The 50237-nt window shown below is 72.6% G+C and carries 45 protein-coding genes; 17 read left to right on the plus strand and 28 right to left on the minus strand.

Features of this window, described 5'->3' with window-relative positions:
* Positions 1–48: 48 nt before the first annotated feature.
* Positions 49–873 carry a maleylpyruvate isomerase family mycothiol-dependent enzyme gene (locus tag ACFW01_RS33505; RefSeq protein WP_384509935.1) on the minus strand — a complete coding sequence of 275 codons (825 nt, stop codon included), beginning with the start codon at positions 871–873 and terminating at the stop codon, positions 49–51.
* A 182-nt stretch (positions 874–1055) separates the two neighbouring features.
* Between ACFW01_RS33505 and ACFW01_RS33510 the strand changes: the two genes are divergently transcribed.
* A complete protein-coding gene (locus ACFW01_RS33510; protein WP_384509938.1) occupies positions 1056–1853 on the plus strand; it encodes a carbon-nitrogen family hydrolase in 798 nt (265 codons plus the stop codon).
* Between the two features lie 46 nt (positions 1854–1899).
* Here the strand turns inward: ACFW01_RS33510 and ACFW01_RS33515 are convergent, their stop codons facing one another.
* The 4 genes from ACFW01_RS33515 to ACFW01_RS33530 all read right to left on the minus strand — a co-directional run bounded on the left by ACFW01_RS33515 (position 1900) and on the right by ACFW01_RS33530 (position 6151).
* Positions 1900–2409: an LURP-one-related/scramblase family protein gene (locus ACFW01_RS33515; RefSeq protein ID WP_384509941.1), complete on the minus strand. Its 510-nt coding sequence runs from the start codon at positions 2407–2409 to the stop codon at positions 1900–1902.
* An 84-nt stretch (positions 2410–2493) separates the two neighbouring features.
* Positions 2494–2742, minus strand: a complete 249-nt coding sequence (locus tag ACFW01_RS33520; RefSeq protein ID WP_064731862.1) for a DUF6458 family protein — start codon at positions 2740–2742, stop codon at positions 2494–2496.
* 116 nt (positions 2743–2858) lie between these two features.
* A complete protein-coding gene (locus tag ACFW01_RS33525) occupies positions 2859–4157 on the minus strand; it encodes a M18 family aminopeptidase (protein WP_384509945.1) in 1299 nt (432 codons plus the stop codon).
* Between the two features lie 167 nt (positions 4158–4324).
* Positions 4325–6151, minus strand: coding sequence for an acyl-CoA dehydrogenase (locus ACFW01_RS33530; protein WP_125492975.1), 1827 nt, complete (start codon positions 6149–6151; stop codon positions 4325–4327).
* Between the two features lie 173 nt (positions 6152–6324).
* Between ACFW01_RS33530 and ACFW01_RS33535 the strand changes: the two genes are divergently transcribed.
* Complete coding sequence (locus ACFW01_RS33535; protein WP_064728881.1) at positions 6325–6795, plus strand: SseB family protein; 471 nt, start codon at positions 6325–6327, stop codon at positions 6793–6795.
* A gap of 143 nt (positions 6796–6938) precedes the next feature.
* Positions 6939–7910, plus strand: a complete 972-nt coding sequence (locus tag ACFW01_RS33540; protein ID WP_234956534.1) for a pirin family protein — start codon at positions 6939–6941, stop codon at positions 7908–7910.
* 38 nt (positions 7911–7948) lie between these two features.
* Here ACFW01_RS33540 and ACFW01_RS33545 read toward each other — a convergent pair whose 3' ends face one another.
* Positions 7949–8383 carry an ankyrin repeat domain-containing protein gene (locus ACFW01_RS33545; RefSeq protein WP_384509950.1) on the minus strand — a complete coding sequence of 145 codons (435 nt, stop codon included), beginning with the start codon at positions 8381–8383 and terminating at the stop codon, positions 7949–7951.
* A 197-nt stretch (positions 8384–8580) separates the two neighbouring features.
* Between ACFW01_RS33545 and ACFW01_RS33550 the strand changes: the two genes are divergently transcribed.
* On the plus strand, positions 8581–9654 hold the full coding sequence (locus tag ACFW01_RS33550) for an AI-2E family transporter (RefSeq protein WP_234956536.1): 1074 nt from the start codon (positions 8581–8583) through the stop codon (positions 9652–9654).
* On the opposite strand, the gene ACFW01_RS33555 is transcribed toward ACFW01_RS33550, so the two are convergent.
* Positions 9597–11750, minus strand: a complete 2154-nt coding sequence (locus tag ACFW01_RS33555) for a SpoIIE family protein phosphatase (RefSeq protein ID WP_384509953.1) — start codon at positions 11748–11750, stop codon at positions 9597–9599. The two genes, ACFW01_RS33550 and ACFW01_RS33555, sit on opposite strands and share 58 nt — an antisense overlap.
* 161 nt (positions 11751–11911) lie before the next feature.
* On the opposite strand from ACFW01_RS33555, the gene aspS reads away from it, so the two are divergent.
* The gene (gene aspS / locus ACFW01_RS33560) at positions 11912–13675 is read left to right on the plus strand and encodes an aspartate--tRNA ligase (protein ID WP_234956538.1); all 1764 of its coding nucleotides are present in this window, start codon (positions 11912–11914) and stop codon (positions 13673–13675) included.
* A 64-nt stretch (positions 13676–13739) separates the two neighbouring features.
* On the opposite strand, the gene ACFW01_RS33565 is transcribed toward aspS, so the two are convergent.
* Together ACFW01_RS33565 and ACFW01_RS33570 are read right to left on the minus strand one after the other, a co-directional pair.
* Complete coding sequence (locus tag ACFW01_RS33565) at positions 13740–14345, minus strand: Uma2 family endonuclease (protein ID WP_234956539.1); 606 nt, start codon at positions 14343–14345, stop codon at positions 13740–13742.
* 47 nt (positions 14346–14392) lie between these two features.
* Entirely contained in the window at positions 14393–15277 is an 885-nt protein-coding gene (locus ACFW01_RS33570; protein WP_384509957.1) for a helix-turn-helix domain-containing protein, read from the minus strand.
* A gap of 386 nt (positions 15278–15663) precedes the next feature.
* On the opposite strand from ACFW01_RS33570, the gene ACFW01_RS33575 reads away from it, so the two are divergent.
* Together ACFW01_RS33575 and ACFW01_RS33580 are read left to right on the plus strand one after the other, a co-directional pair.
* Positions 15664–16539 (plus strand): helix-turn-helix transcriptional regulator, encoded by an 876-nt coding sequence (locus ACFW01_RS33575; RefSeq protein ID WP_234956669.1) that lies wholly within the window; start codon positions 15664–15666, stop codon positions 16537–16539.
* Positions 16536–16736: a DUF397 domain-containing protein gene (locus tag ACFW01_RS33580; RefSeq protein WP_234956541.1), complete on the plus strand. Its 201-nt coding sequence runs from the start codon at positions 16536–16538 to the stop codon at positions 16734–16736. The genes ACFW01_RS33575 and ACFW01_RS33580 overlap by 4 nt, the downstream gene beginning before the upstream one ends.
* A gap of 9 nt (positions 16737–16745) precedes the next feature.
* Here the strand turns inward: ACFW01_RS33580 and ACFW01_RS33585 are convergent, their stop codons facing one another.
* The 5 genes from ACFW01_RS33585 to ACFW01_RS33605 form a co-directional block, all read right to left on the minus strand.
* A complete protein-coding gene (locus tag ACFW01_RS33585; RefSeq protein ID WP_064728890.1) occupies positions 16746–17111 on the minus strand; it encodes a PH domain-containing protein in 366 nt (121 codons plus the stop codon).
* Between the two features lie 113 nt (positions 17112–17224).
* Positions 17225–19912, minus strand: coding sequence for an ATP-binding protein (locus ACFW01_RS33590; RefSeq protein ID WP_384509963.1), 2688 nt, complete (start codon positions 19910–19912; stop codon positions 17225–17227).
* Between the two features lie 9 nt (positions 19913–19921).
* Positions 19922–20473: a hypothetical protein gene (locus ACFW01_RS33595; RefSeq protein WP_384509966.1), complete on the minus strand. Its 552-nt coding sequence runs from the start codon at positions 20471–20473 to the stop codon at positions 19922–19924.
* Positions 20474–20590: 117 nt separating this feature from the next.
* Positions 20591–22207 (minus strand): methionine--tRNA ligase, encoded by a 1617-nt coding sequence (gene metG, locus ACFW01_RS33600; RefSeq protein WP_234956544.1) that lies wholly within the window; start codon positions 22205–22207, stop codon positions 20591–20593.
* A gap of 108 nt (positions 22208–22315) precedes the next feature.
* Positions 22316–23737 (minus strand): VWA domain-containing protein, encoded by a 1422-nt coding sequence (locus ACFW01_RS33605; RefSeq protein WP_234956545.1) that lies wholly within the window; start codon positions 23735–23737, stop codon positions 22316–22318.
* Between the two features lie 265 nt (positions 23738–24002).
* Between ACFW01_RS33605 and ACFW01_RS33610 the strand changes: the two genes are divergently transcribed.
* Positions 24003–26084: a PhoX family protein gene (locus ACFW01_RS33610; protein ID WP_384509970.1), complete on the plus strand. Its 2082-nt coding sequence runs from the start codon at positions 24003–24005 to the stop codon at positions 26082–26084.
* A gap of 31 nt (positions 26085–26115) precedes the next feature.
* Here the strand turns inward: ACFW01_RS33610 and ACFW01_RS33615 are convergent, their stop codons facing one another.
* The 4 genes from ACFW01_RS33615 to ACFW01_RS33630 form a co-directional block, all read right to left on the minus strand.
* Positions 26116–27129 (minus strand): endonuclease/exonuclease/phosphatase family protein, encoded by a 1014-nt coding sequence (locus tag ACFW01_RS33615; RefSeq protein ID WP_384509973.1) that lies wholly within the window; start codon positions 27127–27129, stop codon positions 26116–26118.
* An 83-nt stretch (positions 27130–27212) separates the two neighbouring features.
* Positions 27213–27566, minus strand: a complete 354-nt coding sequence (locus tag ACFW01_RS33620; RefSeq protein WP_161329542.1) for an ADP-ribosylation/crystallin J1 — start codon at positions 27564–27566, stop codon at positions 27213–27215.
* A 45-nt stretch (positions 27567–27611) separates the two neighbouring features.
* Positions 27612–28526 carry a hypothetical protein gene (locus tag ACFW01_RS33625; protein ID WP_384509976.1) on the minus strand — a complete coding sequence of 305 codons (915 nt, stop codon included), beginning with the start codon at positions 28524–28526 and terminating at the stop codon, positions 27612–27614.
* Positions 28527–28583: 57 nt separating this feature from the next.
* Positions 28584–29009 carry a hypothetical protein gene (locus tag ACFW01_RS33630; RefSeq protein ID WP_384509978.1) on the minus strand — a complete coding sequence of 142 codons (426 nt, stop codon included), beginning with the start codon at positions 29007–29009 and terminating at the stop codon, positions 28584–28586.
* Positions 29010–29076: 67 nt separating this feature from the next.
* Between ACFW01_RS33630 and ACFW01_RS33635 the strand changes: the two genes are divergently transcribed.
* Complete coding sequence (locus tag ACFW01_RS33635; protein ID WP_384509980.1) at positions 29077–30315, plus strand: PP2C family protein-serine/threonine phosphatase; 1239 nt, start codon at positions 29077–29079, stop codon at positions 30313–30315.
* Positions 30316–30379: 64 nt separating this feature from the next.
* Complete coding sequence (locus ACFW01_RS33640; RefSeq protein WP_384509983.1) at positions 30380–31540, plus strand: hypothetical protein; 1161 nt, start codon at positions 30380–30382, stop codon at positions 31538–31540.
* A 27-nt stretch (positions 31541–31567) separates the two neighbouring features.
* Here ACFW01_RS33640 and ACFW01_RS33645 read toward each other — a convergent pair whose 3' ends face one another.
* Together ACFW01_RS33645 and ACFW01_RS33650 are read right to left on the minus strand one after the other, a co-directional pair.
* Positions 31568–32506, minus strand: a complete 939-nt coding sequence (locus tag ACFW01_RS33645) for a hypothetical protein (RefSeq protein WP_384509986.1) — start codon at positions 32504–32506, stop codon at positions 31568–31570.
* 141 nt (positions 32507–32647) lie between these two features.
* Positions 32648–32830, minus strand: a complete 183-nt coding sequence (locus tag ACFW01_RS33650; protein WP_234956554.1) for a hypothetical protein — start codon at positions 32828–32830, stop codon at positions 32648–32650.
* Positions 32831–32943: 113 nt separating this feature from the next.
* On the opposite strand from ACFW01_RS33650, the gene ACFW01_RS33655 reads away from it, so the two are divergent.
* Positions 32944–34293 (plus strand): helix-turn-helix domain-containing protein, encoded by a 1350-nt coding sequence (locus tag ACFW01_RS33655; protein WP_384509989.1) that lies wholly within the window; start codon positions 32944–32946, stop codon positions 34291–34293.
* A gap of 102 nt (positions 34294–34395) precedes the next feature.
* On the plus strand, positions 34396–35106 hold the full coding sequence (locus ACFW01_RS33660; protein ID WP_384509992.1) for a GAF and ANTAR domain-containing protein: 711 nt from the start codon (positions 34396–34398) through the stop codon (positions 35104–35106).
* 338 nt (positions 35107–35444) lie between these two features.
* On the opposite strand, the gene ACFW01_RS33665 is transcribed toward ACFW01_RS33660, so the two are convergent.
* From ACFW01_RS33665 to ACFW01_RS33690, 6 genes are all read right to left on the minus strand, one after another.
* Complete coding sequence (locus ACFW01_RS33665; RefSeq protein WP_234956557.1) at positions 35445–36206, minus strand: hypothetical protein; 762 nt, start codon at positions 36204–36206, stop codon at positions 35445–35447.
* Positions 36207–36334: 128 nt separating this feature from the next.
* Positions 36335–38005, minus strand: coding sequence for a glycoside hydrolase family 13 protein (locus tag ACFW01_RS33670; RefSeq protein ID WP_234956558.1), 1671 nt, complete (start codon positions 38003–38005; stop codon positions 36335–36337).
* Positions 38006–38095: 90 nt separating this feature from the next.
* The gene (locus ACFW01_RS33675; RefSeq protein ID WP_384509996.1) at positions 38096–39076 is read right to left on the minus strand and encodes a nucleoside hydrolase; all 981 of its coding nucleotides are present in this window, start codon (positions 39074–39076) and stop codon (positions 38096–38098) included.
* 271 nt (positions 39077–39347) lie between these two features.
* Positions 39348–39716: a DUF6479 family protein gene (locus tag ACFW01_RS33680; RefSeq protein WP_234956560.1), complete on the minus strand. Its 369-nt coding sequence runs from the start codon at positions 39714–39716 to the stop codon at positions 39348–39350.
* A gap of 78 nt (positions 39717–39794) precedes the next feature.
* Entirely contained in the window at positions 39795–40673 is an 879-nt protein-coding gene (locus ACFW01_RS33685) for a serine hydrolase (RefSeq protein WP_234956561.1), read from the minus strand.
* Positions 40670–41602 (minus strand): LysR family transcriptional regulator, encoded by a 933-nt coding sequence (locus ACFW01_RS33690; RefSeq protein ID WP_384510000.1) that lies wholly within the window; start codon positions 41600–41602, stop codon positions 40670–40672. The genes ACFW01_RS33685 and ACFW01_RS33690 overlap by 4 nt, the downstream gene beginning before the upstream one ends.
* Before the next feature lie 115 nt (positions 41603–41717).
* On the opposite strand from ACFW01_RS33690, the gene ACFW01_RS33695 reads away from it, so the two are divergent.
* The 3 genes from ACFW01_RS33695 (at position 41718) to ACFW01_RS33705 (ending at position 45387) form a co-directional block, all read left to right on the plus strand.
* Entirely contained in the window at positions 41718–42716 is a 999-nt protein-coding gene (locus ACFW01_RS33695) for an alpha/beta hydrolase family esterase (protein WP_384510003.1), read from the plus strand.
* Between the two features lie 264 nt (positions 42717–42980).
* Positions 42981–44618: a penicillin-binding transpeptidase domain-containing protein gene (locus ACFW01_RS33700; protein ID WP_384510006.1), complete on the plus strand. Its 1638-nt coding sequence runs from the start codon at positions 42981–42983 to the stop codon at positions 44616–44618.
* Positions 44619–44694: 76 nt separating this feature from the next.
* Positions 44695–45387, plus strand: a complete 693-nt coding sequence (locus ACFW01_RS33705) for a TetR/AcrR family transcriptional regulator (protein WP_384510009.1) — start codon at positions 44695–44697, stop codon at positions 45385–45387.
* A 16-nt stretch (positions 45388–45403) separates the two neighbouring features.
* On the opposite strand, the gene ACFW01_RS33710 is transcribed toward ACFW01_RS33705, so the two are convergent.
* On the minus strand, positions 45404–45859 hold the full coding sequence (locus ACFW01_RS33710; protein ID WP_234956566.1) for a tellurite resistance TerB family protein: 456 nt from the start codon (positions 45857–45859) through the stop codon (positions 45404–45406).
* A gap of 301 nt (positions 45860–46160) precedes the next feature.
* On the opposite strand from ACFW01_RS33710, the gene ACFW01_RS33715 reads away from it, so the two are divergent.
* Positions 46161–47510, plus strand: coding sequence for a hemolysin family protein (locus ACFW01_RS33715; protein ID WP_384510012.1), 1350 nt, complete (start codon positions 46161–46163; stop codon positions 47508–47510).
* Complete coding sequence (locus ACFW01_RS33720) at positions 47507–48529, plus strand: hemolysin family protein (protein WP_234956568.1); 1023 nt, start codon at positions 47507–47509, stop codon at positions 48527–48529. The genes ACFW01_RS33715 and ACFW01_RS33720 overlap by 4 nt, the downstream gene beginning before the upstream one ends.
* A gap of 128 nt (positions 48530–48657) precedes the next feature.
* Here ACFW01_RS33720 and ACFW01_RS33725 read toward each other — a convergent pair whose 3' ends face one another.
* A complete protein-coding gene (locus tag ACFW01_RS33725) occupies positions 48658–50001 on the minus strand; it encodes a hypothetical protein (protein WP_384510015.1) in 1344 nt (447 codons plus the stop codon).
* Between the last annotated feature and the right edge of the window lie 236 nt (positions 50002–50237).

The following is a 50237-nucleotide window of genomic DNA, read 5'->3' on the forward strand; positions in this document are numbered from 1 at the left end:
TTCGGCCTGAACGGCCTCGTCCTCAGACGCCGGACGGGCTGGAAAAACTCACTGCGTCACCGTGAAGTGGCGCAGGATCGCGTCCGTCAGGTCCGGGTCGCCCTCCGTCTTGATGCGGTCCGCCGACGCCTGGAGGCTCACGCGGCCGCAGGCCAGGCGGAAGTACGTCTCCCAGTCCATGGTCAGCGTCGCCGCGGGGCCGAGCGCGGGCGCCGTCTCCAGGGTGCCGCGGCCCTGGATGTCGACGCGGATCGTGCGCAGGAACTCGATCGGGCCGTGCACGTCGAAGACGACGGCCGAGCTGCGCGGCGCGTCCGCGCGTTCGGCGACGACGGCCGGCAGCTCGTCGAGCAGCACGTCACGGGCGACGTGCGCGCCCGGGGAGTCGAGGTTGCCGGGGCGGCCGAGGGCGGTGCGCAGGTCCTGCTCGTGCGCCCACACGTCGAAGGCGTGCCGGCGCATCGCCTCCTCCAGGGTCAGCTCGGTGGAGAGCGGGCCGCGCACCTTCGTACCGGGGTCCCGCGACTCGTTCCGCAGCTGGCGGTTGCGCCGGATGATCATGTACTCCAGCTCGGACGTCATCTCGGGGGCCGTGTGGTGGCGGCGGACGTCGACCTGCATCTCCGTGTAGCGCTGGTGGTCGTTGGTGACGTGGAAGAGGTCGCGCGGCAGGGTGTGGATGGGGCGGGGGTCGCCGAGCATCTCGGAGTCCAGGCCCAGGACGTGGGAGACGATGTCCCGCACCGACCAGCCCGGGCAGGGGGTACGGCGGTTCCACTCTGCTTCCGCAAGCGGCTGGACCAGCTCGGATATCGCCTCGATGGAGTGAGTCCAGGCGTCGGCGTAGGGCTGGAGGGTGGGATGCAGACTCACGGAACGGGACCCCTCGGCGGTCGGTACACGGGCGGGCGGTGGCGGCGGTGCCAGTGGGCGGTGGCTGCGGTCGGCGGGCGTCTTGGGACGCTAAGTTACGCTGCTGTGCGGCACCCCGGCAGTGCTTTCGTGTGACGATCGTAGGCCCGTGTGGACGGCTCGAACGCCAGGACGGTGGTAGTGTGCGCGCCTCTCTGATTCAAATCGAAGTGAATGAGGACGAATCGCCCGAAGCGCGTCGAGTGCGCGCGGCGGCTCTGGTACGGGAGCAGGCGGGCGCCGATCTCGTGGTGCTGCCGGAGCTGTGGACCACCGGGGCGTTCGCCTTCGACGACTTCGAGGCGCTGGCCGAGCCGCTGACCGGCCCCACGCACGAGACGATGGCCAAGGCGGCCAGCGACACGGGCGTGTGGCTGCACGCGGGTTCGGTCCCCGAGCGCGCCCCGGACGGAGTCCTCTACAACACCTCGCTCCTCTTCTCCCCCACCGGCGACCTGGCCGCCTCCTACCGCAAGATCCACCGCTTCGGCTTCGACAAGGGCGAGGCCGTGCTGATGGGCGCGGGGCGCGAGCCGGTGACGGTCCGTCTGCCGGAGACCAGCCTCGGTGTGGCGACCTGCTACGACCTGCGCTTCCCCGAACTCTTCCGCTCGCTCGTCGACGCCGGGGCCGAGACGCTCGTGGTCCCGGCGGGCTGGCCGGAGCGCCGCCGGGCGCACTGGACGCTCCTCGCCCAGGCACGGGCGGTGGAGAACCAGGCGTTCGTCCTCGCCTGCGGAACGGCCGGGACGCACGCCGGAGTTCCGCAGGCCGGTCACTCGATCGTGGTCGACCCCTGGGGCGAGGTGCTGGCCGAGGCCGGGGCCGGTGAGGAGGTCCTCACGGTGGAGTTCGACCCGGCGAAGGTGGCGACGACCCGGGAGCAGTTCCCGGCCCTGAAGGACCGCGTGATGGGGCTGGCGGCCCCGCACCCGCGCTAGCCGCAGCCCCGTCTCCGGCCACCTCGTTTCCGGCCGGCCCGCCCGTTCAGCCGTCCTCGCCGTCGTCCTTCTCCCGTTCCTTCTCCGCCAGGTGGATCACGCACACGGTCAGCGCGATCAGCAGCGCCGGGTCCGCGTCGTCCCGTACGACGTCCACACCGTAGGTGTCCCGGAGGGTCAGCCAGCGGCGGGAGATGACGGCCAGCAGTTCGCCGTCGTACTCGACGGCGAACTCCCGGTCGAGGATCTTGCCGCTGACGTCCAGCTCGGTGCCGTCGGCCAGGGCGACGCGGTAGTGGTTGCGCAGCAGGGAGAGACGTTTCCGCTTGATCCGGGCCAGGGGTTCGCCGGCCCGCTCGATCACCATGGTGTCGCGCAGGGCGAGCATCTTCTGGTGGATGTCGATGAGCACGCGTCCCTGGGCGTCCTTCAGCTCCCAGGTGTCCCGCAGCCGCATCGCCTTGCCGTCGACGAGGTACACTTTGCTGCCGGTGTCGTCCTCGATCCAGTAGTCGTCACCGATGCCGAGGAGCCGGTCGTACACGAGGAATCTCATGTCCGGACCGCTTCCCCGCCAGGCGCCGCGGAACGCGGCCGGTAGGCCGACAGGATGACTGGCCCGCGCGCACTCCGCGGCCGGTCAGGCGCCGTAGCCGTTGCTGTAGCCGTCGCGCGGCTGGTGGGAGCGGTCCTCGACGACCTGGGTCGTCGGCGGCACCATGACGCGCCTGCGCCGGGCGATGCTGCTGAACGTCGCGACACCGATCAGGCCGACCACCATGAAGATGACCCCGACCAGGTCGAGGTTGACGCCCTGCATGTCCCAGTCGGTCGCGAACGTGAGGATGGCTCCCACGGCGATGAGGATGATGCACCCGCCGAGGCCCATGAGTGTCGCCTCCCTGTAGAGCCGGTCGGATCCGGGTCTCCGGTCGATCCGGTTCCGTTCGGGTACCCCGGGTGTCAACCCGCATGCCGTGGAACGCCGTTCCGCGTCCGCGCGGGTCAGGGGCGGAGGAACGCCACCAGCGCGTTGGCCAGCAGGTGCGGGTCGTCGGCGCCGCACAACTCCCGGGCGCTGTGCATCGACAGGATCGCCACGCCGATGTCCACGGTGCTGATGCCGTGCCGCGCCGCGGTGATCGGGCCGATGGTGGTGCCGCACGGCATGGAGTTGTTGGAGACGAAGGTCTGGAAGGGGACGTCCGCCTTCTCGCAGGCGGCGGCGAAGACCGCGCGGCCCGAACCGTCGGTGGCGTAGCGGTTGTTGACGTTCACCTTGAGCAGGGGGCCGCCGTTGACGCGGGGGTGGTGCGTCGGGTCGTGCCGCTCCGCGTAGTTGGGGTGGACGGCGTGGCCCGTGTCGGAGGACAGGCAGACGGTGCCGGCGAAGGCGCGCGCCCGGTCCTCGTAGGAGCCGCCCCGCGCGAACACCGAGCGCTCCAGGACGCTGCCGAGCAGCGGGCCGTCGGCGCCCGTGTCCGACTGGGAGCCGGTCTCCTCGTGGTCGAATGCGGCGAGTACGGGGATGCGGGAGAGGCCGTCCCCCGAGGCGGCGGCCGCGATCAGCGCGGCCGTTCCGGCGTGCACCGACAGGAGGTTGTCCATGCGCGGGCCGGCCACCAGCTCGTTGTCACGGCCCAGGTAGGCGGGTGGCTCCACGGAGTGGGTCATCAGGTCCCAGCCGGTGACCTCCCCGCGGGCCAGGCCCGTCTCCTCCTCCAGGAAGGCGATCAGGTCGCCGTCGCGCACGGAGTCCCCGAGGCCCCAGACGGGCTGGAGGTGGCGCTGCTTGTCGAGCTTGAGGCCCTCCGCGGACACGTTGCGGTCCATGTGGATGGCGAGCTGCGGAACGCGCAGCAGCGGGCGGTCGATGTTGACCAGCCGGGTGGAGCCGTCGCGCAGCGAGAGCCGGCCGGCCAGGCCCAGGTCGCGGTCGAGCCAGGAGTTCATCAGGGGGCCGCCGTAGACCTCCACGGCGACCTGGCGCCAGCCGTGCGCCCCGCTGTCCGGGCGCGGCTTGACGCGCAGGTTGGGGGAGTCGGTGTGCGCGCCGACGATGCGGAAGGGGGTGTGGGGTGCGGCGCCCTCCGGCACGTACCAGGCCACGAGCGCGCCGCCGCGCAGCACGTACCTGCCGCCGGAGGAACCCTCCCACGCGTCCGTCTCGGCGACCTGCCGGAATCCGGCCTTCTCCAGCCGCTCGGCGGCGGTCGCCACCGCGTGGTACGGCGTCGGGCTGGCCGCGAGGAAGGACATCAGGTCGTCGGTGTGGCCGCGGTCGAAGCGGGACGGTGCGCTCATGGGGTTCACCTTAACGACGTACGAGGGCCCGCTCCCGGTCTGCCGGGAGCGGGCCCTCGTGAGGGTGTGTGGGGAGTGTGGAGACCGGACTCCCCGGTACTGATCGGACCCGGGAGGCGGGCCCTGACGAGAACGGGCCGGAACTGGCCGGAACCGGCCAGAACTGGCTAGAACGCGGCCTCGTCCAGCTCCATCAGGTCCAGCTCGACGCCCTGGGCGACCTTGCGGGCCAGGGTCAGACCGGGCAGGACGTTCGCGGCGAAGAACTTCGCGGCGGCGATCTTGCCGGTGTAGAAGGCCTTGTCCCGGGCGGAGGCGGTCGGCAGCTTCTCGGCGGCCACCGCGGCGCCCTTGAGGAGCAGGTAGCCGACGACCACGTCGCCGGAGGCGAGCAGCAGGCGGGTGGTGTTCAGCCCGACCTTGTAGATGTTCTTGACGTCCTGCTCGGTGGCCGCGAGGTCGGTGAGCATCAGGCCGACGATGGCCTCCAGCTCGACGGCCGCCTTGGCCAGGTGCTCGCGGGCGCCGGACAGCTCCTCGCCGCCGGTGGCCAGCGCCAGGAACTTCTTGATGTCCTCGGCGAGCGAGTTCAGCGCGGCGCCCTGGTTGCGGACGATCTTCCGGAAGAAGTAGTCCTGGCCCTGGATCGCCGTGGTGCCCTCGTACAGGGTGTCGATCTTGGCGTCGCGGATGTACTGCTCGATCGGGTACTCCTGGAGGAACCCGGAGCCGCCGAAGGTCTGGAGCGACTGGGCGAGCTGCTCGTAGGCCTTCTCCGAGCCGTAGCCCTTGACGATCGGCAGGAGCAGGTCGTTGAGGGCGTGCTCGGTCGAGGCGTCCTCGCCGTTCGCCTCCTTGACCTGGATCTCGTCCTGCACGGACGCGGTGTACATCACCAGCGCGCGCATGCCCTCGGCGTACGCCTTCTGCGTCATGAGGGAGCGGCGGACGTCCGGGTGGTGCGTGACGGTGACCTTGGGGGCCGACTTGTCCATGAAGTTGGCCAGGTCGGGGCCCTGGACGCGCTCCTTGGCGTACTCCAGCGCGTTCAGGTAGCCCGTCGACAGGGTGGAGATCGCCTTCGTGCCGACCATCATGCGGGCGAACTCGATGATGCGGAACATCTGGCGGATGCCGTCGTGCTTGTCGCCGATCAGCCAACCCTTGGCGGGGTGGCGGTCGCCGAAGGTCATCTCGCAGGTGTTGGAGGCCTTCAGGCCCATCTTGTGCTCGACGTTGGTGGCGTAGACGCCGTTGCGCGCGCCCAGCTCGCCGGTCTCGAAGTCGAACTCGTACTTCGGGACGAGGAAGAGGGAGAGGCCCTTGGTGCCGGGGCCCGCGCCCTCGGGGCGGGCGAGGACGTAGTGGAGGATGTTCTCCGACATGTCGTGCTCGCCGGACGTGATGAAGCGCTTCACACCCTCGATGTGCCAGGAGCCGTCCTCCTGCTGGACCGCCTTGGTGCGGCCGGCGCCGACGTCCGAGCCGGCGTCCGGCTCGGTGAGCACCATGGTGGAGCCCCACTGCTTCTCGACGGCGAACGAGGCGATGTGCTTCTGCACCTCGTTGCCCTCCTCGAAGAGGATGCCGGCGAACGCCGGGCCCGAGGAGTACATCCACACGGCCGGGTTGGCGCCGAGGATCAGCTCCGCGTAGGCCCAGATCAGCGAGCGCGGCGCGGTGGTGCCGCCGATCTCCTCGGGCAGGCCCAGGCGCCAGTACTCGGAGTCCATGAAGGCCTGGTAGCTCTTCTTGAAGGACGCCGGGACCGGCGCGGTGTTGGTCTCCGGGTCGAAGACCGGGGGGTTGCGGTCGGCGTCGGCGAAGGACTCGGCCAGCTCGTTCTCCGAGAGGCGGGTCAGCTCCTCCAGGACGCTCTTGGCGGTGTCCGTGTCCATCTCCGCGAACGGGCCGGTGCCGTAAACCTTGTCACGGCCGAGCACCTCGAAGAGGTTGAACTCGATGTCCCGGAGATTCGGCTTGTAGTGCCCCATGGCGACGGCTCCGTTGAGAGATCGGCGAGGCACTGGATCCTCGCATCTGTACACATACCGACTGTGCGTACCAAGCAGTAGCTCAGCCTCGCTACCGATGATGCTACCCGTCGGTAATAAGAAGCAACCCCGAGCGGGTCATCTGTGACTCGTTACTCGTTACTCTTTGCGGCATGTACGGCTACGACCAGACCGCGGGTCCTCAGCAGCAGCAGTACGCCCCGCCGCCGCAGCAGCCGATGGGCGGCGGGTACGGGCAGCAGCCGCCGCTGTATCCCGAGCCGTCCCCGCCCTCGCTCGCGGACGCGGTGCGCGCCTTCACCACCGGCCAGATGTCCGCCGAGGACTTCCAGCAGATCTTCGCGACCTCGAAGGTCTACTGCCCGCGCGGCGACAATCCCGGGTTCCTCGCGCTGCACAACACCCAGCAGCCGGTGATCCCGATGTTCACCGGCCTGAAGGAACTGCGCCGGTACGCGGGCAAGGAGTCCAAGTACTTCGTGATCACCGGGGCGGAGGTGATCGACCTGCTGCCGACCGGCTACGGCTTCGTCCTGGACATGGAGGGCGAGCACCGGATGGTCTTCGACGCGAAGGCGGTCGAACAGATGGTCGATTTTGCGATGCGCCGCATGTATGGCTAGACGCCGTTGCTTCACAGGCGGCTAGGCGTCGCCGCCGTCACCGCTGAGCGAGCCCGGAGGGAATGTCCTCCGGGCTTTCGTGGTTCGGACTGGCAAGAAGTTCAACGCTCAACTAAAGTGGGCGTACCCGAGGAGGTACCGACATGCCCGCAGTGACCGTCGAGAACCCGTTGACGCTGCCCCGTGTATCCGCGTCCGCCGACGCCGTCGCACGCCCCGTCCTGACCGTCACGACCGCTCCCAGCGGTTTCGAGGGGGAGGGCTTCCCGGTGCGCCGCGCGTTCGCCGGGATCAACTACCGCCATCTCGACCCGTTCATCATGATGGACCAGATGGGTGAGGTGGAGTACGCGCCCGGCGAGCCCAAGGGCACGCCCTGGCACCCGCACCGCGGCTTCGAGACCGTCACCTACATCATCGACGGGATCTTCGACCACCAGGACAGCCAGGGCGGTGGCGGCACCATCACCAACGGCGACACCCAGTGGATGACGGCGGGCTCCGGACTGCTGCACATCGAGGCGCCGCCGGAGCAGCTGGTGATGTCCGGCGGCCTCTTCCACGGGCTCCAGCTGTGGGTGAACCTGCCGGCCAAGGACAAGATGATGGCCCCGAGGTACCAGGACATCCGCAGTGGCAGCGTCCAGCTGCTCACCTCCCCCGACGGTGGCGCGCTGCTCCGCGTCATCGCCGGTGAGCTGGACGGCCACGACGGCCCCGGGATCACCCACACGCCGATCACCATGGTCCACGCCACGCTGGCGCCGGGCGCCGAGGTCACCCTGCCCTGGCGGGAGGAGTTCAACGGCCTGGCCTACGTGCTGGCGGGGCGCGGCTCCGTGGGCGCCGAGCGGCGGCCGGTGCGCCTCGGGCAGACCGCCGTCTTCGGGGCCGGCGGTTCGCTGACCGTCCGGGCGGACGAGAAGCAGGACGCGCACACGCCGGACCTGGAGGTCGTGCTGCTCGGCGGGCGGCCGATCCGGGAGCCGATGGCGCACTACGGGCCGTTCGTGATGAACACGCGCGACGAGCTCCAGCAGGCCTTCGAGGACTTCCAGAAGGGCCGGCTGGGGACGGTCCCGGCGGTGCACGGGATGACCGAGGACGGTCTGTAGGTCCTCCGGCGCCGACGGCGCCCGGCGGGAGGCGGCGGCTACACGGTTTCCGTGCGGGGCGCCGCCCCCGCCGCGATCAGGAGCGCGGCGGTCTCGGAGTGGGGGCCGTCGTCCGCCCAGTCCAGGGGGGAGCGGCCGGCTCCGTGGTCCTCCCGGAGCACCGGATCGGCGCCGTGCGCGAGCAGTTCCCGCACGGTTTCCGCGTGCCCCCAGCACGCCGCCGCGCACAACGGGGTGCCTTCCGCACCGACTCCGCGGCTCTCGGTGTCGGGCGAGGCGCCCGCCTCCAGCAGCAGCCGCACGATCTCGGTCCTGCCGCTCACCGCCGCCTCGTACAGGGGGAGCGTGCCCTCGCTGTCGCCCCGCTCGGGGTCGGCACCGCCCCGCAGCACCGTCCGCACACGAGCGGCGTCCCCCAGCAGTATCGCTTCGAAGAGGTGGCGGGAAAGTTTCTTCTGCTGCCGCTGCTTCATGGGTGGGGAGATTAGCGGAGTGGACGTGGCGCGAGATGAACTCCGTCTCCGCCGCGCGACCGTGTGCGAGCGGCTTCGGCCGGCGGGCGCCCCCGCCTGCGGGACGGCCGGCCCTGGGGCCGCCGGTCCTGACGCCGTGTCACCCGGGCGGGTAGTCCGCGCAGGACAGCCCGCCCGGGGCGTGATCGGCTGGGGACGTGCAGCTGCTCCCCGGCCCGGTCCGCCGGCTCGCCGCCTGGTGCGCCGTCATCCTGCTCGCCAGCGGTGTCGCCTACGTCGCGATCCGGCTCTGCGTCGAGCTGCGCACCGCGGTGACACCGGCGCTGCTCGCGCTGCTCGGCACCGCCCTGCTCAGGCCGCTGCACAAGCGGCTGGTCAAGGCCCACGTGCAGCGCTCGCTGGCGGCCGCGCTGACCTGCGTCGCCGTCGTCGCCGTGGTCGGCGGCGCGATGTACATCGTGGTGTCCGCGCTCATCGAGACCGGCGACCAGATCGTCGCCTCGGTCCGGAACGCGGCCCGGGACATCACCGACCACTTCGGGGCGGCCGGGACCTCGCTGGACGATCTGGCGTCCAACGCGCGTGAGCTGCTGGGCAAGTTCGGCGGGACGGCCGCCTCCGGCGTGGTCACCGGGCTCAGCGTCGTCGGCGAGATGATCGCCATGGCGGTCCTCGCCCTGCTGCTGGTCTTCTTCTTCCTGCGCGACTCCGACCGGGCCGTCGGCACCGTGCGCGCCCTCGCCCCGCCCGGCGCCGCCGACACGGTCGAGGCGATGGGCCGGCGTGCCTTCGGGGCCGTCGAGGGCTTCATGCGCGGCACCACCCTCATCGCCCTCATCGACGCGCTCTGCATCACCGTCGGGCTGCTGATCCTGCGCGTCCCCGGCGCGGTGGGGCTCGGCGCGCTGGTCTTCGTCGGCGCCTACATCCCGTACCTGGGGGCGTTCATCTCCGGCACCGTCGCCGTGCTGGTCGCGCTGGCGGACCGGGGGTTCGTCATCGCGCTCTGGGCGCTCGGGGTGGTCCTGGCCGTGCAGGTACTGGAGGGGCACGTGCTCCAGCCGATGATCCAGAGCCGGACCGTGCAGATGCATCCGGCGGTCGTGCTGCTGGCGCTGACCGCGGGGGCTTCGGTGGCGGGCATCCTCGGGATGCTCCTCGCCGTTCCGCTGACGGCGGCGGCGTTCGGGATCGTGCACGAGCTGCAGAAGCGCTACGCCGCCGCCGAGCCGTCGGCGGGCCCGTCCGCCGCCGGGTCCGCGGACTCGTAGACCTCGTACCAGATGCTCTTGCCCTTGCCGCGCGGGGCGACGCCCCAGGCGTCGGCGAGCAGCTCGATCAGCATCAGGCCGCGTCCCGAGGAGGCCATCTCCCCCGGGCGGCGCTTGTGCGGCAGGTCGTCGCCGTTGTCGGTGACCTCCACCCGGATCCGCCGCTCGCCGGGCTCGCCCGCCACCTCGGCGACCAGCAGGGCGTCGGTGTCGGTGTGCACCAGGACGTTCGTCAGCATCTCGGAGAGCAGGAGCACCGCGGCGTCCCGCTGGTCCTCGTCGGGCCAGTCGTGCAGCAGGTCGCGCAGGTGCTGCCGGGCGGTGGCGACCCGGGCGGGCTCGGCCTGGGCGACCGAGAGCATGGTGCGGCGCACCGTCGGCCGCGCCACGGTGCTGTCGCCGCAGCCGCAGCCCTCGCCCTGCCGGCACAGCAGCAGCAGGGCGATGTCGTCCTCCCGCCGGTCGGCCAGCGGGCCGGTGGTGTGGTGCGAGGAGGGGCCGTGCACGGCCTGGACCAGAGCGTCGGCGAGGTCCTCCAGGCCGCCCTCGTGGTCCTCCAGGATCACGCGCAGGCGGTGCCAGCCGGTCTGGAGGTCGTGCCCGCCGGTCTCCACCAGGCCGTCCGTGCACAGCATCAGGGTGTCCCCGGGCTCCAGGGCGAGCCGCGTGGTCGGGTAGTCGGTGTCCGGGTCGATGCCGAGGGGCAGCCCGCCCGCCGTGGCGAGGATCAGCGCCGTCCCGTCCGCCATGCGCACGACCGGGTCCAGATGCCCGGCGCGGGCGCTCTCCACGGTGCCGGTCGCGGGGTCGACCTCGGCGTAGTAGCAGGTCGCGAAGCGCATGTCGCCGGGGTCATCGTCGGACTGGGTCAGACCGTGGAAGAAGTGCGAGGCACGGGAGAGCACCGCGTCCGGGCGGTGGCCCTCGGAGGCGTAGGCGCGCAGCGCGATGCGCAGCTGGCCCATCAGCGCGGCCGCCCGCACGTCGTGCCCCTGCACGTCGCCGATGACGATGGCGAAGCGTTCGCCGGGCAGCGGGATCATGTCGTACCAGTCGCCGCCGACCTGGAGCCCGCCGCCGGTGGGGACGTAGCGGGCGGCGATGTCCATGCCGGGGATGTCCGGACCCAGCACGGGCAGCATGGAGCGCTGGACCCCGTCGGTCAGCTCCCGCTGGGTCTCCGCGGCGCCCGCCCGGGTCAGAGCCTGCGCGAGCATCCGCGCCACGGTGGTCAGCACGGACCGCTCGTCCGGGGTGAACGTGACCGGATACGCGAAGGCCGCCAGCCAGGCGCCCATGGTGCGGCCGGCCACGGTCAGCGGCAGGTAGGCCCAGGAACGGCGGCCGAAGCGCTCGGCGAGATGCCAGGTCATGGGGTAGCGGGAGCGGTACTGCTGGGGGGAGGAGAGGTAGACGGCCCGGCCGGTGCGGGCCACCTCGGCGGCCGGGTAGTCGGTGTCCAGGGACATGTCCAGGAACGGGTTGACCTCAGGCTCCGGCTGCCCGTGGTGGCCGATGACGGTGAGGCGGTCGCCGGAGACCCCGAAGACCGCGAGCCCGTCCGGGGTGAACCCCGGCATCGACAGGGCGGCGGCGACCCTCAGCACCTCCTCCGTGGAGCGTGCCTCGGCCAGGGCGCGCCCCGCGTCCAGCAGGAACGCCTCGCGCGAGCGGCGCCAGTCGCCGGTGACCGCGCTGCGCCCCGCGCGGCTGCCGGGGGTGGGCTCGGTGACCTCCTGGAGGGTGCCGGTCAGCTCGTACGCCTTGCGCAGGGGGTCGAAGGAGGGCTTGGAGCGGCTGCGGACCACCCGGACGACATGGCCCCGCTCGTCCATGATCCGGATCCGGACCTCGGCGAGGGTGCCCTCCGCGACGGCGAGCTGGATCACGCCGGTGATCTCGTTCCAGTCGACCGGATGCAGCCGGGACCGTACCTGCGCCTCGGTGAGGGTCACCTGCTGCGCGGACAGCCCCAGCAGGCGGGCGGCCACCGCGTCGACCGTGACCTCACCCGTGGCGGTGTCCCAGTGCCACAGGCCGGTCGCCAGGGCGGCGAGGACGTCCCCCACGTCGGGCAGGGGCTCACCAGTGCGCATGGCCCCACTGTAAGAAGAGGTGTTCGCACGCTGCCACCGCTCGCTGCGGGGCCCCGGCGGTCAAAGGGGAGGAGGGCAGCCTTGGGTGCCCGGTACGCTGGGGTTGTTTCACGTGAAACGCGAAACACCATCCCCGATCCGCGAAGGCTGGATGAACGACGATGCATCGGTACAGGTCCCACACCTGCGGCGAGCTCCGCTCCTCTGACGTCGGTACCGACGTCCGGCTGAGTGGCTGGCTGCACAATCGGCGCGACCTGGGCGGCATCCTCTTCATCGATCTGCGCGATCACCACGGCATCACGCAGCTCGTCGCCCGTCCGGGCACCGAGGCGTACGAGACGCTGGACAAGCTGACCAAGGAATCGACCGTTCGGGTCGACGGCCAGGTCGTCTCCCGCGGCGCCGACAACATCAACCCCGACCTGCCCACCGGTGAGGTCGAGGTCGAGGTGGGCGAGGTCGAGCTGCTCGGCGCCGCCCAGCCGCTGCCCTTCACGATCAACACCGAGGACGGGGTCAACGAGGAGCGGCGCCTGGAGTACCGCTTCCTCGACCTGCGCCGCGAGCGCATGCACCGCAACATCATGCTGCGTACGTCGGTCATCTCCTCGATCCGCAGCAAGATGGTGGCCCTCGGCTTCAACGAGATGGCGACGCCGATCCTCACCGCGACCTCCCCCGAGGGCGCCCGCGACTTCGTCGTCCCCTCCCGCCTCCACGCGGGACGCTTCTACGCCCTGCCGCAGGCGCCGCAGCAGTTCAAGCAGCTGCTGATGATCTCCGGCTTCGACCGGTACTTCCAGATCGCGCCCTGCTTCCGCGACGAGGACGCCCGCGCGGACCGCTCGCCGGGCGAGTTCTACCAGCTCGACGTCGAGATGAGCTTCGTCGAGCAGGAGGACGTCTTCCGTCCCATCGAGCAGCTGATGACGGAGCTGTTCGAGGAGTTCGGCAACGGCCGCCACGTGACCTCGCCGTTCCCGCGGATCCCGTTCCGCGAGGCGATGCTGAAGTACGGCTCCGACAAGCCGGACCTGCGGGCCCAGCTGGAGCTGGTCGACATCACCGACGTCTTCGAGGGCTCGGAGTTCAAGGCCTTCGCCGGCAAGCACGTCCGCGCGCTGCCGGTGCCGGACGTCTCCGGCCAGCCGCGCAAGTTCTTCGACCAGCTCGGCGACTACGCGGTGGAGCAGGGCGCCAAGGGTCTGGCCTGGGTCCGCGTCGCCGAGGACGGCTCGCTGACCGGCCCGATCGCGAAGTTCCTGACCGAGGCGAACGTCGCCGAGCTGACCAAGCGCCTCTCGCTGGCCGCCGGGCACGCGGTGTTCTTCGGCGCGGGCGAGTTCGACGAGGTCTCCAAGATCATGGGCGCGGTCCGCGTCGAGGCCGCCAAGCGCGCCGGGCACTTCGAGGAGAACGTCTTCCGGTTCTGCTGGATCGTCGACTTCCCGATGTTCGAGAAGGACGAGGAGACGGGGAGGATCGACTTCTCCCACAACCCCTTCTCGATGCCGCAGGGCGGGATGGACGCCCTGGAGAACCAGGACCCGCTGGACATCCTGGCCTGGCAGTACGACATCGTCTGCAACGGCGTCGAGCTGTCCTCCGGCGCCATCCGGAACCACGAGCCGGACATCATGCTCAAGGCCTTCGGGATCGCGGGCTACGACGCGGAGACCGTCGAGCGCGAGTTCGCGGGCATGCTCCGCGCCTTCCGCTTCGGCGCCCCGCCGCACGGCGGCATCGCCCCGGGCGTCGACCGCATCGTGATGCTGCTGGCCGACGAGCCCAACATCCGCGAGACCATCGCCTTCCCGCTCAACGGCAACGCCCAGGACCTCATGATGGGCGCCCCGACGGAGCTGGACGAGTCCCGGCTGAGGGAGCTGCACCTGACGGTGCGCAAGCCGCAGCCGAAGTAGGCGGCGAGAGTCTTACCGGCGAAGGGCCCGGAACCGTGTGTCGGTTCCGGGCCCTTCGGCGTCGTCACGCCTGATCCTCACTCTGGTAGAGCGGCAGGTTCCGGGTCGAGATGGTCCAGTCGGCGATGGCGACGTCCTCGCCGTAGACGAAGTCCTTGCGCGTGGCGTAGCGAGGGCCGTCGGGGGTGGTGTGGATGTCGGTGAAGACGGCGCCCTCGCCCGAGCGGGGGTCGAAGATCGCGTAAATGGGGATACCCATCAGGGGGTAGTCGCGGGTCTTGGAGACCCAGTCGTTGTCCGGATTGGAGCGGGATACGACCTCGATGGCGGCGATGAGAGTACGGGGATCGAAGGAGCCCGGAACGTCCATGTCCTCCAGGGTGATCACCATGACGTCAGGTCGGCGCATGAGGCCCTGGGACTCGTCCTCGACGTCCGGTTCACCCGTGTGAGCCACGATCTCCTCCGGCATCACGCTTTCCAGGCGCCTTCGGAGGTGCACAGTGGTCAGCTCGTGCGGACCGACGGGCGCCATCATGTCGTGGACGATCCCTTCCTGGGTGATCTCGAACTTGCCGGGCAGGCTGTCGTCCCCGGAGTGAAGGAAGTCCCGCATGGCCCGGTAGCGGTGCGATGCGCTCTGCTGCGCGTGGTCCGGGGCGATGGTCATGGCGCTCGCTCCTCGTCGTCTGTGCCCAGGGGCAAGGATCGTCGCTCTCATGCTAGGCGGCCTCCGGGGAGCACCTCGGGTCGGCAGTCGCGGCATCTGCCCGGCTCGGGCGCCCGGAAGGCGCGGTCGCAGCCGTCGCAGGTCTGGAGGGGGTGGCGGGGCGCGGGAGCCGATGAGGCCGGTGGCCTGAACGGCGGTGCGGGCGGCAACTGGGCGGTCAGGCGGTGGGCGAGGAGGGCGGCCGGGCGGATCAGGGGTTCGTCCGGCAGGTTCGTGGTCAGGGCGTGCCGTACGGCGGTCGGGGTGACCTCCCGTTCGAGCCAGGCGGCGACGCCCGGGGCCAGGTGTTCGGCGTCCGTGGCGGAGAGCAGGAGGCGGGGGTCGCGACGGCGCAGGCCGGTGAGGACGTCGACGGCCGCCTGGAGCAGGGCGGGGGCGGTGCACGAGGGCCGCGGGACGGCGGGGAGGAGGCGCTTGCGTGGCACGGCCTCGTCGGGGTCCGTGCGCCGCCGGGCGGGCCTGCGCGGTGCCGTGTCCCGCGTGGCGCTGCGGTGGCCGGGCCGGTTGCGGGAGACGGTGCGGGTGACGATCCGGCCGGTGGCGGTGCGTTCCCTGCTGCGGCTCAGGTAGCCGTGGGTTTCGAGTTCGTTCAGCGCGGCGGCGATGCGGGTGGGGCCCTCGGGAAAGCGGGCGGCGAGCGTCTTGATGTCGACGGCGGTGCCCGGCCGGACCGACTGGATGTAGCAGGCCAGGCCGATGGCGAGCCCCGACAGCTCCGGGTGCTGCACCAGGTCGTTGCCGACCACCGTGAAGTTCTCGGTGTGGCGGACGTGGTCGTGGGTCACGCCGGCGAACGGCTTTTCGGCGGGGTGGTTTTCGCGCGTGATACGGGACTGGGCGTGCAGGGGGGCACTAGGGTTTTCGGTATCCATCGGGAAGCGCTTCTTCCTTGGTGGTAGGCCCTCGCAGTGGGATGCCAGTCCCGGCGGGGGCCGTCGCATGTCTGGGGGTGGTTTGCGGTGTGCTGCTGTCGCTGAGCGTAGGGCAGGCAACCGGTGGCATATCCAGCCCAGTTGGGCATATTCACTCGCGGGAGTGACCTGGCCCGACGGGAGGGAGGGGTGGGGTTTGGGCGGGTTCTTTCTCTCCAGTGAGTAGTTCATAGGGGGCACAGGTCGGACCGGAGCTTGAGGCGTCAGGTTCCGGTGGCTTCGGGGACGGGCCGGGTGGGATCTGTCCGGTCGTGTCCAGGCTTGTCGGCTCGTCGTTCACGGGTAGGGCGGGCTGGTACGAGGCGGTACGACGGAGGGGCGCGCGCATGTCGGTGGACGGCGAGGTTCGGCAGCTCAGGACCGAGGCTGACGAGCCGGGGTGGGAGGTCGACCCGGACGACGAGTGGGGCGTCGCGGTGATCGCTACCGTGGGGCGGCAGTTGAGACTGCGGCGCGAGGCGGTGGGGATGCGCGCCGGGGACTTCGGCCGGGCCGTGGGGTACGGCGAGGACCTCGTCTACAAGATCGAGGGCGGCAAGCGGATTCCCCGGCCCGAGTACCTGGAGCGGGCGGACGAGGTGCTGGGGGCAGGCGGGCTGCTCGCGGCGATGCGGGAGGACGTGGCCAAGGTCCGGTACCCGAAGAAGGTGCGGGATCTTGCTCAGATGGAGGCGCGGGCGGTCGAGATCGGGGTGTACGAGAACAGCAACGTCGCGGGTCTGTTGCAGACCGAGGGGCACATGCGGGCGCTGTTCGGCGCGTGGCTTCCCGCCTACTCGGACGAGGAGACGGAGCGCATGGTGGCCGCACGTATGGCCCGCCGTGCGATCTTCGATCGGTCACCCGCGCCGACGCTCACCTTCGTCCAGGAAGAGTCGACGCTCCGACGGCCGGTCGGAGGCAGAATGGTGTGGCGTCGACAGCTCGAACGCCTGCTTGAGCTCGGGGAGTTGCGGAACGTGTCGATCCAGGTGATGCCGACGGACGTCGAGGACCACTTCGGCACGGGCGGGCTCATCGAGGAGCTGAAGTTCCCGGAAGGCACGGCGGTGGGGCGCTCGGAGGGGGCCTTCAACGGCCGCCCCGTGAGCGATCCGAAGCAGATCCGCATCCTTGACCTGCGCTATAGCATGATCCGGGCCCAGGCGCTCACGCCCCGGGAGTCGCGGGCGTTCATCGAGCAGATGCTTGGAGAGACATGAGCACCATGGACGGCTCCGCGCTGACGTGGTTCAAGAGCAGCTACAGCAGCAGCGGCGACGGCAACTCCTGCGTGGAGATCGCCCTCGCCCCCGGCATCACCCACGTCCGCGACTCCAAGTACCGCGACGCCGGGCCCCGCCTCGCGCTCGGCGCGGACGCCTGGGCGGACTTCGTGGCGTACGCCTCCGGGAGCTGACCTCTTCGGCTAACGGGCCACGAACTGGGTCAGGATGGCCTGGACCTCGTAGATGTCGACGCCCTTGGTGAAGGTCTTCTGGATGGGGACCTGGGAGCCGGAGAGCCAGATCTTCAGTTCCGCGTCGAGGTCGAAGGTGCCGGCCGTCTCGACCGCGAAGTGCGTGATGCTGCGGTACGGGACCGAGTGGTACTCCGTCTTCTTGCCGGTGATGCCCTGCTTGTCGATCAGGATCAGGCGCCGGTCGGTGAAGAGGATGGTGTCGCGGATCAGCAGGTACGCGGCGTACACCTGCTCACCCTGGCCGAGCAGGCGCGCGTACTCCTGCTGGGCCTGGGCCGGGTCGATGCTGTGGGCGTTGCCGAACAGTGCCATGGTTCCCCCTCGCGTGAACTTGCTGCCCTCCGATCCTCGCAAACCGCGGGGACCGGGAGAAGGGTCGTCGTCTGCTGGCCCTGTGCTGTGACGAGCGTGTGACGTGACCGGCCTCAGCCGTTCGAGGGTCGTCGGAAGCGGTAGCCGGACACGGGGCCGAGACTCTCGCCGTCCACGTCGATGCTGTCGGACCAGTCACGCCGCTCAAGAGGCGCCAGAAGAGACTCAAGGGTGCAGGACCACACCTCGCACAGGGTGCGGACGAAGAGGCCGTACAGATCGTCCGACATTCGCCACCAGTGCTTTTGCCAGGTGAGCGTGGCGTGGTCGCGGGCGAACTCGTACGCGCTGTCCCGGTGGATGGACGACGGAAACACCTCGGAAAGGGGTGCGTCGAAACCGTACTGGCAGATGAAGACGCAGTGGTCGGGGATCTGGATCCGATCCCCGGACAGCCGATGGTCGAGCTCGGGCGGACGCGTCCGCCAGGTGAGGGGCCACCCGAAACTCACGAAGATGTCGCTGCGCTGCCGTGCCCACTCGCGCACGTCGGGCAGACGTAGAACGCCCTGCGATGTCAGTGCGAAGGCGACGTCGTCCGCGAGCGGGTGGAGGGCACAGTGCAGGGTGTAGGCGAGTTCGAGTTGGAGCGAGTCGTCGAAGAGCCCGGCGCCGCGGAGTCGTTGTTCCTGCGTACGCATCCACTGCCGCATCTGGTCCCGGGTGGCGACCAGTGCGGCCTTGTCCCGTGATGCCCGACTGGGCTGCCCGGCGAGATAGCCGGCGAACGAGACGGAGTTGTCGGAGAGGAAACCGTTGACCGTGACAATGCCCGGAAAGTCGCGTTGCCCCTGATGCTGAATGCTGTTCCACAGCATGGCGAGCCCGATGTGTCGACCCTGTTCGTCACGTACCTCCGTGGCCCTGCTGACGAAATCGTCGCGCATCCGGAGGCGGAACTTCTCCTCACCCGCGCGCCCTTTCGCCGCCTGGGGCGGGTAGAGACGGTCGAAGACCTCCGCGGGCGAGCCGGTCGCCATAGAGAAGGGCGGAAGGATCTCGGGATCGGTCGCTCTCGGCTCCCACGTGTGGATGGGCACCGCGTTCTCCAGGACGAGACGCCGGGCGAGCTGGGCCATCCGTTCGTCGTCGGTCCGGCTGAACAACCCCTTGAACGCGTAGGGACTGATCCTCAGTCTGACCCGCACCGTCGTGCCTTCGGGTACCCAACCCTGGCCGGTGACGGGGGTGAGCAGGGGGCGGTGCGAGGCTCCGTCGAAGGTGAGGCGCCGGGCGTCCGCGAGCGAGGAGTCGTAGCGACGGGTGATCAGTTCCACCTGGTCGCCGAGGAGGAAGACGGAGAAGAAGCCGATACCGAAACGGCCGTTGGGCCGGAAACCTCCGTCAGCCAGCCCGGGGAGCCGGTTGCGGACACTCGTGGAACTCCAGCCGCTGGTGCCGAAGTCGAGCAACCCGTGGACCAGCGTTTCCTCGTCCATGCCGGTGCCGTAGTCCCGCACCTCGAGGAACCAGTCTCCCCCGACCTCGGTGAGACGGATCTCCACCCGCCCGAGAGGGAAGTCGGGCTGAAGCGTCTGCCGGGCCAGCACGGCGTCCTGGGCGTTCTGGATCAGCTCCCGGAGCGCGACCTCCGGCTCGTCGCCATAGAGCTGTTGGCCACCGAGCGTGCCGACCAGTGCGGGGATGTCGGAGACCTTGACGGTGGCGTCGATGGGGCGCCAGTCCTGCGCGCGGAACAGTTCCGCGAAGCGTTCCGGGGAGTCGACACCGGCGACGGCGCGCGCCGCGAGCCGGTCCCGGCCGAGGTCGTGCAGGAGGGCGTCCACGGCCTTCAGCTCGCGGTCGATTCCGCGTAAGTACTCCAGAGCCAGCCACCACGCGGTGGCGTCCCGCGGGGGGAAGGGGCGCAGCGAGCTGTAGGTGACCCGGTCGCCCTTCCGGTAGGGGCGGCTGATGTGTTCCTGGAACCGCCAGTGCTCGCGGGAGACACCGCGCGGCCGCCGCAGGGAGAACAGGAAGCTGGGCGCGCGCCGGCTGTCGACCTGGGTGGCGTCGGCGAGCCGCAGGATGCAGGCCAGCTTGAGCGGCTCGATGATCCACTCGCTGGGCTGCCAGGGCAGGGAGCCGATCGAGTGCCGGAATTCTCCGGCGAGGCGGTCCACGGGCCACCAGTGACTGGCGGCGAGTTCGCCGATCAGCGGGCCGTACCACTCCCGCAGCTGGGTCTCCTCGATGAGGAAGATCTCGTTCCCCGCGCTCGACCGCCAAGGCTGGTCCACCAGCCGCTTCGCCTGTTCCGCGTGGGTTTCGCGGATCGCGCTCGCCACACAGGCTTCGGCGATCTCCGCAGGCGGATCACCCAGCTCCTCCCGGTCCGGCCAGGAGCCCTCTCGTTCGTAGAAGGCCAGCGAAACGAGGTCGTGCCACCGCTGCTCGCCCAGTGCCTCGGGCACGGTCGTACCGTAGGCGGCCGACCCCATGGCCGCGTCGTGCAACACGAAGGCGCAGCCCAGGACGTAGGTCTCGGCCGGATTCAGGGTGACCTCGTCGCCGCAGACGAGATCGGCGGTCTCCCACAGCGCGTCCACATGGCTGATGTCGTGCACGGTGAAGTCGGGCATGCTCCGTGCGTTCTCCTCCAGGAGTACGCACGCCTTCCTCCGCAACTCCGTGTACGACGTGCGCAGCCGCTCCCGTTGTGCGGCGTGCGGGTCGGGGTCCGGACGCGCGGCCAGGGTGTTCTGCCACAGGTTCGTGCTCGTGTGGACGTGCTCGGTCACGGGGAACGGTCACCTCATCGCGGGCAGGAGGAACAGGGCGGCGAGCACCCACATGGTGATCACCGAGACGAGGATGAAGAGCACCACGTACGTCTCGTACCAGCGCAGGAAGTTGCCGGGGCGGGGACGCTTGCGGAAGTCGGGTCCGACGATCTCGTCGGTGATGTCGCACTCCTCGTTGCGGTAGTCGAGCCAGGCGAGTGCCCCCACGACGATCAGCGTGCTGGTGAAGGCGGCGACCACCGTGGCCAGCGTCAGCAGGCCGATCACTCCGCCGCGGGCGGTGGCCGCCGTCAGTTCCCACTTGCGGTAACCGACGAAGAGCGCGAGCGCCGCGGTGACGAGGGCGGTGGCGAGGGTCTGGTAGAGGGCGAGGAATCGGTGTGCGTTCTCGTTCACGGCTTGGATCTGCTGCAGCACGTACCGGTATCGCTCCAGCGCGAACTCGTGGCGGATCGCGGCGGTGTCCTCCGCGGTGTCCTCTCCGGTGTCCGCGGCCGTGTCCGGCCGCGCTTGATCCGGCCGTGCTTGATCCGGCCGCGCCTGTCCTGATTCCCCCATTGCCCCCACCCGTAGGCAGCCGTCCACTGACCTATACCCATCAGCCGCCGGTCCACCCGACAGCGCGGAGGCCCGGGAACACGATGTTTCCGGGCCTCTGGACGTGCTGCGTACGTGCTACGCGGTCGGCTTCTCCTCGAGACGGGGGAAGAGCACCGCGCCCTTGGTGACGGTCGCGCCGGCGGGCAGCCGGCCCCAGTCCGCCGCGTCCTGGACCTTCTGGTCCGCGAGGGCGCCCAGGGCCGCCTCGGCGCCCAGGGAGTCCCAGAGCTTCTGGGAGGTGTCCGGCATGATCGGGTTCAGGAGGACGGCTACGGCGCGGAGGGATTCCGCGGCGGTGTAGAGGATCGTCGCGAGGCGGGCCTTGCCCTCCTGGGAGTCGTCCTTGGCGACCTTCCAGGGCTCCTGCTCCGTGATGTAGCCGTTGACCTGCTTCACGAAGTCGAAGACCGCCAGGATGCCGCCCTGGAAGTCCAGCTCCTCGCCGATCTTGCGGTCCGCCTCCGCGACCGCCTTGGCCAGGCCGTCGTGGATGGCCTTCTCGGCGTCCCCGTCGGCCGTCGCGGCCGGCAGCTCGCCGCCGAAGTACTTGCCGACCATGGCCGCGACTCGGGAGGCGAGGTTGCCGTAGTCGTTGGCCAGCTCGCTCGTGTAGCGGGCGGAGAAGTCCTCCCAGGAGAACGAGCCGTCCTGGCCGAACGCGATCGCGCGCAGGAAGTACCAGCGGTACGCGTCCACGCCGAAGTGCGAGGTCAGGTCCTGCGGCTTGATGCCCGTCAGGTTGGACTTGCTCATCTTCTCGCCGCCGACCATCAGCCAGCCGTTCGCCGCGACCTTCCCGGGCAGCGGGAGGCCCTGCGCCATCAGCATGGCCGGCCAGATGATCGCGTGGAAGCGGAGGATGTCCTTGCCGACCAGGTGGACGTCGGCCGGGAAGGTGGACTCGAACTTCTCGGGGTTCTCGTTGTAGCCGACCGCCGTGGCGTAGTTCAGCAGGGCGTCGACCCACACGTAGATGACGTGCTTGTCGTCCCAGGGGACCGGGACGCCCCAGTCGAAGGTCGAGCGGGAGATGGAGAGGTCCTGGAGTCCCTGGCGGACGAAATTCACGACCTCGTTGCGCGCGGACTCGGGCTGGATGAAGCCCGGGTTGGCCTCGTAGTGGGCGAGAAGCTTCTCGCTGTACTCGCTGAGCTTGAAGAAGTAGTTCTCCTCGCTGAGGATCTCCACCGGCTTCTTGTGGATCGGGCACAGCTTCTGGCCCGCGTACTCGCCCTCGCCGTCGAGCAGCTCGCCGGGGAGCTTGTACTCCTCGCAGCCCACGCAGTACGGGCCCTCGTAGCCGCCCTTGTAGATCTCGCCCTTGTCGTACAGGTCCTGCACGAACTCCTGGACGCGGTCCGTGTGCCGCTTCTGCGTGGTGCGGATGAAGTCGTCGTTCGCGATCTCCAGGTGCTCCCACAGGGGCTTCCAGGCCTCGGTGACGAGCTTGTCGGCCCAGGCCTGCGGGGTGACCCCGTTCGCCTCGGCCGTGCGCATGATCTTCTGACCGTGCTCGTCCGTGCCGGTGAGGTACCACACCTTCTCGCCGCGCTGGCGGTGCCAGCGGGTGAGCACGTCGCCTGCGACGGTCGTATAGGCGTGGCCCAGGTGAGGAGCGTCGTTGACGTAGTAAATGGGGGTCGAGACGTAGAACGCCTTCGTCCCCTGCTTCTCGTTTCCAGTGGCCGCCATGGGCGAAATCCTACTGGTCCGTCGGTGATCGACTCACACGCGTTTCGGGGGGTGGACGGGGGTGCGTTCGCCGTACTCCGGTCCACCCCTCCGACGGGTGGGTGACGGCTACGGACGCCAGGTGGCCAGTACGCCCTCGTACAGTTCCTCGTCGGTCAGCTCCTTCGGGGTCTCGCCGGCGAGGAAGTGGGACGTGTTGCCCGTCTTGAGCTTGCGGAGGTAGTCGAAGGCCTTGTTCTCCGGGTCGCCGAAGGCGACGAAGGAGAAGTGGACGTTCGGGTGGTTCGCGGCGGCGTCCGTGAGGGACTGGGTGGCCGGGGTCTTGGCGTCCGGGGCGCCGTCGGTCTGGAAGACCACCAGGGCGGGGGTGCCGGCGGGTGTCTCCTTGGTGTGGTGGGCGAGGACTGCCTCTACGGCGGCGTGGTAGCTGGTGCGGCCCATGCGGCCGAGCGCTGCGTGCAGCTCGTCGATCTTGTTCTCGTGGTCGGTGAGGGTGAGGTCGCCGGTGCCGTCCAGCTCCGTGGAGAAGAACGTGACGTGGACCGTCGCCTCGGGGTCGAGGTGGGCGGCGAGGGCGAGGGTCTGCTCGGCCAGGGCCTGGGCGGAGCCGTCCTTGTAGTACGGGCGCATGGAGGCGGAGCGGTCGAGGACGAGGTGGACCTTGGCGCGGGTGCCGGTGAGGTCGTGGGTCTTGAGGGTGGTGGCGGCGGCCTTGTAGGCGGTGGTGAGGGCGGGGGCGCGGGATCGGAGGCGGGCGGGGGTGGTCGCCGGCTTCGGGGTCGCGGCGGCCTCCGGCTGGGGGTGCGGCGCCTTCTCCTCGGCTTCGCCTTCGGAGTCCTTGTTCCCACCCGCACCACCCGTGCGGGTTTCGTTGTCGGGTGCGGGTGGCCCCTGTGGGGCGGCCTCGCCGTCGGCGGCTGCGGGTGCGGGGGTGGCTTCCGGGGCGGTCGGGGGCTCCGCCGCCTCCGCCTCCGGCTCGGGCTCGGGCTCGGACTTTGCCTGCGGCTCGGGCTTCGCCTCGGCCTGCGGCTCGGGCTTCGCCTCGGCCTTCGGTTCCGGCTTCGCCGCCGGCTCCGGGCTGGTCTCCGGTTCGGGCTCGGGCTCCGGGGTCGCCTTCGCCTCCGGGTCCGGGGTCGGCTCCGGGGCCGGGGTCGGCTCCGGGGTAGCTTCCCGCTCCGGGGTCGCCTCCGCCTCCGGGGTCGCCTCCGCCTCCGGGGTGGCCTCCCTCTCCGGGGTCGGCTCCGGGGCCTGGGCCGGGGTGGGCTCGGCGGTCGGCTTCGGGACGTTGATGTTGGTGAAGGCTGCCTTCACCAGGTCGTGTTCGTCAGGGGTGGATTCCGAGCGGGGCTCGGGGAGCTGGGTGGACTCCGGCTGGGCCGGGGTCTTCGGGGGTGCGGTGGGCTGGGACGGGAGCTTCGGCTCCGGCGCGGTGACCGGCGGTGCCGTCTCCTGCGTCGCACCCTCCGCAGGGGCGGTCTGTTCCTTGCGTGACCGGCCGAACGCGTTCCGCAGGAGAGTGAGAATGCCCATGTGCGCAACCCTTCGGGTGAGTTGATGCCCGTCAATCCCTGGCCAGGACGGACACGTAAGGTTAGCGGTCCCGACTTGTGATCTTGTGCAGGGTCTGCCACGAAAGCACGGGCGCGTCAAGGTGGGATCGAGACGGCACGGCAATTCCCCTCCAGCTGCCACGGGTTCACCCGCCGTTCACCGCGGCGCCCGGCTCCCGCACGTATGTGCACCTACGGTCGCGCTGACACCAAGGGCATCCAAGGGCTTCTCAGGGGAGAACACAGTGCGCAAGCTGCTGCCGTTGATCGGGACACCGTCCTCCGGTTCGCACCCGGGCGGCCGGTCCGCCATGACCTGTCGTTTCCGGTGCGGGGACGCCTGCTTCCACGAGGTGCCCAACACCAGCACCAACGAGTACGTCGGTGACGTGATCGCCGGTGCGCTCAGCCGCCGTTCCATGATGCGTGCCGCGGCCGTCGTCACCGTCGCCGCGGCGGGTGCCGGGGCCGTGGGCGTGGCCGGGGCGCCGTCGGCGCAGGCCGCGCCGGTGGCCGGCCGGGGACACGGGCACCACCCGAAACCGCAGGGCGCGCGCGGGCTGCGGTTCACGCCCGTCGCGCCCAACAAGGACGACAAGGTCACCGTTCCGGAGGGTTACCGGCAGGACGTCGTGATCCGTTGGGGTGAACCCATTCTGCGCGGGGCGCCCGCCTTCGACCCGGAGAAGCAGACCGCCAAGGCCCAGGCCGGTCAGTTCGGGTACAACAACGACTTCCTGGCGCTGCTGCCGCTGCACGGCGAGCGCGACCGGCAGGTGCTGGTCGCCAACCACGAGTACACCGACGAGGTCCTCATGTTCCGGGGCTACGACCCCGAGAACCCGACGCGCGAGCAGGTCGAGATCGCCTGGGCGGCGCACGGGCTGTCCGTCGTGGCCGTGGAGGAGGAGAGGCGGAGCGGCAACCTGACGCCCGTCTCGCGGCACCGGCTCAACCGGCGGGTCACCGCCACCACCGAGTTCCGGCTGACCGGGCCCGCCGCCGGGTCCGACCTCGTGAAGACCTCCGTCGACCGGTCGGGGCGCAAGGTGCTCGGCACCCTCAACAACTGCTCCGGCGGCACCACCCCGTGGGGCACGACGCTGCACGGCGAGGAGAACTTCAACCAGTACTTCGCCAACAGCAGCCGCGACACCGACAAGCGGTACGGGATCGGCACCGGGACCACCGAGCGCAAGTGGGAGCGGTTCGACAAGCGGTTCGACGTCGCCCAGGAGCCGAACGAGGTGCACCGCTTCGGGTACGTCGTCGAGCTGGACCCGTACGACCCCGAGTCCACGCCGCGCAAGCACACGCTCCTCGGCCGCTTCAAGCACGAGGCCGCCACCGTGCGGCTGACCTGGGACGGCCGTCCGGTCGTCTACACCGGCGACGACGAGCGGTTCGACTACTTCTACAAGTTCGTCGGCAGCAAGCGGATGCGGCACGGCAGCAGCCGCTGGGCGCGCGAGCACAACCTGTCGCTGCTCGACGAGGGCACCCTGTACGTCGCCAAGCTCAGCGGCGACTCCCCGGCGATCGAGATCGACGGCACTGGCAAGCTGCCGCGCGACGGCGAGTTCGACGGGAGTGGCCGGTGGATTCCGCTGGTCACCGCCACTGAGGACGGTGCCGTCTCGCACGTCGAGGGCATGAGCGCCGAGGAGGTGTGCGTCTTCACGCGGCTCGCCGGGGACAAGGTCGGCGCGACGAAGATGGACCGGCCCGAGGACATCGAGCCGTCGCCGTCCACCGGCAAGGTGTACGTCGCCCTCACCAACAACTCCAACCGCGGGGTCGGCTCCAACGCCAAGCCCGACGAGGCCAACCCGCGCAACGCCAACAAGCACGGGCACGTCCTGGAGCTGACCGAGCGCTGGAACCGGGCCGACGCCACCAGCTTCGCCTGGTCGCTGTTCCTGGTCGCGGGCGACCCGGAGGACCCGGCGACCTACTTCGCCGGCTTCCCGAAGGACCGGGTCAGCCCGATCTCCTGCCCGGACAACGTGGCGTTCGACGACCACGGCAACCTGTGGATCTCCACGGACGGCAACGCGCTCGGCACCCACGACGGCCTCTTCGGCGTCGCGACCAAGGGTGACCGGCGCGGCGAGCTGAAGCAGTTCCTGACCGTGCCGACCGGCGCGGAGACCTGCGGTCCGCTCATCCAGGACCGGCGTGTGCTGGTCGCCGTGCAGCACCCGGGCGAGGTGGACGGAGCGTCGGTGGAGGAGCCCGCCAGCAGCTGGCCCGACGGGCCGGGGAAGATCGTGCGGCCGGCGGTCGTGGCGGTGTGGCGCGCGGACGGCGAGGACATCGGCGTCTGAGCCCCGCCGGTCACGTCGTGCGGGGCCGGTGTCAGCCGGCCCCGTGCAGCGTGAGGTCGACGACCAGCGCGCGGTGGTCGGTGTCGGCCAGGTCCAGGAACCGGGCGCCGCGCGCGGCGAAGTCCTCCGAGACGAGGACGTGGTCGATCTGCACGCCGAACGCCGGGGCGGTCCGGGCCGGCCAGCTGACCGTACGGTCGGCCCCGGCCAGCCGGGCGGCGTCGCGCAGCCCCGAGTCGAGGATGCGGCGGAAGGCGGCGTGGTCCTGGGAGGCGTTGAAGTCCCCGGCCACGACGGCGGGCGCGCCGCGGTCCCCGGCGACCGCGTCCCGCAGCGCGTCCAGCTCGTCGCGCCACAGGCCCACCTGGTCCGGCAGCGGCGGCATGGGGTGGGCGAGCTGGAGCCGTACGGCGTGGCCGCGCACGTCGGCGACGGCGCCCGGCATGCCCATGGTGGCGGGAACGCCGGCGGTGGCCTCGAGCGGGTAGGTGCTCAGGATGACCGACCCCTCGGAGCCGCCGCCCTCGACCGCCTGCCGGTGGGGGTAGTCGGCGGCGAGGTCGCGGCGCAGTGCCGCGTCGCACGTGTACTCGCACTCCTGTACGAACACGAGGTCGGGCTTCTCCTCGCGGACGGCCGCGACGAGCGCGTCGGTGCCCTGTCCGAACTCGACGTTCGAGGTCATGACCCGCAGCTCGGCGAGGGGCGGTCCGGCGGGGTCGCCGGACTTGCCGTACGGCTCGATGAACCAGGCCAGCAGGCCGAGCAGCGCGACGCCCCACACCGCGCCGGTCCACCACCGCGCGAGCAGCGTCAGCAGCAGTCCGGCGCCGGTCGGCACGAGGAGCCAGGGCAGGAAGGCGAGCAGCTGCGGTACGGGGGTGACGCCGTCGGTGTCCGCGACGCGGCAGCCGACGACCACGCTCACCAGGGCGAAGAGCAGCGCCGCGCACCAGGCTCCGAAACGCCGTCCGGTGCGGCGGTCGGCGGGCAGGCCGGGGGAGTCCGTCCACTCACCGGTCGCCGTGTCGGTGTCCGTGTCCACGTACCGGCCCTCCGCTCGCGGGTGCGATGCCCGAATCCTCCCTCAAAGACGGGGGCGGGGCGGCGAAAGTTGCGCGCCCGGACCTACGCCGGTGCGTGGAACTCCCGGACGACCTCGATACGGCCGACGATGTGCCGGTTGAACTCGGCCAGCTCCTCCGCCGGGACCCACAGCTCCAGGATCGTCTCGCCGCCGGCCTGGCGCACCGGGTAGCGCTCCAGGAAGGCGGTGTCGACCTCGAAGCGGGTGACGTAGCCGGAGCCGGAGGCGGGGACGTTCCAGTCGCGGGCGATGCGGACCGCGTAGTCCTCGTTGAGGACGGGATAGAAGATCGGCTGCTCGGGCAGGCGCGGCGGCCAGGCCGTCCAGTCGGCGGCCTCGACCAGGGCCAGCTCCTCGGGGCCCGTGGGGCGCCACAGGGTCGTCGTCTCGGGCATGAGCGGTGACGGTAGCCGCCCGGAGGCGGGCGCCGCCAGGCGATTTCAGAGCCTGGTGCGGGTCGGCCCGGGGGCCGTGGAGTCCGGGGCGGGCGGTGTGGGGGGTCGGCGGCGGTGCAGGAAGGGGCGGAGGCGGGCGGTGAGCCAGGAGGTCAGGGCCACCGTGAGGCCGAGGGCGACGAGGAGCCAGGAGGCCGTGCGCAGGGTCTCGGTGAGGGCGTCGTAGACGGCGCCCGCGGCGGGGCCGTCCACCGGGCCGGGGAGGTCGGTGACGGTGAGCCGGCGGCCGAGGACGACGGCGAGGGCGAGCAGGGCCCCGCCCAGGGCGGTGCCGATCCCGGCGGCCGTGAGCGCGTGGCGGCGGCAGGCGGCGACCGCGATGCCGGTGACCGCGAAGACGACCGCCGCGAGCGGCAGCCAGAAGGCGGCGACGTCGAGCACGTGGTAGCCCTTCCTGAGCCGGTCCGCCTCGTGGGCCGGGAGCACGGTGACGGCGGTGTGCCGCACCGGGATGCGCCGCGCGAACGACACGTGGTCCGCGGCCAGCCGCTCCCGTACGCGTGCGGTGACGGGCGCCAGGTCGACGGTGACCGGGCGGCCCCGTGCCCCGTCGTCCCGCAGGGCGCGCAGCACGGCGACGTGGACGGCGCGGTTCGCCGCGTCCCAGCCCACGCGGAAGGCTTCGGTCCGGGCGAAGGAACGGGCCGCGTCCCGCACGAAGAGCCGCACGGCGCCGTCGCCGGGGCCGGCCGCGACCTCGTCGGCCACTCCGGTGCCCAGGGTGTCGGCGACCGTGTCCCGTACGTCCGGGTCGTCGGCGAGCGGCGCCATGGCCGCGACGTACCGCCCGGTGTCGGCCAGCCCGTACGCGACCCAGCCCGCCAGCGTGCCGCACGGTGCGAGCAGGCAGGCGAGGGAGATCAGTACGGCCGACAGGCCGCTCCTCAGTCGCGGGGCCACCCTCCCAGGCAAGCCCGTGCGGCCACCCGCGGCGACCGGGATGACTGCAGATGGCCCCTACATGCGCGCCGCCCGTGCCTTCTCGGCGTCCTCGTGGGTGTAGTAGCGGTAGAACAGCGACGCCGCCACCGCCGCCGCCAGCAGCAGGGACACCAGGATGGACGTGAACATGGCCACGCCGCTGCCGGAGTACAGGAACCCCAGCGCGCTGCCCGCGAACGCGCCCCACAGCACCGCGTGCCCCTCCCGCGGCAACCGCGCCGCCACCGCGCGGACCGCGACGAAGAGCACGAAGAACACGAGGACGCTCAGGAAGCCGACCAGCAGGTTCCAGCCGGTGATGGGCCCGCCGTGGCGGCGGACGGATGCGACCCAGTAGCCGTAGACCAGGCCGATCGCCAGCGGCATCGCCCATTTCGCCAGCAGGTGGGTTCGCGCGCCGAAGACGTCGGGCGGCCGGTGTGTCGGTGCCGCGTGAGCCATGGGAGCACTCCTCTCGCCTCCCCCCGACTTCCAGGGCACACCTGGGCGGGCCGGGCGGCAAGTCAGGATGCGGGGCACCGGGGGGCGTGCTTCGCTTGCTGCTGTGAGGGGTCGCGTGCGCAGGCCGGCGCGTGGCCGGTGGAAGTGGGGACGGCTGGTCCAGGCCGCCGGCCGGGGTGACGCCGTGTCCCGGCACGAACTGCTCAGCGTGCGCGGGCACACCGTCGCCTGGCTGATCCCGGCCGCGCTGCTCGCCGGCATCGCGCTGGCCGACCTCACCACCGACGTGTTCCAGATCATCTCCTGGACCGTCCTCGTCCCCGGTGTCGCCGCCGCGATCTGCGGGGTGCGGGCCACCGCCGTGTTCTCGCTGCTGGCGGTGGTCGTCTACCTCCTCGCCGACCTGGTCTGGAAGCACCGGGAGGAGACCGGGCTGCCCGGTCTGATGCTCGTCGTGATCGGCGGCGGCGTGGCGGTGGTGGTGGCCGCGGTCCGGGTCGGCGGCGAGCAGCGGATGCTGCACATGCGGGACATCGCGGAGACCACGCGCCGCACCGTGCTGCGCCCGCTCCCGGTGGGATTCGGCGGCCTGGAGCACGCCGCCGTCTACCTCGCCGCGGACAGCGAGGCCCGCGTCGGCGGCGACTTCTACGACATCCAGCCCGGGCCGCACGGCACCCGCGTCCTCCTCGGCGACGTGCAGGGCAAGGGCCTGGGCGCGGTGGACGCGGCCGCCGCCCTGCTCGGCACCTTCCGGGACGCCGCGTACCACGAGCCGGACCTCGCCGTGGTCGCCCAGCACCTGGAGGTCCGTATGCTGCGCCACCGCGCGCACACGGCGGCCCTCGGCCGAGCCGACGGCGACCGGTTCGCCACGGCCGTGCTGGTGAGCTTCCGCCTCGACCTGCCCCACGCCGTGGAGATCGTCGTCTTCGGCCACGAGCCGCCCCTGGCGGTCAGCCCGGGCGGCGTACGCGCCCTTTCGGTCCCCAGCGGCCTGCCCCTGGGCATGAGCGATCTCATCTCCCGCCCCCTGGTGTCGGTGAGCCGCGAGGCGCTCGCCGACGACGAGGCGCTGCTGCTGGTCACCGACGGGGTCTCCGAGGCCCGCGATCCCCACGGGCGGTTCTTCCCGCACGGCGAGGCCGTCGCCCGCGCCGTCGCCGCCGACGCCGCGAACGCCGCGCCGCAGCGGCTGGTGGCCCTCGTACGGGACGGCACGCTGCGGCACTGCCGGGGGCGGCTGGCCGACGACACCACGGTCTTCGCGGTACGGCGGGTGGGGCGGCCCCCGAAGTGGCCCTGAGCGCCGCGCTCCGCACCCGCAGCGGTTACGGTGCTGCCGTACGTGATCGACAGGGGGAGGGGACATGCCCGGAACCGTGCTGCTGCTCGCGGCGTCGCCGGTGGGCAGGGGATGCCTGGTGGACGCCGCCTCCGTGCTCCCCGTGCTCGCGGCCGTGCCGCCCGCCGTGCTGTCCGGCACCGACACGGCGAACGTCGTCGAACTCGCCGACCCGCTGGAGCCGCAGGCCGTGCTCACCCGGCTGCGTGCCGCGGCGGCGGCCCCGGGGCCGCTGACCGTCTATGTCGTCGGGCAGCTCCAGCTGGACCGGCGCCAGCGCCTGCCGCACCTGGCCCTGGCCCGCACCACCCCGGCCACCGTCCGCTACACGGCCCTGCCCTGGCACTGGATCCGCGAGGAGCTGCGGCTGCGGCCGAGCGGTGCGACGACGCTGCTGCTCGACCTGCACGCCGACCGGGAGACCTGGCAGTGGCTGCGGGCGGATTCAGTGGACGCAGTGGATTCATCGCATGCGGTGAATGCGGTGAATGCGGTGAATGCACTGCATCCGCTGAATCCGCTGAACGCGCTGGACTGCGGGCGCAACAACGCCGTCTACGGTCGCGTCGCGCCGCCGCCCCCGCGGCGGACGCTGGCCGCCCCCTCGTACATGCGGGCCCTGGCCACGATCCTGCGCAGCGGGCACCGGCCGCCCCTCGACGAGTTGCACCAGCAGGCGCTGGCCCGCACGGCGGCCGACGCGGCGGGCAGCGGCGCGGCGGCCGGCGCGGACCTGGTGCTGACGGGGCCGGGGCCGGCCGCGGGCGACCCGCACGCGGTCATCGCCGCCGCCGTGCAGGCGGGCCGGCACCCGGACGCGGACGCCCTCGCCGCCCGGCATGAGGGGGCCGCCGCGCACGCCTACGGGCCCGCCTCCGAGGAGGCGCTGCACTGGACGGAGGTCCGGGCCGACCTGGCGATGTTCGCGGGCGACGCGGTGCGCAGCTGCCGGGCCTGGCTGACGGTGGCCGAGGCCAGACTCGGCGCCGGCCAGCCCCCGCAGTCACCCGCGGTGGAGGCGGCCGTCGACCGGGCCCACCACCAGTGGGGCCGGGTGCGCGACACCGTCCCGGCCCGCGAACTCGGCGCGGCCCTCGCCACGCTGCGCGGCCGCGTACCGGGGCGCCGTGAGGGCGCCCTGGACCATGTGCGGCGGGAGCTGAGCCGGTTGCAGACCCAGGGCTGAGCCGACCGGCACCCGCTGCGACAGGGCTCAGGCGGGTCCGGCCTTGGCCCGGGTGCGGCGGCCGCCGTCCAGGACGCCGTTGATGATCTCGGTGTGCCGGCCCTTGAGCGCCGCGACGGGTATCTCGATCTTCTGGTGCACCTCGTGCTCGCTCTGCCGTTCCTTCACGCTGTTCTTCTCGTGCCAGCGCAGGTTCTGCCCGCCGGCCTCGATGAACGGGATGTCGGGGACCGTCTGGAGCACGACGCGCCTGCCGGTGTTCGGATCGGGAAGCTCGATCCAGAAGTGGTCGGGCACGGCGAGCTTGCCCGTCATCTTGTAATTGCACACCACCCAGCCCGCCGGGGTCCCGTCGGCCACGCTCAGCCCGTTGTGTCTCACGAAGCCCTCCACCGCCCGCCGCATGAGCGGCAGGATGGCTCCTTCGTCGTGCTTCTCGTCCAGCCTGAGGGGGTCGTAGTTCATCCCGGCCGCCGTGATGGCGGACCGTAACTCGTCCAGCTCCTGCTTGACCGTGGGGGCGATCTGGCTGAGTGCGGCCGGCTCGCCCATGCTGGTCAGGTACTCCCAGTAGTCGCCGTGGGAGATCCCGCTGCCCGCGGAGGCGGCGCGGACCGCCCACTCCCAGCAGGCGGCTTCCTTCTGGTCCTTGGGCAGCTTGCGGCCCCTGCCGCCCTTGTAGGTGTCCTCGTGGCCGAGCGGCTCCGCGATCATGCTGACCGCCTCCGGGTTGATCTCACCCTGGTTGCTCTCGTCGCGGTCGCGCTTCGCCCGCTGCACGGTGGCCCCCTGCCGCGCGCCCGGATGTCCGGACCGGCGGAGGGACTCCGTGACGGCGTCGTTGCCGGCGCTCTCCTGCAGCCCGAGGAGCCGAGCCTCTCTCGGGTCCTGGGCGGGGCGGCGGACGGCTCGCCGCGGGTCGGTGGCCGACTGCCGTTCGTTCTCCCGGTCGTGGTGTGCCCGCACGCCGGCTCCTCTCTGCCCCGGGCCCCGTCCGGGCCTGACCCGCCTGTCTATCAGCGCGCGACCGCGGAGAGGAGCGGGGAACGGGCACGGCCCGTGGCCGCAGGGGCAGTATGTGTCGCCCCGTCGTTGCCCGGGCGCCGCTCAGCGGTCCACGGAGGCCAGCTCCTCCAGGTGCGGGGCGGATTCACCGACCGGTGCCGGTGCGGGGGAGCCGGACGGGTCCGCGGGGCCGGCGTTCGCGGCCAGCAGGAGGCAGGCCACGGCGGCGAGGGCGGCGGCGAGGGCTCTGGCGTAGCGTTCGGCGGTGCGGGTGCGTACGGGCACGGCTTCCTCTGCGGGATCCGGGGATCGTGTCAAGCACTGTTAAGCGCGCTTAATACGCGGTTTAACCTAGAGCCGTCCGAGTCGAACGGCAAGAGCCTCAAGGGGAGTTGGCAGTGGGGGACCGTGACGACCGAGAGGCCATCGGACGCCGGGTGCAACGACTGCGGGCCGAGCGCGGGATGACCCAGCGCCAGCTCGCCGAACCGGCGTACACACCCGCCTACATCTCCACCCTGGAGGCCGGCCGTGTCCGCCCCTCCGAAGAGGCGCTGCGGCACCTCGCCGAGCGGCTGGGCGTGGGCTACGAGGAGCTGGCCACCGGGCGCCCGGCACGGCTCGCCACGGATCTGCGGCTCAGGCTCACCGAGGCGCAGCGCGCCCTCGCCACCGAGGGCGCCGAACAGGCCGCCGGGCAGTACACCGCGCTGCTCGCCGAGGCCGAGACGCACGAGCTGCCCGAGGAACGCGCCGCCGCGCTGCTCGGGCTCGGCGAGTGCGCCCTGGAGACCGGGGAACTGGCGGTCGGACGGCAGTACTTCGAACGGGCCGAGCGGTGCCTCGCCGACGCCGGTGTCCCGCTGCCCGGCCGGGTGCCCGCCCTGCGCGGACGCGCCGTCGCGCACTACCTCGCCGGCGAACTGCGGTACGCCGTCTACCTCCTGGAGTCCACGCTCGACGAGCTGAACCGCGGCGGCCTGCACGACCCCGACGCGCTGCTGCTGCTCTACGCCAGCGCGATCGGCCCGTACATGGACATGGGCGCCCACGCGCGCGCCGCCCAGGCCGCCGAACTGGCGCTCTCCCTCGCCCCCGGCGCCGGCGACCCCGCGCTGGTCGCCCGGATGCACCGCTCGGTCGCCCGCACCCTGCTCGCCGAGGGCCGCCTGGCCGAGGCGGACGCGTCGCTCGCCAAGGCCGCCGAGCTGTACCGCACGCTGCAGCTGCGCACCGAGCTGGCCAACTGCCACTGGATGCGCGGGTACGTCTACGCCCAGAACGGCGAACTCCCGCGCGCCGAGGAGGAGATGCGCGAGGCGCTGAGCATGCTCTCCGCCACCCGTGCCGCCCTCTACAGCAGCCAGGTCGCCGTCGAGCTGGCCGACGTACTGCACCGGCGCGGCAAGTCCGAGGAGGCCGCGGAACTGCTGCACGGGGTGCTGGACGACCTCTCCTCCGAGCGCGGGGCGGTGCACGCCGCGGGCGCGCACCGGCTGCTCGGCATCATCGCCGAGGACGCCCGGGACACCGAGGCCGCGGAGGAGCACTACGTCCGGGCGCTGAGCCTGCTGGAGCGGGCGGGCGCGGCCGGTGACCTGGCCGACCTGTGCCGGCTCCTCGGTGACCTGCTGCGCCGCACCGGCCGTGTGGAGGCGGCCCTCGACGCGTACCGCACCGGCCTGGGGCACCGCACCGCGCCGGGCACGACGACGCTGGGACCGGCGCCCGCACAGCCGCCGCTGTAGTCGCGCCGGCCCCGACCGCCGTGTCCTGCCCGGCCGCCGGTTTCCGCCGGTCGGGCACGGGTAGTCGGCCCTCGGCCGCCGTGCGGGAAGGAAGTGGTGCGCATGTCGCCCACCGACGAGCCCTCGGCCGCCGAGCTGATCGCGGCGGAGGTGCGGGACACACCGCCGGCCGAGGTGCCGGGCCGGATGTGCGCGACGGCGGTACGGCTGCTGCCGGTGACCGGGGCGAGCGCGTCGCTGCGCGGCGAGGGCGTGCCGGTGCGGCTGTGTGCCAGCGGGGACCGCGCGTCGTACCTGGCGGAGATCCAGGCCACGCTCGGCACCGGCCCCTGTGTGACGGCCGTCGAGGAGGGTGTGCCGGTGCTCGCCTGCGACCTGACGTCCGCCGCGGACGCCGGGCGGTGGCCGTTCTTCGCCCAGCAGGCCACGGCGGTCGGCGTCCGCGCGGTCTACGCGCTGCCGCTGGGCACCGACGACGCGTGCCTGGGCACGCTCGACCTCTACCGGAACAGCCCCGGCGGCCTGAGCGCGCCGCAGTTGCGCACGGCACGGCTGGTGGCCGGGGTCATCACGGTGGCCCTGATGACCCTGCCGCGCCGGGAGGGGGCCTGGCTGGACGAGGTGGCCGGCGACCACGACGAGGTCTACCGGGCCGTCGGCATGATCATGGCCCAGCTGCGCATCGGCGCGGACGAGGCCCTGGCCCGGCTGCGCGCCGACGCCTTCGCCCGCGGCCGCACGGCTCAAGCCGTGGCCCGCGAGGTCCTGACCCACCGCAGACACTTCGGCCACGACCCGGACCCCGGCCCGTAGCCCGCCGCCCGCGCCCGCCCCTGCCGCGGGCCCGTGCAATGCGCTGCGCGCTCGGGCCGCCCGGGTGGCCTCGTCGGCTGGCCGCTGGCCGCTGGTCGTGGACCGTCGCCCGGCCGCCCAGCGGCCACGACCCGGACCCCGGCCCGTAGCCCGCCGCCCGCGCCGGCCCCTGCCGCGGGCTCGTGCAATGCGCTGCGCGCTCGGGCCGCCCGGGTGGCCTCGTCGGCTGGCCGCTGGCCGTGGACCCGGGGTCCGGCCGACCGCCGCCCGTCGACCACCGACCGCCGGGTCCGGACCCCGGCCCGTAGACCGCCGCCCACCCTCCCCCTGCACCCGCCCTACACCTGCACCCGCCCCTGTCGCCGGACCTCCGCCAAGCGCCGGGCGCCCGTTTCGCTGGCCGTCCATGTGGGGTCGTCGGACGGTTCGGTGAGGGTGCCGATGGTCAGGCTGGCGGCGTCGTCGCCCACGCGGACGGCGGCGAGGTCCACGGTGAGGACGGATTCCCCGGCGTTCAGAGTGACCCGGACGCCCTGCCGGGCCTCGCCCGCCTCCGGCAGCGGCATGGCGGTGACCCGGACGTCCCGGGTGGGGCCGTGGGCGGCGCGGGACGTGAAGTGTCCGCAGGTGTCCGGTAGGGCGCCGAGCCAGGCCAGCGTGCGGTCGAGGTCGGCGGCACGGTGCGAGGTGACGCGGTAGTGCAGCTGGGCCCCGCCGTCCGTGTCGTCCAAGGCAGCCGTGGCGCGCGGCGCGGTGCCGAAGAGGTCCTCGGTGTACAGGACGTCCAGCAGGCGACGGCAGTCCGGCCGCTCGGCGGTGGCCTTGAGCACCTCGTCCCGCCAGGTCGCGGCGCCCCGCGTCGGCTCCCACGCCTCCCCCAGGTCGGCCTCCGTGATCAGGGCCGCCCGCGCCTGACCCTCGGTGAGCACGGGCGGCACGGCGGCCGGCGTCAGCGCGGCCGGGGACCGCGGGGCCGTCGGTGCGGGCGTGGCGGGGTGCTCCGCCGTCCGCCCGCCACCGGCACAGGCGGCCGCCGTGAGCGCCAGGACCGCCGACAGCAGGGCGGCGAGCGGGGCACGGGCGGCGGGGGCGTGCTGCATCGGTGCCTCCTGGAGGGCCGGTGCGGCCGGCGCCGCTCCGGGCTCGGCCGCACCCCCAGGCCACCACCGTCCCCGCCCCGCCACCAGCGCGCGCGGCCATCCGGGTGAGGGACGGGGACGGTGCGCGGTTACAGCCCCAGCCAGACCGTCGTGTCCGGGCCCAGGCGGCCGCCGTCCAACGGGCTGCTGCTCAGCAGTACCTCACCGGCCGGGAGGTCGACCGTGGCACCGGTGAGGTTGGTGACGCAGCGCCAGCGGTCCGTGCGGTCGAACCGCAGGACCCCGGCCGGCACGTCGTCGGACCAGGTCAGCGACTCGCCGTCGAGCAGCTTGCGGCGCAGGCGCAGGGCCGTGCGGTACAGCTCCAGGGTCGAGTCCGCCACGCCGTCCTGGGCCTGGACCGAGTACGCCGAGAAGACCGGCGGCTGCGGCAGCCACGCCGCGCCCGCGCCGAAGCCGTACGACGGTCCCTCCGTCGTCCACGGCAGCGGCACCCGGCATCCGTCGCGGCCCTTGCGGACGTGTCCGGTCTGCTCCCAGATCGGGTCCTGGAGGACCTCGGTGGGCAGGTCGGCCACCTCGGGCAGCCCCAGCTCCTCGCCCTGGTAGACGTACGCCGAACCGGGCAGCGCCAGCATCAGCAGCGTCGCCGCGCGGGCCCGGCGCAGGCCGGCGGCCGCGTCGACGGCCGGGGCGTGGCCGCCGGACAGCAGCCAGGCGTCGGTGTCGGTGCCCGGCGGCAGCACCAGGCGGGTGGCGTGGCGGACCACGTCGTGGTTGGAGAGCACCCAGGTCGCCGAGGCACCGGCGGCGTGTGCGTCGGCCAGCGAGCCGGTGATGATCGCGCGCAGCTGATCCGCGTCCCAGCCGCCCTGGAGGTACTCGAAGTTGAAGGCCTGGCCCAGTTCGTCCGGGCGGGCGTACAGCGCGCGCCGGGCGCCCGGGACCCACGCCTCGGCCACCGCCATCCGGGGCGGGGTGTAGGTGTCGAAGATCTTGCGCCAGTCGCGGTAGACCTCGTGGACGTCGTCGCGGTCGTAGAGCGGGTGAGTGCCCGGAGCGAACTCCGCGAGCGCCGCCTCGCCGCTCAGCTCGGGGGAGCCGAGGTCCCGCAGCGGCTCGGCCAGGTCCTTGACCAGGGCGTGCGCGACGTCGACGCGGAAGCCGTCGACGCCCCGGTCCGACCAGAACTTCAGCGTGGTGCGGAAGTCGGCGCGGACCTGCTCGTTCTCCCAGTTCAGGTCGGGCTGTTCGGGGGTGAACAGGTGCAGGTACCACTGCCCGTCCGGCACCCGCTTCCAGGCGCTGCCGCCGAAGACCGACTGCCAGTCGGTGGGTGGGAGTTCGCCCTGCGTGCCGCGGCCGTCGCGGAAGACGTAGCGGTCGCGGGCCGCGGAGCCGGGGCCCGCCTCCAGGGCCTCCAGGAACCACGCGTGCCGGTGCGAGGTGTGGTTGGGGACCAGGTCGACGATCACCTTGAGGCCCAGCCGGTGCGCCTCGGCGGCCATCGCGTCGAAGTCGTCCAGGGTGCCCAGGCGCGGGTCGACGTCGCGGTAGTCGTCGACGTCGTAGCCGCCGTCGGCGAGTTCGGAGGGGTAGAACGGGCTGAGCCACAGGGCGTCGACGCCCAGGGCGGCCAGGTGGGTCAGGCGCTGGGTGATGCCGCGCAGGTCACCGAGCCCGTCGCCGTCGGCGTCGGCGAAACTGCGGGGGTAGACCTGGTAGATGACGGCCTGCCGCCACCAGTTGGGGTCCTTGGACGACAGGTCGGGCTTGGCGGCGGTGCTGCGTACAGTCACGCGGTCTCCTTCGCGAGCGTGCGGGCGACACGAATAGATCTGTCCACATCACCCGAAAAGCGAACCCGCGTGCCCGCGACGCGCCGAGGGCTACGGAGTCCGGCGCTCGACCGCCGAGAGATACAGCTCCACGTAGCGGTCCACGTCCACGTCCAGGGCCACGTCCACCAGGGGCTGCTCCCGGGTCCCGTCGTGGAGTTCGGACTCGCCGGGGCGGACGCGGCGGTCGACGACGGTCTGCCCGCGGGCCGGCCCGGGGGCCAGGCAGACCTCGACGGGCAGCCGGTGCGTGGTCAGGCCCGCCGGGTCGAGCACCGCGCAGACCGCGCCCGCGTCGCCGAGGCCGCCGCCGGGGTCCGACGCGTCGGTGGCCGGGCCGCGGTGGGCGAGCAGCTCACCGGCGAGCCGGGTGCCGGGCTCACCGCTCGCGCGCAGGCGGCGCACGTCCGGGCCCGGGACGATCACCCGCTGGAAGACGTCGAGGCCGTACATCGTGATCGGCACCCGGGCGCCGAGCAGGATCGCGGCGGCCTCCGGGTCGTGCCAGACGTTGAACTCGGCGACCGGCGTCGCGTTCCCGGTGGCCACCGCGCCGCCCATGAACACGATCCGCTCGATGTTCCCGGTGACCTCCGGGTGGGTGCGCAGCAGCAGCGCGATGTTGGTCGCCGGCGCGGTGGGGATCAGGGTGACCGGGCGCGGGGAGGCGAGGATCTCCCGGCGCAGCAGGGTCACCGCGTCCACGTCGGCGGCGGTGCGGGTGGGCGCGGGCAGTCCGAGGTCGCCCATGCCGTCGTGGCCGTGCACGTGCCGCGCGGTGCGTACGCCCTCGATCAGCGGGCGCTCGGCGCCCCGGGCCACGGGGATGCCGGGGGCGCCGGCCTGCTCCAGCACGGTCAGGGTGTTCCGTACGACGCCCGCCACGTCGGTGTTCCCGGCCACGCAGGTGACCGCGCGCAGGTCGAGTCCGGGGTGGCGGACCGCAAGCAGCAGCGCGAGGGCGTCGTCGATGCCGGTGTCGCAGTCGATGATCACGGGGACGGGCTGCGGCTGGCCGGGGGCGGTCGTCACGGCGGGGGCTCCTTGGGCTGCGGGGGCCGGTCCCGGCGACCCTACGCGCGCCCGCTCGCGTCCCCGCGGGCCGGGCTGCTGGGCCGTGTCCGCGGGGCTGCTGGGCCGTGTCCACCGGGCCGCTCGGTCGTATCGGCCGGACCGCTACCGCCGTGTCCGCCCGGTGGCCCGTCCGCCGCCGGACCGCTGCCGCCGTGTCCGCCTGGTGGCCCGTCCGCCGCCGGACCGCTGCCGCCGTGTCCGCCTGGTGGCCCGTCCGCCGCCGGACCGCTCAGTGGTGCCCGGAGCCGCCGCTGCCGAAGGCTCCGCTGGAGCCGGGGAGCCAGCGCCGCCGTCGCTGGTCCTCGCCCCGGCGGCTGCCCGAGTGGTGCAGCTCGTAGGGCATGAGCCGTGGGCTGCCGTCCTGGTTCAGCGGGATCTCGTCGGGTTCCCGCATCTCCCGCTCCTCGCGGACGGCGCCGGTCTCCGGAAGGTGGGGCTGATCCTCGGCGCGCGGGCGGTCGGACTCCCGGTCCATGACCCGCATGCCGATCCGTACGGCGCCGATGAGCGCGCCGGCGACCACCAGCCCGAGGATGAAGGCCACTGTCACGTTGACCGCGTCGGGGGCGGCCAGCAGTTCATACGTTGCCGTACTCATGTTCCGATTATGTACCCCCAAATGGAATAAAGCGCCCGATATGTCCCCGCGCCCTCCTTGATCTCCGGGCATGGCGGTTCACGGCGCCCGCAGCGCGTCCACCGCGATCCGGGCCGCCGTGCCGATGACCGCGTCCGCGGCCGGGAGCGTGGCGGCGGTGTGGGCGGTGCGGGTGAAGACCGCGACGGCGTAGCGGCCCCCGTCGGGGTACTCGACGACGCCGACCTCGTTGCGCAGGGTCGGCAGGCTGCCGGTCTTGCCGGCCACGTGGACGTCGTCGAAGGGGAAGCCCGAGGCCAGGCGGTGCGGCCAGACCTGGAGGCCCATGATCCGGCGCATGGCGGCGCCGTACTCGGGCGGGCAGGCCTCGTCCCGCCAGAGGGCGGTGAGCAGCCGGGTCATGTCCCGGGGGGTGCTGCGGTTGGTGCGGGCGGGGTCCAGGGCGCGCAGCCGGGTGATGACATGCGGGTCGGCCAGGGCCTGGGCGCCGGCGGGCCCGGCGTCCTCCCGCATGGTGCCCAGCATCTCGCCGAAGCCGTACACGGCCCGCGTCCGGGTCAGGCCGAGCCGCTCGGTGGTCCGGTTGACGGCGTCCAGACCGACCCGGCGCAGCAGCAGGTCGGCGGCGGTGTTGTCGCTGACGGACATCATCCAGAACGCCGCGTCGCGCAGTGACAGCCGGACCGGGTCCAGCATCGCCGACAGGCCGGTGGGCCCCGGGGTGCGCCCGTCGGCCGGGCACTCGACCTGCTCGGTGAGGTCGAGCACCCCGGCCGCCGCCTGCTCGTGCAGCGTCACCAGCACGCACACCTTGTGGACACTCGCCGTGCACACCGCCTGGTCCGCACCGGCCTCCACCTGCGCACCGGAGTCCATGTCCACGGCGTGCAGCCACCCGGTGACCCCGGCCTCGGCGAAGGCGGCGCCCAGCCGGGCAGCGGTCGCGGTGTCGGTCACAGCCAGTACTCCGATGCCGGGCGAAGGTGCAGGGGCCGGGCGGGGGCCTCCGAGTGGGCGTCGGCCGTGGTGCGCAGGGCGTGGGTGGCCGCGGCCGTGAAGGCGCCGACGGCGGCGTCGCCGCGCCCCTTCGGCCAGGCCGCGGAGTGCCGCCAGGCGGGCGCGGCCCCGGCCAGCGGTCGCCAGACCAGGTCCTGGTCGCCGGGCGTCACCAGCCGGGTGTCGCGCGGGCACAGGGCGACGGCCCCGGACGACAGCACCAGGCCGCGTACGAAGCTGGCGCCCTGGCCGTGCCGTACGGCACCGGGCGTCCAGCCGCCCCGGGCACACGCGGTGAGCAGGTCGTCGTAGACCGCGGGGGCGTCGGCGCGCGGGAAGAGGACCAGGTCGTAGCCGGTCAGGGCGGCGAGCGGCACCTCCGCCCGGTCCGCCTGGGGTGCGCCGCGCGGCAGCAGGACGCCGAGGTCGCGGCGGAGCACCGGACCCAGCTCCAGGCCGGCCACGTCGCAGGGGTGGTGGATCAGGCCGACGTCCAGCTCGTGCGCGGCGAACCCGGCGAGCTGCTGGGCGGTGGACAGCTCGTGCAGCTCCAGCTCCAGCCCCGCGTGGCGGCGCCGGAAGTCCGCCAGCAGCGCGGCGACGGTCTCGCCGGAGATGTCGGGGGACAGGGCGGCGCGCAGCAGACCGGTCTCGCCGTCGCGGACCCGGCGCGCGGTGGCCCGCAGGGACTCGGCGCGGGCCAGCAGCTCACGGGCCTCGGCGAGCAGCAGCGTGCCCCCCTCGGTGATGGTCACCTGGCGGCTGGTGCGCTCGAAGAGCCGGACGCCCAACTCCTTCTCCAGCCGCTGGATGCGCTGCGACAGGGGCGGCTGGGCCATGCCCAGCCGGGTGGCGGCACGCCCGAAGTGTGACTCTTCTGCAACAGCCACGAAGCACTCCAGGTGCCGCACCAGGTCCACGAGCAGTAATCATATCGGGGATTGATCGATCCAACATCCATATCAATCTTGGACAGGGGCCCGGTGGGGTTGCTCTCCTCGGGACATGCGCTCCTTCCGCGACCTCGCACCCCGCCTCCGCCGGTGGCCCGGTGCGCTCGCCCTCGGCCTCGTGCTCCCCCTGGCCGGCTGCTCGGCCGACTCCTCCCGCCCGGACGCCGCGCCGCCGGCGAGCGGCGCGTCCGGCACCGGCGGTACGGCCACGGCGGCGCCGGAGGTGTCCGGGGAGCTGCGGGTGGACGGCGACACCCGCCGCTACCTCCTGCACCGGCCCGCCGCCGACGGCCGCAGGCCCCTCGTCATCGCCTTCCACGGCCGCGGTGAGAGCGCCGCGGACCTGCGGGAGAAGAGCGGGCTGCAACGGGCCGCCGAGGAGCGCGGCATGCTCGTCGCCTTCCCCGAGGGCCTCGACCGGGGCTGGGGCGCGGGCGCGAAGGCGACCGGGCAGCGTCCCGACCCCGGGCGCGACGTGCGGTTCACCGAGGCGCTGATCAAGCACCTGGTCGGCACCGAGCACGCCGACCCGCGGCGGGTCTACGTCGCCGGGTTCTCCAACGGCGGCTCGATGGCCCTGCGCATGGCCGCCGAACGCCCCGACCTGCTGGCGGGCGCGGCCTCGGTCTCCGGCCAGCTGGCCGCGGGCGACGGCGCGGTGAAGCCCACCGGCCCCGTCCCGGTCCTGGTCGTCTACGGCGCCGACGACCCCGTACGGCCCCTGGCCGGCCTGCCCTCCCCGCCGCCGGACCCCGAGGAACCGATCCTGCCGAGCCTGTCGGCACGGGACACCGCGGAGGCGTTCGCGGACGCCGGGGGCGCGGGCGATCCGGTCACGCGGGCGCGGAAGGGCTACGACGACACCGTCTGGCGGCCGGAGGACGGCCGGGGCGGCCCGGACGCCGGCACCGTGCGGCTCCTCGTCGTCCACGACGCCGGTCACACCTGGCCGGGGACGACCGTCGCCCCGCCCGAGGGCTTCGGCCCCGTCAGCAAGGACCTGGACGCCACCGGCACGATCCTCGACTTCTTCGCCGCCTCGGCCCGCTGACCCGCCGTCGCGCGCCGCGCCGCCCCCGGCCGCCGACCCGTTGCCGCCGCCGCACCGAACGCACCGAACGCACCGAGCCGCCGCACCGAACGCACCGATGCGATGCACCGGACGGCAGCCACGGCCCCCTTCCACCACCCCGCCACCCCACCGCCCGGCCCCTTCACCGCCAGGCCACCCGGTCACCCCGCCACCCCACCGCCCAGCCACCTCACCGCCAGGCCACCCGGCCACTCCACCGCCCCGAGAGACAGGGAACCTCCCATGCCCGACGCCCCCTACCTCCCCTCCCCCCGCCGCCGCGGCCCCCGCAACGGCGTGCGGGCCGTCGCCGCGGTGGCGGTCGTGCTCGCGGTCGCCGCGGGTGGCTCGTACGCCGCCGGGCTCGGACCCTTCGCGCGCGGCGACGACGGCCCGGACCCCGCCGCGATGGAACAGGCGCGCGCGTTCCTCGCCGACTGGTCCGCCGGGCGCCTGCCGGACGCGGCCGGCCGCACCACCAGACCCGGCCCGGCCGAGGAGGTGCTGCAGAGCTTCACCGCCGGGCTCGACATCGAGAAACCGAAGCTGACGGCGGCGGAGGACGCGAAGGAGGCCGAGGACGGCACCCTCGGCGTCCCGTTCACCGCCCGGATGCCGATCAGTGGCCTCGGCACCTGGACGTACGAGTCGGAACTGCCGCTGCGTGAACAGGAGGACGGCGCCTGGAAGGTGGACTGGCGGCTGTCCCTGGTGCACCCGCGGCTGAGCGACACGGAGAAATTCCGGCTGGAGCGCGCCGAGACCACCCCGCCGAAGGTCACCGACCGCGAGGGGACCTCCCTCAACGGCGCGCGGTACCCGTCCCTGGCACCGCTCCTGGGCCGGCTCGCCGGCGACTCGGGCGGTGGTGGTCCGCGCGGCGCGGTCGAGCTGGTCGACCGGGCCAGTGGCGAGACCGTGCGCACCGAGGCGTCCTTCGGCAAGAAGCCCGACCCGGCGACGGCGGACCGGCCCGTGCGCACCACCCTGGACGCCACCTGGCAGTCCGCCGCCGAGCAGGCCCTCGCGAAGGCCGACGGCAAGAACGCCGCGCTCGTCGCCCTGCGCGTCGACAACGGCGAGGTCCTGGCCTTCGCCAACTCGCCCTCCAGCGGTTTCAACCGCGCCGCCTCCGGCACCTACGCGCCCGGCTCCACCTGGAAGATCGTCACCAGCAGTGCCCTGCTGCTCAAGGGCGCGGTCGCCCCCGACGACGTCGTGGACTGTCCCAAGTACCTGACGGTCGGCAAGGAGTTCCACAACGTCGAGACGTCGGAGCACCCGGGCGCCACCTTCCGCAAGGACTTCATGGAGTCGTGCAACACGGCCTTCATCAGCCTGCGCGGCAAGCTCGACGAGGGGGAGCTGGGCCAGGTCGCCCGCACCTACTTCGGCGTCGGCCAGGAGTGGCACGTGGGCATCCCGACGTACGACGGCTCGGTGCCGGTGCCCAAGGACGAGACCGAGAAGGCCGCGTCGATGATCGGGCAGGGCCGGATCCAGGCCAACCCCCTGATCATGGCGTCGGTGACGGCGACCGCGGTCTCGGGCGAGTTCCACCAGCCGTCCGTCACCGCGGGCAACGAGAACGGCACTCGCACCGAACCGCTCCCCCGCGAGGTCGTCACCCAGCTGCGGGGGCTGATGCGGGACACCGTCACCGACGGCACCGCGCGCGTCCTGGCCGACCTGCCCGGCGAGGTCGGCGCGAAGACCGGCACCGCCGAGGTCTCCGACGACCAGGACAACAACGGCTGGCTCGTCGCCCACCGCGGCAACGTGGCCGTCGCCGTGGTCGTCGAGGAGGGCGTCACCGGCGGCGGCTCGGCGGGCCCGGTCGTCCACAGCCTGCTGTCCGCCGTACCGGAGGACCCGTCCTGACGCTCGCGGTCGGCGATAGCATCGGCACCGACAGCGCGGGGAGTACTCCCCGGTTCGTACGATCCGGAGGGTGGGGATGACCGTCGGCGCAGGCGAGGGAGCGCCCCGGCAGCGACGCGACGCGCGACGCAACCGGGAGCTTCTGCTGGAGGCGGCCCATGAGGTGTTCACCGAGCAGGGGCTTGACGCGCCGCTGGACGTGATCGCGCGCCGGGCGGGGGTCGGCAACGCGACGCTCTACCGCCACTTCCCCACCCGCGCCGCGCTGGTGGACGCCGTGTTCCGGGACTCGCTGACCGGCACGGTGGAGGCGGGTGAGCGGGCCCGGCGGGCGCCGGACGCGTGGGCGGGTTTCATTGGCTATCTGGACGTCGTCTTCGCGGCGCTGGCCGCCGACCGCGGCTCCAACGACCTGATGACCACGCGGCTGCGGGGCGTGGACAGTCTGGAGGCCGTGCACGAGCACAACCGCCGGACCGTGGACGCGCTGCTGGTCCGCTGCCGGGACGAGGACACCGTGCGGGCCGACGTCACCACCGAGGACGTCCTGTTCGGGCTGGCGGCGCTGGGCCGCGCGGTCCCGGCGCTGACCGCCGCGACCGCGCCGGACGCCTGGCGCCGCCCGCTCGCCCTGTTCCTCGCCGGTCTGCGGACAGGGCCGGCTTCACCGCCCCTGCCGGCGCCCGCGCTCACCGCCGCGGACCTCGGCGAGGTCCTGCGCGAGCTGGGCCCGCACCGCACCCGCGTGGGCGGCCGCGACGGCGGGTGACAGGGCGCGTGAGACCTCAGAGATCGAACTCGTGCGGCGGCAGGTCCAGCGCGTAGCACGCCTCCCGCACCACGGCCCGCTCGTCCTTGTCGAAGTCCCCGTCGGCGCCGCCGATCACGATGCCGATCTGCACCACGGCACGTGCCTCGGCGGGCTTCTTCTTCGCCTTGGCGATCTCCTGGAGGATGCCGACCTTGCCGAAGGCGAAGTCGGCGGTCAGCTTGTCCAGGTTCTCCTCGAAGCGGCGGCGCAGGTCGTCGGCGGGGAAGTTCTGCAGTACTTCGTTGGCCGAGATCAGCTGGGCGACCCGCTGCCGCTCCGCCGGGTCGACGGTGCCGTCGGCCGCGGCGACCAGTGCGCACATCGCCATGCTCGCGTCGCGGAAGGCGCCGCTCTTGAGGTCGTTCTTCTTCGCCACGAGCTGCGTCTGCATCTGCGACGCGGACTCCTTGAAGCGGTCCCACAGGGCCATGAGAACTCCGTACGGGTCGGGAGAGTCTTGTATCTACACTCGTGTAGAAGTTATCAGGAGTCGGAACAACGGGGTCCGGCGCACCGTTCTCTACAGGCGAGTAGAGGCGGGTTGCGCGAGCACTCCCCTTCTCTTTGCAGGTCCTTTACCATGTGAGGGAAAACCTCGGGCGCCGGCTGGTACCGGCGCCCGCCGACCCCGTTAAGGAGTCCCGTTCCGTAATGGAGCCTCCCAGTACCGGCCGTGCCACGGCCGGCCCGCCAGTGCCCCCGTATGCGCGTGAGGGAAGCGGGGTGGCACGGTGACCGAGGTCCTGCTGCTCCTGCTGGCCCTCCTGCTCACCCTGGCCTGCGCGCTCTTCGTCGCGGCCGAGTTCTCCCTCACCACCGTCGAGCGCGGTGACCTGGAGCATGCCGCCGAGTCCGGCGAGCGCGGTGCCGAGGGAGCCCTGAAGGCCGTACGTTCCCTGACCCTCCAGCTCTCCGGCGCCCAGCTCGGCATCACGGTGACCTCGCTGGTCATCGGCATGCTGGCCGAGCCGTCGATCGCGGTGCTGCTGCGCGGCCCGCTGACGGCGATCGGCCTGGGCGCCGCCGCCTCGACGGTGGCGACGCTGCTCGGTGTGGTGCTCTCCACCGTCGTCCTGATGGTCGTCGGCGAGCTGGTCCCCAAGAACTGGGCGATCTCCCGCCCGATGGCCGTCGCGAAGGTCGTCGCGGGTCCGCAGCGCGGCTTCACCACCGCCTTCGGCCCGTTCATCCGGCACCTGAACGACACGGCGAACCGTTTCGTACGCCGCTTCGGCCTGGAACCGGCCGAGGAGCTGGCGTCCGCCCGCAGCGCCGAGGAACTGGTCGCCCTCGCCCAGCACTCGGCCGCCGAGGGCACCCTGGAGGCGGACTCGGCCGAGCTGTTCGTCCGCACCCTGCACCTGAGCGAGTTGACCGCGGAGAACGTCATGACCCCGCGCGTGGACGTCAAGGCCTTGGAGGCCCACGCCACCGCGGCCGACGCCGCGAACCTCTCGCACGCCACCGGCCTGTCCCGTTTCCCGGTCTACCGGGACAGCCTGGACGAGGTCATCGGCACCGTGCACATCCGCGACGTACTGGCCCTGGAGCCGGAGCGCCGGGCGGTCACCCCCGTCACCGAGCTGGCCGCCGCGCCGCTCCTGGTGCCGGACAGCCTGCCCGCCGACCGCCTCCTGGAGCGCATGCGCCGGGCCCGCACCATGGCCGTCGTCATCGACGAGTACGGCGGTACGGCGGGCGTGGCCACCGTCGAGGACATCGTCGAAGAGGTCGTCGGCGAGGTGCGCGACGAGCACGACCCGGTCGAGATACCGGACCTGCTGCCCGCCCCCGCGCGGGCGGACGGCCGGGCGGCCTGGGAGGCCGACGGCTCGCTGCGCCTGGACCACCTGCGGCGCATCGGCCTGACCGCGCCGGAGGGTCCGTACGAGACCCTGGCCGGTCTGGTCGCCACCCACCTCGCGCGCATCCCCGTCAAGGGCGACGTCGTCGACCTGGACGGCTGGCACCTCGACGTCCTCGACGTCGACCACCACCGCGCGGACCGCCTCCGCGTCACCGCGCCCGCGCCCCTGGTGGGCGGGCAGCCGGAGCACGAGCAGCGGGAGATGGCCCGATGACCGCCGTACAGCTCTTCATCGGCGCGCTGACGCTGCTGACCAACGCGTTCTTCGTGGGCGCCGAGTTCGCCCTGATCTCGGTGCGCCGCAGCCAGATCGAGCCGCGCGCGAAGGCGGGCGACAAGCGCGCCCGGATGACCCTGTGGGGCCTGGAGCACATCTCCCAGATGATGGCCACGGCCCAGCTCGGCATCACCGTCTCCTCGCTGGTGCTCGGCGCGGTCGCGGAGCCGGCCATCGCGCACCTGATGGAGCCGGTGTTCGAGGCGGTCCACATGCCGCACGCGCTGGTCCACCCCGTCGCCTTCGCGATCGCCCTGACCCTCGCCACGTATCTGCACATGCTGATCGGCGAGATGATCCCGAAGAACATCGCGCTGGCCGCCCCGGCGACCACCGCCCTGTTCCTCGGTCCCGCGCTGGTCGCCCTCACCCGGGCCCTGAAGCCGTTCGTCTTCGGCATCAACGCCTTCGCCAACGCCCTGCTCAAGCTGCTCAGGGTGGAGCCGAAGGACGAGGTCGAGGCCGTCTTCACGGACGACCAGCTGGCCCGCATGGTGGTCGACGCCAGCGAGGCCGGGCTGCTCACCCCGGCCGACGGCGAGCGCCTGCGCGACGCACTGGAGCTGGGCACCCGCCCGGTCGGCGAGATCCTGGTCCCGTCGCAGAAGATGCGCACGGTCCCCCACACGGTCACCCCGGCCGAGCTGGAACGCATGGCCGCCGAGGCGGGCTACTCCCGCTTCCCGGTCACCGGCCCCGGCGGTACGGTCCTGGGCTACCTGCACATCAAGGACACCTTGGGCCTCACCGACCGCGACCGCCCGTTCCCGCGCTCGGCCCTGCACCGCGTCACCCGCGTCCGCATCGACACCCCGCTCGACGACACCCTCACCGCCCTGCGCACCGAGGACAGCCACCTCGCCGCGGTCACCGGCGAGACGGGCGCCGTCCTGGGCTTCGTGACGATGGAGGACGTCCTGACGGAGCTGGTCGGACCGGCACCGGTGGGATCCTGACCCGCCGGGCAGCCTGACCGCGCGGGAACCTGACCCGCGCGGTCGGCCGGTCCGGACACGGCCGCGTCCGCACCACCACGCCTCCCCGGCGACATCGCCGGGGAGGCGGTCGTGTCCTTCCCGCCCGCTCACCACCCGGTCGCGACCAGGTGGTTGACGAGCAGCGCCAGGACCGCCTGCGCCGCCAGCCACGCGCGCGGGCGCGGGAGGAACGCACAGGCGGGCAGGAGCCACTGGACGAAGGGGAGCCAGATGCGTTCCGTCTCCGCCTTGCTCATGCCGGACAGGTCGGCGACCAGCAGGGCGAGCAGGCCGGCCGCCACGAGGAACGCGAGGCGGAGGTCCTCCGCCGGCGCGTCCCCCTCGCCCCGCCGCCGGATCAGCACGACACCCGCCCGCCGCAGCCCCGCCACCGTGGCCAGGCCCGCGATGAGGACCGTGCAGGCGAGGTTGGCCCACACCCAGTACGCGTAGGGGCGGACGCCGGCCGCGCCCTCGTAGTACCGCTCGACGAGCAGGTGGTACGCCTCCCACCAGTCGAAGCCGATCACGGTGAAGGCGACCGGCACCACCGCCATGCCCGCCAGCAGCGGCACGAACAGCAGCGGGCGCTCGCGCACCCCGCGCCGCCCGAGCACCAGCACCGCCGCCCCGGTCACGGCGAAGAGCGTGAGACCGTACGACAGGTAGCAGGTCAGCCCGAAGAGGAGCCCCGCGCCCGCCGCCCACCACAGGGAGCGTCCGGTGACCGTGAGGGCCAGCAGCGCCACGGCCCACGCGGCGACCGCCGCGAAGTAGCCGTCGGCGGACGTGCCCATCCACACCGCGGCCGGTGCCAGCACCAGGAAGGGCGCCGCCCGCCGGGCGAGCCGCTCCCCGGCCAGGGCCCGCACCGTCACCAGGACGGCCACGCACGCCGTCGCGCCCACGGTGATCGTCCACGTCCCGGCCCAGCCCCCGCCACCCAGCCCGATCCGGTCGAGCAGCACGTAGGTGAGCGTGGCGCCCGGCGGGTGACCGGCCACGTGGGCGGGCCAGTTGTCGGGGGAGTGCAGCAGGATGTGCCCGTTGAAGTCGCGCAGGGTCGCCGGGATGTCGCGCCAGCGGTCGATGACCCACAGGTACTCCTGGCTGGTGGTGAGCCGCCCGGCGACGCCCCGCTCCCAGCCGTCGATCAGGGCCAGCGACCAGGTCCACGCCATCGCCGCGCCCCACGCCGCGGGGAGCAGCGCGCGCCACCGCAGCCGGGCGGCGACGGCCGGCCCGTACGCCACGGTCGCCGCGGCCACCAGGACGGCCGCCGGGGTGCCGGGGCCCAGGTGCGGGTCCCAGCGGCCCAGCAACGGTGGAAAGCCGACGATCAGGTCGTCGTAGGTGTACACGTGGCGGCCGACCAGGATGGCGGCCGCCACGAGCAGCACGGCCGCCGCGGCGGCGTACAGGTCGCGGGGGACGGAGCGGAGGCGGGTCACACCGGCACCGTAGGGCGGAAGATCGCCGGCCGGACGGCGCACACGGCGGACGTCAGCGTTTCGTCATGGGTCGTGGACCCCTTTCGGGGCCTCCCGCTGCCTACGGTCGGGACATGCGAGACCTCGCCACACGGCTTCCCACCTCCCCGGGCTTCTGGCGCAGCCCCCTGCGCGGCCCCCGGTTCACGTCCGTGCTCGGCATCGTGCTGCTCGTCGGCATCACCGTGCTGTTCGTG

This window comes from Streptomyces sp. NPDC058985 (assembly GCF_042740985.1).
In the GTDB taxonomy this organism is placed as follows: Bacteria; Actinomycetota; Actinomycetes; order Streptomycetales; family Streptomycetaceae; genus Streptomyces.

Coding starts and splice junctions, on each gene's coding strand:
- ACFW01_RS33695 (WP_384510003.1), top strand. CDS start 41,718: ATGCGCTCCTTCCGCGACCTCGCACCCCGCCTCCGCCGGTGGCCCGGT.
- ACFW01_RS33605 (WP_234956545.1), bottom strand. CDS start 23,737: ATGGGCATTCTCACTCTCCTGCGGAACGCGTTCGGCCGGTCACGCAAG.
- ACFW01_RS33565 (WP_234956539.1), bottom strand. CDS start 14,345: ATGACCATCGCCCCGGACCACGCGCAGCAGAGCGCATCGCACCGCTAC.
- ACFW01_RS33700 (WP_384510006.1), top strand. CDS start 42,981: ATGCCCGACGCCCCCTACCTCCCCTCCCCCCGCCGCCGCGGCCCCCGC.
- ACFW01_RS33545 (WP_384509950.1), bottom strand. CDS start 8,383: ATGAAGCAGCGGCAGCAGAAGAAACTTTCCCGCCACCTCTTCGAAGCG.
- ACFW01_RS33570 (WP_384509957.1), bottom strand. CDS start 15,277: ATGGATACCGAAAACCCTAGTGCCCCCCTGCACGCCCAGTCCCGTATC.
- ACFW01_RS33555 (WP_384509953.1), bottom strand. CDS start 11,750: ATGCGCACTGGTGAGCCCCTGCCCGACGTGGGGGACGTCCTCGCCGCC.
- metG (WP_234956544.1), bottom strand. CDS start 22,207: ATGGCGGCCACTGGAAACGAGAAGCAGGGGACGAAGGCGTTCTACGTC.
- ACFW01_RS33585 (WP_064728890.1), bottom strand. CDS start 17,111: ATGGCACTGTTCGGCAACGCCCACAGCATCGACCCGGCCCAGGCCCAG.
- ACFW01_RS33595 (WP_384509966.1), bottom strand. CDS start 20,473: ATGGGGGAATCAGGACAGGCGCGGCCGGATCAAGCACGGCCGGATCAA.
- ACFW01_RS33630 (WP_384509978.1), bottom strand. CDS start 29,009: ATGGCTCACGCGGCACCGACACACCGGCCGCCCGACGTCTTCGGCGCG.
- ACFW01_RS33515 (WP_384509941.1), bottom strand. CDS start 2,409: ATGAGATTCCTCGTGTACGACCGGCTCCTCGGCATCGGTGACGACTAC.
- ACFW01_RS33540 (WP_234956534.1), top strand. CDS start 6,939: ATGCCCGCAGTGACCGTCGAGAACCCGTTGACGCTGCCCCGTGTATCC.
- ACFW01_RS33580 (WP_234956541.1), top strand. CDS start 16,536: ATGAGCACCATGGACGGCTCCGCGCTGACGTGGTTCAAGAGCAGCTAC.
- ACFW01_RS33530 (WP_125492975.1), bottom strand. CDS start 6,151: ATGGGGCACTACAAGCCGAATCTCCGGGACATCGAGTTCAACCTCTTC.
- ACFW01_RS33665 (WP_234956557.1), bottom strand. CDS start 36,206: ATGCAGCACGCCCCCGCCGCCCGTGCCCCGCTCGCCGCCCTGCTGTCG.
- ACFW01_RS33575 (WP_234956669.1), top strand. CDS start 15,664: ATGTCGGTGGACGGCGAGGTTCGGCAGCTCAGGACCGAGGCTGACGAG.
- ACFW01_RS33535 (WP_064728881.1), top strand. CDS start 6,325: ATGTACGGCTACGACCAGACCGCGGGTCCTCAGCAGCAGCAGTACGCC.
- ACFW01_RS33520 (WP_064731862.1), bottom strand. CDS start 2,742: ATGGGCCTCGGCGGGTGCATCATCCTCATCGCCGTGGGAGCCATCCTC.
- ACFW01_RS33720 (WP_234956568.1), top strand. CDS start 47,507: ATGACCGCCGTACAGCTCTTCATCGGCGCGCTGACGCTGCTGACCAAC.
- aspS (WP_234956538.1), top strand. CDS start 11,912: ATGCATCGGTACAGGTCCCACACCTGCGGCGAGCTCCGCTCCTCTGAC.
- ACFW01_RS33640 (WP_384509983.1), top strand. CDS start 30,380: ATGCCCGGAACCGTGCTGCTGCTCGCGGCGTCGCCGGTGGGCAGGGGA.
- ACFW01_RS33710 (WP_234956566.1), bottom strand. CDS start 45,859: ATGGCCCTGTGGGACCGCTTCAAGGAGTCCGCGTCGCAGATGCAGACG.
- ACFW01_RS33525 (WP_384509945.1), bottom strand. CDS start 4,157: ATGAGCGCACCGTCCCGCTTCGACCGCGGCCACACCGACGACCTGATG.
- ACFW01_RS33660 (WP_384509992.1), top strand. CDS start 34,396: ATGTCGCCCACCGACGAGCCCTCGGCCGCCGAGCTGATCGCGGCGGAG.
- ACFW01_RS33680 (WP_234956560.1), bottom strand. CDS start 39,716: ATGAGTACGGCAACGTATGAACTGCTGGCCGCCCCCGACGCGGTCAAC.
- ACFW01_RS33620 (WP_161329542.1), bottom strand. CDS start 27,566: ATGCCCGAGACGACGACCCTGTGGCGCCCCACGGGCCCCGAGGAGCTG.
- ACFW01_RS33705 (WP_384510009.1), top strand. CDS start 44,695: ATGACCGTCGGCGCAGGCGAGGGAGCGCCCCGGCAGCGACGCGACGCG.
- ACFW01_RS33635 (WP_384509980.1), top strand. CDS start 29,077: ATGCGGGGCACCGGGGGGCGTGCTTCGCTTGCTGCTGTGAGGGGTCGC.